Source organism: Photobacterium sp. GB-72 (assembly GCF_003026095.1).
Taxonomy (GTDB): Bacteria; Pseudomonadota; Gammaproteobacteria; order Enterobacterales; family Vibrionaceae; genus Photobacterium.
On the sequence record NZ_PYNV01000008.1, the window covers coordinates 115,344 to 173,014 of the forward strand.

Below are 57,671 nucleotides of genomic sequence, written 5' to 3' on the forward strand. Positions count from 1 at the left end.
CTTTAAAGCCAAAATCATTCGTTACCATACTTGCGCCTTTTGGTAATTCTTTACCGCCAACAGCACCCGCGCCCGCAGCTAAACTATGTACATCAGCAGGAATGTTAATAACACTCCAATGCCACCAACCACTACCTGTTGGTGCATCAGGATCATACATCGTAACAGCGAAGCTTTTTGTTCCAGCAGGAACATCTTTCCATGTTAATTGTGGTGATACATTCTTGCCTGTACAACCCCATTGGTTAAACAGTTGCTGATTTTGTAATGTTTTATCATTAGTAATATCGTGGCTCGTTAGCACCATCGCTTGCGACATAAATGCAGGAACTGCTAGAAGTACAGCTGCTACTACTTGTTTGATCTTCATTGTTAGTACTCATCATTATAGATTAATAACGATTTAACAGCATAATGTTATTCTAAATTGGTATACTGCCAAACACTTTTTGTTCGTTTTGAATTATATGCACAAAAAATAAATACTACAAATCGATAATAATATTTTGTGAACTTAGAAAAAATAACTTGAAGGTATACCAATGCGGGTCATCCCACCAATAAAAGCCATTGTCTATTTTGAAGCCGCTGCAAGACTACAAAGCTTTAAACTAGCCGCAGAAGAATTATATGTAACGCCAGGGGCTGTTAGTCATCAAATAAGCACACTTGAAGATTTTATAGAACAAAAATTATTTCAGCGACATAACCGCAGTATTACTCTCACTAATGCAGGTCTTCGTTACTTTAGTCGAACAACAATAATTTTAAATGAACTAGAACAAGCAACGGCCGATCTCGGTATCTCTAAAAAAAATCAAAAGTTAACCGTTGCGATACCACCTGCGTTATTAAATAAATGGCTTTTGCCACTCATTAATATTCGACAGTTATCTCAGCAAGGGATCTCGCTCAATTTTATTGATACATTAGAAACGCTCGATTTTGGCAAAGAGAATATAGACATTGCGATTCGATATGGATTAAAGCCACCAGAGCAACATGAATATGATGTCTTATTTAAAGAAAAGATGGTTGCAGTCTGCACTCCTGATTATATTCCTTCATCTAAAGTAAAACTCACAGAGCAACTACTCAGTGAAATCACATTGATAGAAACGACTAATCGTCTAATTCAATGGGATCTTGTTTTACATAATATGAAGATCAAACCGAACAGAAATCAGAATAAAGTTTTTTTCCAAAACTCAATTCAAGCCATAGAGGCGGCTTGTAACGGTTTAGGCATCGCTTTTGTAAATAGAATCTTAGTCCAAAAGCAACTTAATGATGGCACCTTGGTTGAACGACTCAACATCACTTACATTAATGATAAAATGCCAACTTATTATCTCGTGTGTCCTCAAGATAATAAAAATAACCCATCAACAGTTTTGTTATACAATTCTATTTTGCAACTATCTAAAACCAAATAAAAACGGATGATCATTGTATCTTCATCCGTTTATTCTTAAAGCAACTTAATCCTGTTTTAATTGACTATCTGTTAATGCCCTATCATCAGCGATAGCATCTAGCAATCGCTGTAATGATTCTAGTGATTGTTCAAGACTTCCTGAATGCTCTTGAACAATCACGTCTATCTGTTGTTGATAGTCAGATAAATGTCGCATAATCCCCAACCATTCGACTAGTATTTTTCATTTAACACTGTATCACGTGCACGAGACCAGCCATTAGCATAACAAGCCGCTATTTTAGCTTCTTTGTCAGATTTAATCATTGTTGTATCTGTATTAAGTTTTACTTGTAACTTTTGACATTGGCTATCGATAGCACTTTTATAATGCTCACCTTGACTTGATAAATTATAAACTTGATCTTTTGCTGTTGCTTCAGCTTGTTGATAGCAATGAATCAAGCCTTGCTCATCAAAATTTTGGTTATCAATACAGGATTGAACCACAATCGAATTACCAGATATCTCAGCTGCATTAGCATAAGAAAAACATAAAGAAGATAACAGTGCGATTGATAGAGACACGTTTTTAACTAATGATGACATATTTACAAACTCATATATATTTTTTATATAGTACAACGATATATACCAACACGATATATAAACAACAAAAAAAGAGCAGTGTAAAAATAACATTACGTTTATTGATTGTTTAATTTAGATATGAAGCCAATAAATTTATAAATTTACCACATCCAACAGAATATTACATTAATATTACATAAATGTTACAATTAATGTTTGCTTTTTATTAACATTTATATTTATATTTATATAATCAACAAGGTGTTCACGGATTGATTGCACCCCTGCATTTATTTATTAAGGATGAATAAAATGGAAACGACAAGTTTTGAAGTGGATGTAATACGCCTATATCTTAATGATATTTCAAATAAACCTTTACTTAATAAAGATGATGAAATTCAATATAGCCGTAAGTCTTTAACTGGCGATCTTGCTTCAAAAAAAATTCTTATTGAATCTAATTTAAGGCTTGTCGTTAGCATTGCAAAAAAATATCGTGCTTCTAATCTCTCATTAAGTGATCTTATCGATGAAGGTAACATTGGTTTAATGACTGCCGTTGAAAAATTCGATCCAGAAAAAGGGTTTCGTTTCTCTACTTATGCTTCATGGTGGATTAAACAAACCATCGAACGTGCTATTCACAATCAAAACAGAACTATACGTTTACCAGTCCATATTTCTAAAGAAATCAACACATTAATTCGTACTCATCGTGAGCTAATGAAGCGAAATAATAATGAACCTACTCACGAAGATATTGCGCAAGCACTCAATAAAGAAAGTAAAGAAATATCAGCCTTATTCTCTAATGAAGTCAATGTTATTTCACTCGATCAAACCATTGGTGATACTGAACAATCACACACCATTGCTTATTTAGTGGCGGATGAACAAATAACATCACCGAGTGCAGAGGTCGATAATGATGACATGGTAAAAATCACGAACTTGATACTAAATAGAATGAATGCAAGAGATAAGGAGATCATCTGTCGTCGTTATGGCCTGATGGGCTACGAACCGCATACATTACAAGAAGTTGCCGATGCTGTTGGACTAACAAGAGAACGTATACGTCAACTTCAAATAAAATCCTTAAGTAGTTTAAAACGTTCACTAGCACGAGAAAATTATGATTTAGATATTTTATTTTCAAATATAACTTAAAAAAATAAAATAAGTGTGTTTATGGTTCTATTTTATAGCATTCTGCTACAACTCTTTTCTAAAAATAAATATAAACTTGCAATCACACGATTTCATTCAAACAGCAATAATCTTTTAGGCCAAATATCTTACGACTCTTGAAGCTTGTTTGTTCACTCTTCGGGGATTATTGATAATCATCAATTCTATTTTGATATAAAAAAACCTCGTCATTTCTGGCGAGGTTTAAAATGTGGCGGAGAGATAGGGATTTGAACCCTAGATACGCTATAAACGTATGCCGGTTTTCAAGACCGGTGCTTTCAACCACTCAGCCATCTCTCCATGCTGCAAATACTACTCGCTATTTTTAGTTATGTAAATCAGTAGCCGTTTGACTGCGTAATAAAGAGACAAAAGCCTCTACTTCTCTAAATCACTTACCTATCCCAACGTTATTCATCAACTATTCTGATCATTTCTACACAGTAATGCTGCATAACTGGCAATTGCGTCACTGAATGAAGGGAATATCATTAAATGCATTCGTGCAGTTATCTTGCACATTTTGTTAGCGTAAAAGGAAGCATTGCTATGCCAACTGACACTACTTTTGATCATTCTGATTTACTTCACTCACTCATTTCTCGACAATCGCTACTTGCGAATAACCGAATTCAATATATTGCTTATGCAGCAGCACTCGCGACACAAAATAGTACCGTGCTACAACGTATCAAACAGCAAGTCGGTGATATTAATAGCTTACAATTCGCCGATATTAATCACGCTGTCATGCGTATGGCCATGACAAATAACTACTATATGGCAATTCAAAACTTACATTTATCCAATATCAAACAAACTAATGCGTTAGAGCTCAAACCATTACATAGTTTAGATATCGATGATGAAACTGCTTACTACTATGCTTGCATTGCGGCATGTATGGTAAACCAAGGTTATAGTTGTCTAGATGGACATGTTGAATTATTACGATCATTGAATGAATCGGATGATGCAATCAACGCAGCTCTACGTTTAACAGCTTCAATTATGGCAATGGCGCAAGCTGATTTTATTAGTCAATATACTCAATGCTAAAGAAGCGAACTCACAGTTTAAATTTCAGATGCAAAAAAGCCCCGTCATTGCTGACGAGGCTTAAAATATGGCGGAGAGATAGGGATTTGAACCCTAGATACGCTATAAACGTATGCCGGTTTTCAAGACCGGTGCTTTCAACCACTCAGCCATCTCTCCATGGCGCGAATAATACGGAGATAATATGTAGATGTAAATACCCATCTAAATTAAGTGGTTACTATTACAGCGTTATCTTACTATTTACTCTTTCAGCAAGATCAAACACAGCATAAATGCTTATTCTTTGTACTATCTCACCCTATCTCTGACTCTAACTGTCGGAGATAACTTTTCATAAACTCGATCCGTTTAACCGCTTCAATCTTCGCAGCATCTGTTTGCATGGTGTCAGCTAAACCAAGTAACTTAATATAAAAGTGATCTAGGGTGTAACTCGTGTCATCAGGTTGTCGGTTTTGACAAAAAGGATCGTCAAGAGCATACAATGGTCGACCTAAAGATGTGCCAACCTGAATACACCGTGTTAAACCTATCGCGCCAAGTGCATCTAATCTATCAGCATCTTGAACAATTTTTGCTTCCAATGTTAACGGTTTAATATCAGCACTAAAGCTATGCGCCACAATCGCATGATGAATCTCATCATGATGGTCAACGAGTAACTTTTTGTCAGATAAAAACTCGATCGCTTTATTAGCTGCAAGTGTTGAAGCTTGTTTTCTTCGAGGGTCATTTTTAGTAACGGCAACACAGTCATGTAAATAGACCGCAGCAAGAGTAATGTTTAATCGTGCTTGCTCTTGCTTAGCAAGCTGTTTTGCTACTTTCACCACACGTAAAGCATGCGCTTTATCATGCGCTGCATCTGCACTATTTAACAGCTCAAGCTCTGTCGTTAATATTGATTCTAATGTCTTGAGATGCATATCATCGCCTCTGATAATCAAAAGCCGACATCATGTCGGCTTCAATACTTATATTTCTTTATGCGACGAGCATTACTCTTCGTCAAACTCTTCATCATCGAATTCGACAACAAAGTTATCTTCTAAGTAATCAACAACACAACCAACAGCGGCTGATGATACTGAGAATGTATTTGGCTCTACACCTGCTTGCTTAGACATTTCAAGTACAGCCAGTGCGGTATGTTCGTCATTAAAGCCAACATCAAACTGTTTAGCGATATCGCAGCTTGTTTGATAAAGCTCATCCGTTAAGATGACCTCGCCATAGTATTCGCCATCGTCTAAATCAAAATTATCAACCAGTACTTCTATAATGATCTCGTAGTAATTTTGAAAATCCATCACTTAACCTTTTTAACCAATAAAATAAGCAGAAAAGCGTTCTGCTTGAAGATCGTTATAGTTTCATAATCTTGTTTTACACACAATAAAACAAATCCCCCCACAGTAAGTGGGTGACCAGTCTTAGCAGAGCTAACTTAAAAATAGAGTATCAAACATCAAATCATTACTCTTAAGCTAATTTATAGTAAAATCATTCAAACCCAAGCACTAGACGACTGGTCTAATTTATTCTATAGTGACTTCATGAACGAAAAAACAATTGATACACGGCAGCACATTCTTAATGTTGGTTACCAGCTAGTGGTCACGAAAGGATTTACGAGTGTTGGTTTATCGCAATTATTAAGTGCGGCAGAAGTACCTAAAGGCTCTTTTTATCATTATTTCAAATCTAAAGAGCAATTTGGTGAAGCATTGATCCACTCTTATTTTCATCATTATTTACAACGTGTCGCTCAGGTATTAAAAAGCGAGCAAGGCACAGGCTTTGAACAACTCAATGAGTATTTCAAGCTATGGATCAAAGTTGAAAACGGCATCTGTAATGCCAATAAATGTTTGGTGGTAAAGCTCAGTGCAGAAGTCTCCGATCTCTCCGAGCCTATGCGAGAAGCATTAAAGCAAGGAGCAGATAGTGTTGTCGCTTTAATCGCCAAAACAATAGAAAGAGGAATAAAAGATGGCTCAATCGCTAACTGCGACAGCCATGTAACCGCCCAAACTCTTTATAATTTATGGCTTGGAGCAAGTTTACTCAACAAACTAAGTCACGATTTATCAGGATTACAGCAAGCATTAACAACAACACAATCACTACTGCAACCAAAATGATTATCGACAAGACACGTAATAGTGATAAACCGCAGTATTGAAAAGATAATGCCCGCCTATCTACACATTAACGATGCGATAAGGCGGGATTTTTTGAAACACCAACTAGACGACTGGTCTAATTGAAAAAAAGGAAATCAGCAATGACAGCCACTAATCGCCAACTACTATTAGCCTCTCGTCCTGTAGGCGCACCAACTCCTGAAAATTTTCATTTAACAGAAACAACGATCCCAAGCCCGCAACAAGGCGAGTTACTACTTAAAGCCGTTTATCTCTCACTCGATCCTTATATGCGTGGGCGTATGAGTGATAAAAAATCCTATGCTGAGCCTGTCGGTATTAATGAAGTGATGGTCGGTGGCACGGTATGCCAAGTAACCGCTTCTCACCACCCTGACTATCAAGTGGGTGAATGGGTATTAGCGTATTCTGGTTGGCAAGATTATGCCGTTTCAAATGGTGAAGGATTAATAAAGTTAGGAATGAATCCCAGTCACCCATCCTATGCATTAGGAGTAATGGGTATGCCAGGCTTTACCGCATACATGGGGCTACTCGATATCGGTCAACCAAAGCAAGGTGACACTATCGTTGTTGCTGCTGCAACTGGCGCAGTAGGCTCTATGGTTGGTCAAATTGGTAAGATAAAAGGCTGTCGTGTTGTTGGTATCGCAGGTGGTAACGAAAAATGCCAATATGCAAAAGAGACATTAGGATTTGATGAATGTATTGATCACCATGCTGCTGACTTTGCACAACAATTAGCAGATGCATGTACCGATGGCATTGATATTTATTATGAAAATGTTGGCGGTAAAGTCTTTGATGCAGTGCTTCCTCTCCTTAATACAGGCGCACGCATTCCGCTTTGTGGCTTGATCTCTCAATACAATGCAACATCGCTTCCAGACGGCCCAGATCGTATGAATATGTTAATGGGACAACTACTGGTTAAGCGTATCAAGATGCAAGGTTTCATTATTTTTGACGATTATGCTCACCGTTATGACGAATTTGCACAACAAATGTCGCAATGGCTTGCTGAAGGAAAAATTCATTACCGTGAAGATAGAGTCGAAGGCCTAGAGCAAGCTCCACACGCTTTTATTGGCTTACTTGAAGGTAAAAACTTCGGCAAAGTTGTAGTTAAAGTTAGCTAACTAAACCTAAAAAGGACTTATCATGATCATATTGCACCATCTTAATCAATCTCGTTCAAAGCGTATTATCTGGCTACTTGAAGAGCTAGGTGTTGAATATAAAATTCAACCTTATTGCCGAGACAAGGTCACATTTCTTGCGCCACCAGAACTTAAAAGTGTTCATCCACTAGGTAAATCACCGGTATTGGAAGATAACGGAATGATCATTACTGAATCAGGCGCTATCACAGAATATTTAATTGAAACTTACGGTAACGGTAAATTTATGCCTGAACGTGGCACTCAAGCCTATATTGATTATATTCAATGGCTGCATTTTGCCGAAAGTTCAGCCATTTTACCGTTACTTTTAAAGATGTTTGTCACCAAAGATGGTGCAAAAATGAATTTCCTTGGTGATTATGCTGACATGGAAACTCAGAAAGTAATGCAATATTTTGATCAACGGTTAGCTGATAAAACTTACCTTGTAGAAGAGCGTTTAACGGGTGCCGATTTCATGATGTCATTTATTGCTGAAATCCTTGGTAACTATGGCGTATTAGCTGCGTTTCCAAATATTCAACGTTACGCAGAGCAGTTACAAACACATCAAGGCTACCAAACCGCTCAAGCGTTAGAATTACAATATAACGGCGAATAAACCAGTCTCTAAAGCCAAACAGGTCGTTGTTTGGCTTTTACTATACTATTGATTTACAGTGTGAATAGCAGGCTTTCTGCATACAGAAGCCATCACACTTCAGTAACAATATAGATTTTATATACAAAAAGCCCCGTCATTACTGACGGGGCTTCATTGTGTTGGCGGAAGTCTGGACTGGCATTCCAGCGGGACTCTCGACCTCGGCTAGGTGCATCAAGACATACCAACAACAGATTAAACTTTAGATACAAAAAAGCCCCGTCATTACTGACGAGGCTTCGTTGTGTTGGCGGAGCGGACGGGACTCGAACCCGCGACCCCCGGCGTGACAGGCCGGTATTCTAACCAACTGAACTACCGCTCCAATTCTTTATGAAACCCGATAAATCGAATCTCTAGAATATGGCGGAGAGATAGGGATTTGAACCCTAGATACGCTATAAACGTATGCCGGTTTTCAAGACCGGTGCTTTCAACCACTCAGCCATCTCTCCAATGGCGCGAATAATACGTAGTTAAGCTAAGCTTGTAAACATCTTTATTCATTATTTTTATCAGATGCTTATTATCTGTACGACCACCTCAAATAACGCTCAAAAGTACATTAGCAATACTATTCAATAAGCCCTTTTTCTAATGCATATTTCGCTAACTCGGCTGTTGAATGCAATTCAAGCTTATGTTTTATATTCTGACGATGCGTCTCAACGGTCCGATAACTAATCTCTAATGCTTTAGCAATTTGCTTACTGCTCAGCCCTTCGGCAACATGTTTAAGTACCCTTTCTTCGCGACGGCTCAAAGGATTAATATCAGGGCTTTTCACTGGTGAAGATGTCTGAGTAAAAATAGTTTGGCTCGTCGTTTCACAAAAATATGTCGCACCTTGATTCACTGTTTTAATCGCTTGAACCATTTTTTCTGCCGAAATTTCTTTCAACATATAGCCCATTGCACCAACCTGCATTACCTTCATGATATATTCACGGTTGTCATGCATCGTCAGCATCAATACTTTTGCATTAGGCAGTGTTTTTTTAATTTGCTCTGTTGCATCAATACCATTCATGATGGGCATACTGATATCCATTAAAATAACGTCAGGTTGAAGATAACTGACGGTATCTAGTGCCTCTAAGCCATTACTTGCAGTACCAATGACCTCGATATCAGGCTCTAATTGTAACCTTGCCATAAAACCATCAATCACCACTTGATGATCATCGACTATCACAATTTTAATCGTTTGTTCTGTCATACACTAAACCATCCAAGTTTAATAATACGGTGAGTTCAGTACCAAATCCGGGCTCACTATTAAGATCAAACTCGCCACCAATAAACTCCACTCGCTCGCGCATATTTCGCAAACCAATCCCTTTTAAATGATAACGATTTTGGCTATCAAATCCTTTTCCATTATCTCGAATGATCAATTGCAATAACTTTCCAAGTTGTTTCAAATGCACTTCAACATGCGTCGCATCTGCGTGCTTAACAATATTATTTAGCGATTCTTGTACTACCCGATAAAGTGTTGTTGCAACATCAGAGTCTAGCTTTCCAGCCTTTGTATCAAATAGCATATCAACTGATGTACCGGCGTGAGATTGATAGTCTTGTAATAATGTGGTGAGTGCCGCTTCTAAACCAATATCATCCAGAGAGCTTGGGCGTAATTTATGAGAAATATGCCTTACTTCATTAATCGCTAATGTTAAGGAATGCATCGATTTATTCAGGTAATCGACAAACTTTACATCAATGGACTGAAGGCTAAGTAACTCTAAGTGACATTTACTTGAGACTAATAACTGATTGATCCCATCATGTAATTCTCGGGCGACATGTTTTTTTTCAGCTTCTTGAAATAAGACCGTTTTATGCGCTAACTCTTTAAGATTTCTATCAGCCAATCGATGTTCATGTAAGTTAATTGCCAATGTGATCACGATAATTACTGCGACAGTTATTGTTAATATCACCACAATGGAAAAGAAGATCGTATCAATATTATGGTTAATCGCTTGCTGCATAATCGCGACATCTTGGCTGACATCTTCAATATATAATCCGGTACCAATCATCCAATCCCATTTATCTAACCATGCGGAATAACTTAACTTAGTAACCGTTTCTCCCGTTGATGGTTTCTGCCATAAATACTGATGATAGCCCCCCCCACTTTGTGCTTGCGATAACAAAGAAGCAATTAAAAAATCGCCTTGTTCATCTTGTATCTTAATAAGATTTTTACCAATCAACTCAGGCATGATCGGATGAACTAAACTAACTCCATTTTTATCATAAACAAAAAAGTAACCGTCTTTTCCATAACGTAAATTAGTCAATATTGCTTTAACACGCTGCTGCGCTATATCAACATCAATTGTAGAATCATGATAAATATGGGAAATGGCATTTAAAGCAAGATCAACGCTGTCTTTCAATGCTGCTTCTTTGGCATCAATTAAACTATCACGAAAAACAGTGACTTCTTTCTGGCCTAAGGTTTTTGCCTGGTAAATCGATATCCAACTGATACTGACAGTCACAATCAGTAACGGTAATAAAGTTAATAAGATCAATTTTGCTTTTAATGGCATAGAGACCTCCAAACAGCAAAAAGCTGATGTTTTACCACCAGCTCATATTAACAATTTATTATCATTTTTTACTTTTATAGATCACATTATCAATATTAACCCATGCCATAGAAATTCGGGAAAATCAAAATAGAAGCCAGTACCGCAATTTGAATAGCGATAAATGGCATAACTCCACGGTAAATATCACGTGTCGTGACACCTGCAGGTGCAACACCTTTCAAGTAAAACAAACTAAAGCCAAATGGTGGTGTTAAAAATGAAGTTTGAAGGTTCATCGCGACAAGTATGGCAAACCAAGTCATATTTAATCCCATCGCTTCGGCAACAGGCGCTAAAATCGGTACGATAATGAAACAGATCTCAACAAAATCGATAAAGAAACCAAGTATTAAAATAACCAGCATAGTGATGATCAAAAATCCCCACTTTTCACCGGGTAGCGCCATCATCCATTCTTCAACTAAGTAATCACCACCAGTGTAGGTAAATGCCATCGAAAATGCGGTCGCACCTAACAAAATAGCAAAGACCATTGCCGTGACTTTTACCGTTTCTTTTGCAGCCTCATAGATCATTTTCCAACTAAACATGCGATATAAAATTGCTAACACAATCGCGCCAAATCCACCTAATGCAGCAGACTCTGTAGGCGTCGCAATACCTGCAAAAATAGAACCTAGCACCACGATAATTAATGCTAATGGTGGAATAACCGCTTTTAACGCAGTAAAAACCTCTTGCGAACGACTAATGCTGTCATCTCGCTCAATTGGCTGTGCCGCTTCAGGGTTAAGCTTGGCATAAATTAAAATATAAGCGACGTACGCACCTACCAATACAAAACCCGGTAAAATAGCCGCTTGAAATAAATCACCAACAGGCACACCTAGCACATCACCTAATAGTATTAATACAATCGATGGTGGAATAATTTGTCCTAATGTCCCCGATGCACAGATAGTTCCACACGCAAGGCCTTTATCGTAATTATATTTGAGCATAACGGGTAATGAGATAAGCCCCATCGCAACAACAGATGCCCCGACCACACCCGTTGATGCCGCGAGTAATGCACCAACGAGTACAGTCGAAATTGCAATACCACCACGAACGCCACCAAACAGACGCCCCATTGACTCTAATAACTGCTCAGCTAAACGGGTTTTCTGGAGCACTAAGCCCATAAAAACAAACAGAGGCACCGCCATAAGCACCGTATTTTCCATGATTGACTGAATGCGATAAGGCATAAATGCAAACATGTCGAAACCTTCAGCCCAAACACCAAAAATTAAGGCTATTCCGCCAAAAGTAAATGCCACAGGAAAGCCCAGTAATAAGGCAAATAATGCGACAAAAAACATCACGATTCCGATCATTGACGTATTCCTTTACTGATCTTGTTTTAATGCCGCGTGGTGCGGATTAAATAAGGTATTTAATGAGTGAACAACCAGCCCTAAACCGCTGATCGCCATTAAGCCAAATGAGAGAGGGATCATTGTTTTAATTATCCATCGATAAGCAAGACCACCAGGATCGCCAGATGTTTCGCCTAATGCATAGCTCTCTTTGGCGAAATCAATGCCATACCATGCCACCAGTAAACAAAAAGGTAGTAAAAAGAAAAGTGTACCTAAAATATCAATGATCGCTTGGCTTTTACGGGATAGACGCTCATAAAAAACATCAACACGAACATGTCCCGCAGAACGGATCGCGTAAGGAACGCCAAGTAAAAACACAGCGGAAAACAGGTGCCATTCCATTTCTTGAAGGGCAATGGAAACATCATTAAAAACGTAGCGCATAACAACGTCATAAACGACATTAACTAATAATAATATAAATAGGATACTGGCAAACCAACCGAGCACATCACCAATACGATTAAAAAAACGCTCTAGCGTAATCAGACTTTTCATTCCTCACTCCATGGAATCCCACCAAATACGCATAACTGCGATCTTATATGCATAAATGGCAGGATAATAACGTCCTTATTTAAACAGACTTATTGCGCTTGGCTATTAAGGTAGGCACGATGAGATATATTGGTCCATGAACGTACCTGGTTTAGATAATCCGCTTGTGATTTTTGAATCGCTTTTGCTTGTTCATCTTTTTCTGCATGTTGTGCAAGGAGGCGATCATTCGCGTCACGTAATGCTTTCATCACTGCTGGCGGGAAATCTTTCACTTTTATATCAGGGTAAGTTTGTTGAATTGTTGACCAGTTTTTACCGCTTGCATGAGTAGCTTGGGTATACATATCATAAGCCGCAGTACGCATTGCAACACGTAAGATCTCTTGAAGATCGGCAGGTAAACGCTCCCATGTGCGCTTATTTACTAGGAACTGTAATTCTGATCCTGGCTCATGCCAACCTGTGTAGTAATAAGGTGCTATTTTATGAAAACCCATGCGCAAATCTAATGATGGGCCTACCCACTCAAGCGCATCAATGGTATTTCGCTCAAGTGAAGTATAGAGCTCTCCTGGTGCAATATTGGTTGGCTTAGCACCAACTTCAGCAAGAATTTCACCCGCAAAACCAGGGATTCTCATTTTCAACCCTTTCAGATCATCAACGGTATTGATCTCTTTTTGAAACCATCCCCCCATTTGAATATCTGAATTACCGCCAGGAAATGAAAGCAAGTTATGAGGTGAATAGACTTGCTCCATCAACTCCATACCACCACCATGATAGAACCACGCATATTGCTCAGCAGGGGTCATACCAAAAGGCATAGAGGTAAAGTATAAGGTGTTTGGAACCTTCCCCTTCCAGTAATACGATCCTGAATGTCCCATGTCGTATTGACCAGATTTCACCATATCGAAGATACCAAGTGGTGCTTTATGCTTATTGGCAGAGTCAATACGAATTTTCAAACGGCCGTTAGACATTTTTTCTGCCATCGCCGCCATGTTCTTTGTGGCATCACCAAAGATCGGAAAATTGGGTCCCCATGTTTCAGCTAATTTTAAACGGTATACTTTTTCTGATGCTTGTGCGCTTGTTGCCAGAATAGCAACACACCCTAGTGCAACGATTAGGCTTTTTTTCACCACACGTTTCACTACGCTACCAATAATAGTCATTCACTCATCCTTGCTTTATATGATTAGGCTACAAAATGATGTTCAACATACTTTGGCTTAACGCTATACAAGATAAAATGAGAAGGACTACGGATTAAAAGTTAAAAATCGTTAATAAACACAAAAAGAAAACCACGTATAAAATCGTATCGATAAAATTTAAATTATTATTTATCAATAAGTTATAAAAAAACTTACACTACGTATTTATACGTAATAATCAAGAATAACGATTCGCTGAATAAGATATAATTTATGTGAACTCTGCACATTTAATTCATTCCGTATAAGAAGAAATTAGTTGAAATATGAAGCTTCATCTAATGTCATGGAAATGACAACTGTGGTAGGATCCCTCGAAATTAGCTTAACAACAAGTAACTAATGTTGCTTAAACGTTAATAAACAGAATCAAGCACTATTAAATGTCATTACTATCAATGACATCACTGAGAGATATTTACATTGGTTGATCTATTAAAAGAAGTATTAGGCTGGACTTCCGTCGTCTTATATATCCTGCTTACTATATTTAACAGCATGAAATTCACTCGTTATGCTGCTTTTGCATCTGCAACAAATGATACTGTTTGGTCAATTCTAATGGGATGGTGGCCGAAAGTAATTTTAAACCTTTCCGTTAATGCGATTAATGCTTATCGCTATGTAAAAGACTTCACCAAAATGGGGAAGGCAATAGTCCACACACTTGCTGCCATTATGGCATCTGCCATTATATATATAACTTACGTTGCTATTAGTGCTTTCATTGCAGAGCCAACGATTACTGTCGCATTACAATATTTAGATTTAGCCGTTATTGTTGCCGCGCTTTATATGACTTCACTGAAAAATTATCGCATGTTAATGCTGACATCAGGTTTTGTTGGTATGGCCGGATATTATGGCAATCCACAAATGATGATCATTAAAGCATTAGTGATTGTTATTATGAGCTACAAACTATATTCGACACGTCATCAGACACAAGAACAACTACTAGCTGAAAATCATTAAGATCTCACTGGTTTATTAATAAGCTGTAGAGCGCAACGTTCTGCAGCTTTTTTATAACGAGCGCCACATTATCCTACCTTTTGCACATTCAATTCAGTGCCAAAATCAACCTAGCCCTTTACTACACATAGAGAATGACACTCACCAAGTAAGTAGCCTACATATAGTTTCAATCATGGATACGAATAAATGTGTCAGGATCATCGACAAAATAGGTATGTTGAACATTAAGCCGTTCATAGAAGGATCATAGCTGGGAGAATCGATGCTAAGGGACAACTGCTTTTTATCGCGATGGTGTGGAAGGCAGCACTGGAGGCGCTCTATCACGTTAGTTGTGACGTTCAATGTTTTTATTAACGAGGATACAGAATAAACAAGGGAGAGAAAGTTATTATTGTTGGCAATATGGGAAAATAAAGGAAGTGTATGTAAGCCAACATAACCATAGACAAATGATGATTTTTACTTACTAACGGGTAACTATTCGCTAGTTTTAGTTTAAGGCAGACACCCCGTTCTGCCTCTCTGCTTTAAATAAACCATGACTTGCAAACATGTTATTTTAAACCTTAATCAACAATTGAAAAATGCCCAATCTCTTTATTATTATGATTAGTAATAATGCCTTTTTCTGATTGTTCACAGTACGTAAAGTTGACATCTAATGTATCTAGCTTACCGTTAATTAAAACATGTCGGCGCAATACATCACTATTTAACTGATGCATAGATGCATTCCAGCTAAGATCATTAACCTTGAAGTTGATAATCATAATATACCTCTTTAAATTGTCGCGTTGATGAATTCTAGCTATGACAATAGTAAAGCTAAATATCAACGGTTTTATAGCGTTATGAATTTTTAATGAAGATTATGAGTACGGCGATTAGCAAAACTGCTAGGGGTGAAACGAAGATGAGTAAAGTGTTTTGAAGAGTGTAACGCAGAAGGAATTTTTTTAATTAAGTGGTGTAACAAGTTACACCACTTAGAAATCTTATAGAAACTATAAAATTAAAGAGCTACAACGTTTGCAGCTTGAAGACCTTTTTGGCCTTGCTCTACTTCAAAAGACACTTTTTGGCCTTCAGCAAGAGTTTTGAAACCTTCAGAAGCGATAGCACGGAAGTGAACGAATACGTCAGCACCGCCATTGTCTTGAGTAATGAAACCAAAACCTTTCTCTTCGTTGAACCACTTAACGATACCAGTTGACTTAGACATAATGTGTCCCTTATATAAAATTCATAGAAAATATCGCAAAATTGCGATGCACTGAAAGCTTGAATTATTAAATACGATGAAGCGAAGGAAACACAAAGGTACAACTAAACGAAGATACTTCTGGAGATTTTCTTTAACTTAACTCTTTATTAATAACTCTGAACAACAGAGCGTAGACATAATCACATTAAACGTATTGACTGTAAACTGTTTTTTATGAAAAAAACCAAAATAAATTATAACTCACTGATTTTAAATTACTTAAAATACATATCACCTATAAAAAAAGCAGATCATTATTGATCTGCTTTTTTTCTATCACTCGATTAATGTATATTTACATTCTTAAGCACTGACTATGTTTTCTTAAACTTGAACAGTGTTAAGAGTGGTAACAGCACAATGTAAGAGACAAAAATAAATCCAAAGGTATACACAAAAGCAAGCAAAGTTGACTGCTGATGTAATAGCTCACTGATTTGGGCGATAAAATGAGGATCCGTTACAGTTGTATGCTGCATCATTGCCTGCTGCTGTAATTGCGGATTAGTTAATGTTAAATCCGCCCCTAAGGCATGCCACTCTCGTTGCTCTGTACGTGTAAAATACGTATTAACAATAGAGATACCAAATGAACCACCAATGGTTCGGCAAAGGTTGAAAATAACCGCACCACCAATTGTATCTGTATGACTTAATGTTCGATATGCCATTTGGCTTAATGGCGCGAATACAAGCCCCATCCCTAACCCCTGAACAATCGATGGCATTACTACCCAGTAATAATCAATATTCATTGAATACTGCATCATTAAGTATGTACCAAGAATATTAAAACCGAGCCCTACTGCTACTAGCATACGTGGATCTAATCTATCCATAAATCTAGCAATCACAAGTAGTACAATTGCAGAGGTTAATCCCCTAGGCGCCATGGCAAACCCTGTTGCTTCTACTGGGTAATGTAGTAACTGTTCTAGCATCATAGGTTGTAATTGGGTAATACCAAACATCCCCATTGAGAAGCCAGCCATCATTAAACAAGAAACAGCAAGGTTTCTATCTTTAAGCAACCACATAGGAGCAACATCGCCTTTAGTGATCCATGAGCGTGCGATAAAGAAAATCCACGCGATAACGCTGATCACCGCAGAGAACAGAATAAAGTTAGATTCAAACCATCCTTCTTCATTACCTCTGTCTAATACCATTTGTAACAGCCCAATACCGATAGTCATACCTATCACTAAAGGCCAATCTAGTTTGCTCTTACCGCGTCCATCTAACTTCACAAAGAAATAAAGCAGAGATAAACAAATCAAACCAATGGGTACATTAACGTAAAAAATCCAGCGCCAATCCATATTTTCGGTAATGATACCGCCAACGGTAGGGCCTAAAATAGGCCCTAATAATATCCCAACACTGAATAACGCCATTGCTTTACCACGTTCTTCAGGCGGATATATTTGCACCATGATAGATTGTGATAAGGGGATCACTGATGCGCCGAACGCGCCTTGAAATATTCTAAAAGTTACCATTTCAGCAAGGCTGTCAGCCTGTCCACATAAAGCAGACATAGCCACAAAACCGGCAACCGAAAAGAGCAATAATTTACGTACTCCAAGTTTAAGCGCCAAATAGCTCGCTAAAGGAATGAAGATCGCTTCTGCCATCGAATATGAGGTTAACACCCATGTTACTTGCTCTGAAGTTACGCCTAACGCTCCCATCATATGAGGCAAAGCAACATTCGCGATAGTCATATCTATCAGCACCATAATGGCAGATAGCATGACAGCAAAAGTGATCAACAACCGATTGGCTGGCGTTAACGTAGCACCCGTCATTACTTAGTCTCTGTTAACGTATCAATAGTGACTTCCGCACTCGCTCCAACACGAAGTAAAGGCTTACCTTTTAAATCATCAAATTGAATACGAACAGGGAAACGTTGAGGTACTTTAACCCAATTACCCGTTGCGTTTTCAGGAGGGAGTAATGAGAACGATGAACCGCTTGCTGGTGATAAGGCAATAACGTGGCCTTGATATGTCACATCTGGGTACATATCTAAAACAATACTGGCTTTCATGCCTGGTTTTAATAAACCAATCGACTTTTCTTTGTAATTAGCTTGAAGCCACGCCGTATTATCTTCAATCAAAGGCATGACAGATAACCCTGGCGATACAATACTGCCAGGTCGGACACTCACCTTACCTAAACTACCATCATGGGGAGCATAAATATTGGTGTAGGATAAATTCAACGTCGCTTGGCTTAATGCTGCCGCCGCTTGTTTAACCTGAGGCGCTTCATCACCTTTAGCACCTTGCTGGTTAATTAACTGGCTCATTTTAGCACGCGCAGCTTCTAATGCTGTTTGAGCGGAGGCTAATTTAGCTTTAGCATCATCACCTTCCTGTAAAGGTAATAATTTGCGATTCACTAAATCCATTACTCGACGATAATTTTTTTGCACATCAACAAGCGTAGCGTCTGCTGATCGTACATTAGCACTTGCCGCTAAAATTGCATCATCTGTCGCTTTATTTTCTTGTGTCGCAACTTCATACGCAGCTTTTGCTTTTTCTAACTCTATTTCAAAAGGAGCAGGATCAATCGATAATAATAAATCGCCTTCCGCTACATGCTGGTAATCATTCACATTGACTGTAAGTACTTTGCCACTAATTTGTGGTGCAACATATAAAATATTGGCGTGGACATAGGCATCATCCGTCGCTGGATATAACTTTTGATGGCGAATATAAAAATACCCAGCCGTTCCTAACAGTGCAGCTAAAAGTACAAAAATTAATAGATTACGGAACATATGTGAATCATTTTCTGGCGTCTGAAGTTGTTCAGACGGCGAGTTATCAGTCGTTGCCATTAAAATATCCTATTTAGCTGAAATATCGCTAAATTTGAGTCTAGATGATAAATATATATTGTTGTAATAAATCACGTATTTACAAATCACTGCCCCAAAATGCTGGTTGGGATTTTGTAAATTCTAATTGCGAAGACATTAGCCACTCTCTTAATGCTAATGGGTATAAATTACTCGTTACCAGATCTTCTTTTTTTAACCAAAAATAATCGATATGAGCTTCACAACTCTTAATAGTATCAAGATTATTATCTGTTTTTGATGACAATAAAAATAATAAGCATAGTTCAGTATTTAATTCTTGCCCTATATGCCAGTTATTTTCTACGGCCCCCAAAAAACAATCAATGTTAACCTTTAAGTTCGCTTCTTCATTCAATTCTCGAATCACCGTTGTCGCTGCTGATTCTTTTGCATCAATATGTCCACCAGGTAAAAATGTTTTATCATCACCTTTAACTCGGGTTACAAGCACTGCATCATCGTTAATTAAAATACCGCGAGCAGTTGAGTGAAAATGCATATTAAACCCTTTATATTATATGGGATTTATAATCCATAGCTGAATATTCACTCATCGTTAGATGAGTAATAACGGATAAATTACAAATCCGAAAAGAACCTATCGGCTAATCTATCTATATATTTAAATAGAGTTATAGATCTAATAGTATACGAAAAAACAACATGTTCTCTTAACTTTCAGCCAATCATTTATGCAATGTAATATATCAAAATAAGTCATTTAAAATAGCGTTCCAACCAAACAGCCTTATTTTATAAATAACCCTCATTGAACATAAAAAAACGCTGATACTTTCATATCAGCGTTTTCATTTAAAAATTGATCACTTACATACTGACTTTATCAACTAAATAGAGAATTGAGCGATACTCTATCCCGCTATGTTCAGATAGCCCTAACTCACAAGTACGACTATTTGAATAACCTTCAGTACAGTCTACAGGTACTTGACGTTTTAAAGGCGCTAGTGAACTTGCATTAAGTTCTGGTTTGGTAAAACCTTTATCGCCAGCAAAACCGCAACATGTAATGTCATCTGGAATAATCACTGTCTTCGCACAAGCTTTCGTGACTTTTTCCATCACCCCAGCTAACCCTTTACGACGTGAAGTACAGGTAATGTGTAACATCACAGGCTCTTCTTGCTGTGTTATAGCTAATTTGGGCAATACATAATTTGCGACAAATTCAAAAGGCTCGTAGATTTTAATTTCACTGCGTAGTGTTTCTTTTCCTGTACTTGCACAAGGGCTGGTATCCATTAATACAGGATAGGTTCCTTGGCTAGATGCTTCCCATAACGCATTTTCTAATTGCTGTGCTTTTTTCGCTGCCGTTTCAGGAAAACCTTTACTGGTATATGGCATACCACAACATTGATTGTTTAAATCCTTCGGAATAACAACTTCATAGCCCGCTTTTTCAAGCAGAGAGATCGTCACATCGACTAATGGTCGAGGATCTTTTGCATTCGCTTCAGTGCCCATTGTACGTGCAGAACAACTCGGGAAATAAACGATCTTTTCTCGACCCACTTTTTTAACTTTCAACATTTCAGTGGATTTTACCGCGACAGGCATATGTGAAGACCACATCGGAATACGATGACCCGATAAGTCATAAGCCGCCTTCGTCAACTTACGCATTTTATTAGTGCCAAGTACCTTATGCATACCATTTGCGACAGTTAAACCAGTTTTAGCTACTGACGTAACAGTTGAAAAATGATCAGCAGTCCAGTTCGCAATTTGTTTTGCTTTATCTGTATGGTTTTGACGTAATTTACGAACAAGATCGCCGGTATTGATCCCAACAGGGCAACGATCGGCACATAATCCTGTTGCGGCACAGGTATCTAGGCCGTAGTAACGATAGGTTTTTTCCATCTGAGCAAGACGGCTAGGATCTTCGTTAGTTTTTCTTAAGCGAGAGATTTCACGAAATACTGTATTACGTTGGCGTGGTGTTAACGATAAATTACGAGAAGGACAAACAGGCTCACAGAAACCACATTCAACACACTTATCAATCAACTCATCCGCTTCAGGCATCCCTTTTAAGTTTTTGATATGTGATTCTTTGTCTTCATTGATGATCACACCAGGGTTTAAAATGCCGCGCTTATCAAAAATGCGTTTAATATTTTGCATTAATTGATAGCCATCAGCGCCCCACTCAAGCTCGATAAACGGCGCCATATTACGCCCAGTACCATGCTCTGCTTTTAATGACCCTTTATAATCAACGGCCACTAACTGAGCCACTGCATCCATAAAATCACTATAACGTGTTATTTCTACTTGGCTATCAAATGACTGCGTGAATACAAAGTGTAGATTTCCCGCCAATGCGTGACCAAAAATGATCGCTTCATGGTAATTGAACTGAGTAAATAACTCCTGTAGTTCACGTACAGCAGGGGCTAATTGTTCAATCGGAAAGGCTACATCTTCAATGATAACTGTGGTTCCAGTCTCTCGCACAGCCCCCACTGATGGGAATAGCTCTTTACGGATCCCCCATAACTGCTCACAGGTTTTGGTATCACGACTAAAATCAACCTGAGCAATCGGCGAGAAACCATTAATAATAGCTAGCAACTGTTCAATTTGTTGCTGTAATGCAGCCTCATTCTCAGCATGAATCTCTATCAATAATGCCGCGGCTTCAGTATCACCTTTTTCACCAAGCTCTGCGATAAAACCTGGCATTCCTGGCTTGTCGGCAACAGAAGCTAAAGAACGGCTATCCATTAATTCAACCGCAGCGACTGAAGTTTTACTCAACTCACTTACTGCAAGGCAAGTGATCTCAATATCACTGAAAACAAACAACCCAGATGCTTTGTGTGCATGATTCACAACTGTGTTGTAAGTTACGTCAGCAATAAAACCTAATGTGCCTTCTGAACCAATGAAAAGGTGTTGCAAAACGTCAATTGGATCATCAAAGTCAATCAGTGAATTAAGACTATAACCTGTGGTGTTTTTTAAACGGTACTTATGGCGGATCTTAGCTGCCAGTTCGCTATCTTCCTGACACTGGGTGACGAGTGTCATCAACTCATCAATCATTTCTGCATGACTGAGTTTAAAAGCTTCAACACTGGCACTATCTAATGTATTTAGCACTGTACCGTCAGCTAAAACAACCGTCATCCCAGCAACTGTGCGGTAACTATTCTCTGAAGTGCCACAACACATACCTGACGCATTGTTAGCGACAATACCACCAATTTTACAGGTATTGATTGAGCCAGGATCTGGGCCAATTTTACGGCCAAATGGCGCTAAATACGCATTGACTTCAGCACCAATGATTCCCGGCTGGAGCCAAATCTGTTCACCATCATTTAATATCTCATAATCACGCCAATTTCGAGTCAGCGTGATTAACACAGAATCGGACTGAGCTTGACCAGATAAGCTAGTACCAGCAGCTCTAAATGTCACCGGAATTTGGCGCTCGTAGCACGTTTTAACGGCAAAAATCACCTCTTGCAAACTATCCAGTTGAAGGACAACTTGAGGTGTTAAACGGTAAAAGCTAGCATCGGTACCATAGGCCAGTGCGAGTGTTGGATCGGTGATAATGCGACTTTTATCTATTTGTTGTTCTAATAGCGCAATCAGTTCAAGGTAGGGCTGCTGCATCATGGCTCCATGTATATATACGAGTTAATTGTTTTATTTCTTATAGGTATATTCTACTTTACTCTGTATGGTTGATAAATATTGACTAATTCACATGTTTGTTGAAAAAAGTACACTAATAAATGAAGACGACGAATAATCTACTCCTTTTTTATCACCTAATTGATAAAGGCTCTTTTAGCAAAGCAGCCGAACACATTGGCTTAACAAAATCGGTGGTAAGCAAACGTATCACAGCACTTGAACAAGCGTTAGGCGTTCAGCTTATTTATCGGACTACACGCAAATTGACACTGACAGAAGCTGGTGATGTTTTTTATCATCATGCGAGAGAAGTCTACAATGCGGTTCAAAATGCAGAAGATGCAATGAGTGGATTGGGAGAAAGCTTAACCGGTAAAATCCGTATTACTGTCCCTACCATTTCGGGCGAACTTATTTTACCCGAAGCAATTGCAGCATTTAGCCGTCAATATCCTGAGATTCATATTGAAATGGAACTCGACAATCGCTTTGTTGATTTAGTACAGGAAGGATTTGATATTGCGATAAGAACAGGCGCAATGCCAGATTCAAGCTTTATTGCCCGTCAATTGGTTCAAGCTCGCTGGGTGATATGTGCATCCCCCAGCTATATCAAGCAATATGGCATACCAACACAGCCTTATGATTTAGAAAAACATAACTGTCTGGGTTATAGCTTCCAAGAAACAGGGGCGAACGAATGGCTAATTGAAGATACATTAGGTATTCATACCGTTAAAGTAAAAGGCAACTTTACCACTAATAACGCTTCTGCTTTACGTGGCGCGGCATTACACGGACAAGGCTTAGTCTACATTCCCAAAGTATTAGTCGCTGAAGATCTTAAAAAAGGTCGCTTGATTGAAGTTCTCACTGATTATGTTGCGAAATCATTAGGCATTTATGCGGTATATCCGTATACCAAACAGCAACCAATGAAAGTGAAACTCTTCATTGAGCATATTTATCAGTATTATCAAAAATACCGAGATACCTTTAAATAAAATGATTTAATTGATCGCCATAACTTCATACCAAGTGACATTATCACCAATATGAACATCGACTTCTTCACCGATCTCACGACCAATCAATGCATCACCAAATGGCGAAGTTGGTGTCACTATCGTGACAGAATACTGATCAAACGTTACGACTAGTCCACCAGAGCTGGGGCCCAGAAAAACAAAACGCACGTTATCATCTTCATCAGCTAACGTTACAATATGCCCAAGTAGTACAGTATCAAAGGCTTTAGGTAAGTTAGCTTGTAATACTTGATAAGCTGCTATATCAGCTTTGCACTCTTCTACTCTTTGTGCCTGACCATGCGCTAAATAAGACGCTTCAAGCGCCAATGTGTCATATTGATTTTCGGCAACATTTTCATCATCAGTCGCCGTATTATAGGCACGTAAAGCCGCTTCAGTCGCCGCTTCTAATATTTGTTGTAGCCTAATTTGTACCTGATTTAATAACTTTTGCTTATTCACTATTACTGCCTATGATCTCAAACGCGCCATATCATAATACGACTTTGTCTGAATTCATATTTTCGTCATTGTGTATCTTCCTAAAAAGCGACTTATCTAGAACAAGATCCCCCTAAAAGAGCATTTAACGATCAATTAAAAGTAACATTGACAGATATAATGACTAAAGATGTCGCTTAATCTTTGGCGAAAAATCACTAGCAATTGTCGTGTACTATCAAAACAAAATAAAACAGTCTGTTAAAGTAACCACAGCTTTAATAAAACAACAAAAGGTACACTCAATGACAGAATCAAGAGCTCCTGACTGGGATAATATAAAAACTTACGAGAAGTTATATCAGGAAATATTAGTCAACCCTGATACATCAAAGTTTCATCATTATTTTACGGAAGATTGCTATATAAATATTAACGATAAAGAATATGATGCTGATGCTTTTAAGCAACGTATGGTTTGGTTGAAAAAGAATGCAAAGGTTAAAGTTGAAGTAGTTAACTTTTTTACCTCAAAAGACGGCACTAAGATAACAGACACGCATTTATCTCACTCCGTAGATACAGAAGGAATCAAGAGAACTTTTCGTGTTATGCAACAATCCGAACTTGAAAATGGCAGGATAAAAAGATTTATCGACAATACATTTATGCTTAGTGGTAGTGATTCAGATTATAGTATTACAACAAATAAATAATTTTATTGCTTACCTTTTAGCTTCTACATCGCATAGCACCCCACTTTATGTGAGGTGCTACGTTTTTATAAATAATTAAATTTATTAGAATTTATAATCAACACTCCAAACAATTTGCTCTGTTCCTTTTAAACGAACACCATCTGTTTTGTAATTTTGATCAAGATAACGGTATGTAAGATCTGATGAAATATTATCCGTTAGTTGAACCATTGCACCTAGTTGTCCACCCCATACAAAATCAGTAGAGCTATCTTTACCACTCGCTTCTGATGTCTTAGCTGTTAATTTATTATGAGCAGCACCCATTGACGCACCAGCAAAAAGGTTAATATTAGAAGTGACTGGTACTAGGTAATCATAAGAAACTAAAAATAAATCTTGTTTATGCTTAGCCTTGATAGTTTCTTCTCCAGATTCAGCGATATTGAATTTATCTTTCTTATAACCGTAAGTTGCCATTAAGCGGTGATGGTTATCGACAATTACACCACCACGGATTTGATAGCTAGCATCTTCACTATGCATTTTAGCTGCATCTTTAAAGTTATCTAATTGATAACCCACACCACCACCCATAAATGTTTCCACATTTGTTGCCATCGCTGGCGCTGATACGATACCTGCTAAAACGACCGTAGATAAAATAGACTTTTTCATGATTTTATTCCTAACTTATTGTTATTAGTGAAAGTCATTAATCTAAAGGGAAGATTAATTGGCTTTCAAAATACCTGTGTCTTTTCGTTAGCAACAAAACTAAAGCATCTCTCCTGTACGAAAACTTAACAAATAAAACACTATTTTATTAACTAAATGCAACCTGAATAGAGCTGAATTTAAGCGTCTAAAAAGCACTTCAAGTGTAAGTATTTATTTCAAACACATGATAATTCATTTAGAAAATAGAAATCGATTTCTGGTTCATTACTATGCTTTTTATTTTTCGCGTAGACTGTCAGCTAATGACTTTTTAGAATGAATGCTTTGTTTATGTTGAGCTTGGTTCCAAAACAGTCTTTCGCTATTTACTCTAATAACAAAATTTCATTACTAATAAGGTAATAATTAAAGTTAACCACTTTAAACACGATAGCAATAATATGGACATCACTCGTGAACAACCAAACTCAAGCATGACGAATAACGAAATCATGAAAAAACAATTAAAAACAAGATTGACGCTGCATACGTTCGCCACTTTCTTATTGCTAGCTAGCTCTGCGCCGCTATATGCTTATGCTCTTTCACCTATTCACTTACTGAACTATGTCGATTCATATGGCAATGTCTCATTAAGAAATAGTAGAGATATACAACTACCCGATCCTCTTGTGATCACTGGTAACTTGAATCTTGAAAAAAGCAAGATTTCACAACTTCCACGTAGCCTGACTGTAAATGGTAATCTTAATCTTGCTTATACTGAAGTTGAGTACCTCCCCGTGGTATTTAACGTCGATGGATTCGTTAACCTTGCTCATTCAAAAATTAAAGCACTTAACTATGGTATGAGAGTAAAGGGAGATCTCAGTTTAATGGGAACGGAGATCCAAACGCTTCCAGATAACCTTTATGTCAAAGGGGATCTTTACTTAAACAACAGCAAAATAACTAAACTTCCTAATCAAATCATCGTTGATGGCGATATCCACATTAAGGGCACTCAAATAACAAGCATTCCAGATAATGCAAAAATAAAAGGTCGTATTATCAATTAACAAGCCATTGGATTATTTTGCATTTAAAAATAGCAATCGTTTGCCTTTTAATTTAAATGCCTATCTAAATATAGTTAAATGCGAATTTTAAATATAAGAAAGCCAGAAATATTCATTTATTTCTGGCCACTGATACTCAATAAGTATTTAAATTTACATTACTAAGATTTTGAACATTTAACGGGGGATTTGCTAAATGTATAAGACTTTCTGAATCACCTAAAAGAAAGCCTTTCTGTCAGCATTGATTATGCTTTTTCAACTTTAGTAGTTTGATTTTTATAGTAAAACCACTGTCTACGGTTACGTGTTTTCATTTAAAACCTCTCATTAATCTTATATGAGTAAGGTTGATATCACTAAAATTAATACCGTTCTTACTCTTTACTTATCTGTTCTACTTAAACAACTTGATGTGACATAAACATGACATCACAATAGTTTTTTTGTGAACATCTTTTTTTATTAATATATCTTAGGCAGCAAACTATCAGAAAAGTTCACAGTAGATTATTAAAATGATTTTTATAGATATGGGTTCGATAGGAAGTATTGAAATGCAACCATAGCTAAATATTATCAGCTACGTTTTCTTACTTTAAAAAACCTCGAACAATTTATATCGACAATTTAATATATGTATCTTTTGCTCATTTGACAACCACTAAAATAGATTTTTTTTGTGATTCAACTCTTTATTTTATTATACAAGTGATCATACCCTATTAACGATAATCTTAACCTATTGCAAAATAAGTATATTTTTATAACTATCGGCAATCTATACCAACGTCCTACCCTCTCAAAAATTTAATCAAAACAGCCAATTTTCACTTTTTATTATTAATATCATCACCAATTCATTCCTTTTAATACCATCATAAAAAAGAAAAAATCCCTTTAAAGCTTGCGCTTTGGCTTCCAACAACCAATTGTAAATGGTATGTTAGATGTAATTAAGTGCTATGGAGACGATAATGACGATTCATACCGTTACTTTAGAGGTAACCGCTAATGTACCTAAAACCGTCCTCTTTGCATTACTTTCTGATCACGCTAAATTAGGGCGTTTTTTTAATGCTCAGTACTCGTTGATTCGCTCAGGAAAACCAGAGATTAATGGGATCGGTGCTATACGCGAAGTCATTCAAGGGCCATTTACATATCAAGAGCAAATCATTGATTTTAAAGAAAATGAACACATTCACTATCAAATAATTCAAGGCGCTCCAGTGAATGAACATGGCGGGTGGATAAAGTTTAAAAGTATCAATGCAACCCAAAGTAAAATTCATTATCGCATTACTTTTTCCCCTAAAATTAAAGGCACTGGCTGGTTAATTAAGTTTCAAATACAAAACTTCTTAAAACAAGCACTAGCAAACGTGATTAAACACAGTGAAGATATGTGGAAATCCACAACGACAGCGAAACCTTATTCACGTAATACCACTTCAATAAAAGACATTCCAACCAAAGCCCGCATTAAATAATGCGCAACAGCAAATCGCGATCAACTCTACATTTTTGATTTTCTCTTCCCATAAACATGCCTCTTGTTGCGCGATCTTTGATTGAATCGAGGACGTACATATCAAAATACGTTTTAATAGCTCAACAATATGCCTTTAATTGCATTAATAACTACGTTGAGAGGTCGTTAAGACTATGTACCAATCACAACCACTACTAACAACTGACAGATTAATTCTTCGTCCACTACAATTATCAGATGCGACAAAAATTCAACATTTAGCAGGCAACATCGATATTGCAAATAGTACTATCAATGTTCCTCATCCTTACTCTGACGGTATGGCGGGTAAATGGATTGGTAAGCATTTAGGTGGTTGGCTCACCCAGAACTCAGCAATCTTTGCGATAACATTAAAAGCAAATCACCAACTGGTTGGCTGTGCTGGACTTGAAAATATACAAAACGGGAGTGGTCAATTGGGTTATTGGATTGGTGTACCTTACTGGGGCAATGGATATTGTACTGAAGCGGTTGAACGTCTTAAAGAGTTTGGTTTTAACCGATTACATCTCAAACATATTTATGGTCGCCACAGTAAAAGCATCACAGATCCTGCAAAGGTCATGCTAAAAGTGGGTATGTGCCCTGTTGATAAACTTTCTATTGCTTCTATAGACAATATAAATGATGACATTTCACTGTATGAGATCACAACCTCAGCATGATACCGACTGAATAACGACTCCGTATAGTAAGTAGCCTTATGATAACTCTCATCACGCATCGCCATACCAATGGGAGGTTTTAGTGTTAGATTGTGACTTTCTAGTTATTGGGGCTGGAATAATTGGATTAAGTACAGCATGGGAGCTGCAACAACGTTTTCCCCAAAAAAAGATATGGGTTATCGAAAAAGAAGCTCATGAAGCTTTCCATCAAACAGGCCACAATAGTGGTGTCATACATGCTGGTATTTATTACCCTCCAGGCAGCTTAAAAAGTGATTTTTGTCTTCGTGGTAATCAAGCTATTAAAGCCTTTTGTAATGAATTTAATATCCCTTTCGAACAATGTGGAAAATTAGTCGTTGCCACAAACCTAACCGAGCAACAACGTTTACAACAATTAGCATTACGAGCTGCTCATCTTGATATTGATATCACCCTTCTTGATCAGCATGCACTGAAACAACAAGAGCCTAACATTACAGGCATGAGTGCTATTTTTGTCCCAGATTCTGCCATCGTTAATTATCGATTGATTTGTCAAAAACTTGTTGAGTTGATCCGACATCACAACGGTCATGTTATTTTTAATCAAACCGTTGAAGCAATAGAAGAAAATACTGATAGCGTTGCTGTTAAAAGTAAAACGAAAACATTTGTCGCGGGTAAATTAATTGCGTGTGCTGGACTACAATCCGATAGAATTGTTTCTATGCTCGGTACTCAACCCTCATTTTCTATTGTTCCTTTTAGAGGCGATTACTATCAACTCCCAAACAAGCACAACGATCAAATAAACCATTTAATCTATCCTGTCCCAGATCCTACCTTGCCTTTTCTAGGGATCCACTTAACTAAAATGATCGATGGCAGCATTACTGTTGGACCCAATGCCGTCCTCAATTTTGCGCGTGAAGCTTATGATTCACCAATGTTTAATCTTAAAGATAGTTTGGACTTACTTAGCTTTAAAGGCTTATATCCTCTGCTATACAAACACTTATCATCAGCATTGACAGAGTTTACTCAAGCAGTATGGAAACCTTCTTATTTAGCTAAAGTACAGAGCTATTACCCTCAATTAACAACCTCTGATTTACAACCGTATCCATGCGGGATACGAGCCCAAGCGGTGAATAAACAAGGCCAACTGATTGATGATTTTATGTTTCATCAAACAACATTAAGCCTTGTCGTATGTAACGCGCCTTCACCAGCGGCTACGTCATGCTTTCCTATCGCTCAGTATATTGTTGATAAGCTACGCTATGAGTGAGTGATGTTTTTGATATACTCGCCAACATCAAAAATTATCGTAAAAAGGGATCTTGTAGTGAAAAGCCCATGTGTTGCCAAGTGTAAAAATAGTGATGGTATCTGTAGTGGTTGCTTACGCACCATGAAAGAAGTTATCGAATGGCAAAACTTTGATGATGCCAAGCGAGAATCAGTTATGGCTGAAATAAAGGGGCAGCCTGATACTCATTTTTGCCCTGAATGCCATGAGCCCGCACATTGCGATATTAGTGCGGGAAAGACAACGTGTTGGTGTTTCGAATTAGATAAACGCGATACTGCAGATTGTCCTTCAGGACGCTGCTTATGTCGTCAGTGCTTATCAAAGCAACCTCTCGCTTAATAATAAATGGCGTTCTAACTTATATAGATCGCTTTGCACGCCTTTTGTTACTAGGACAGTGAAATGACACTTAAGCTTAATAAAAGAAAAGTACAAATCCTTGATGAAGCCATTACGCACTGGGAACAAGAAAAACTTGTAACTATGGAACAAAGTGAACACTTACGGCAAAGTTATCAAGTTGCAAATTTTGACTGGAAACTGCTTGCTGTTTATTCATTCTGGATAGCTATTGCTTGTTTTATCCTCTCCGTCATTTTATTAGTTGCTGATAACTATTTAATGTCGTTATTGGCCAAATTGATTAATACTCCTGCCAGTGTTTTAACTATTTTTACTGCGTTTTTATCTGCCGCTTTATACTATCTAGGTGTTAGAAGACGTACTAAGTTCCCTGAAAAAAGTATTAGTAATGAAGCCATTTTCTTTTTTGGTGTTTTACTCACAGCTGTTTCTGTCGGTTTTTTAAGTAAAACAGCATTCGCTGAACATTGGCGAGAAAGTCTATTTATTGCTATTCCTGCCATCATCTATTGTGGGTTAGGTATCAAGTTAAGATCAGTTTTAATTTGGTTATTTTTCTTATTAAGCGCGGGGCTTTATTTACTCTCAGAAACGTCCTATTTAAGTGATAGCCATTACCTCTTTTTAGGAATGAATATTCCGCTGCAATTTACTTGTTTTGGCGCCATCATTATCTTAATTAGTCTATTTTTTCCAAAAATAAAAATAGTAAAACCACTAACAGAAGCAACGCGTTTTGCTGGACTGTTCTATTTTTTCACTTTTTTATGGCTACTGACTATATTCGGTAACTATGACAGTTTTCATGAGTGGTCACAGATAAAACAAGTGGAATTATGGGCATGGAGCCTTTTAGCTTTGGCTTGTTGTACTATCGCAATTGTTATTGGCATAAAAACTAATGATGTTATGACGCGTGCATTTGGTATTACTTTTATGTTAGTTGTGCTGTATACCGAATATTTCACGTATTTTTGGGGCGAGATCCATAAAGCACTTTTCTTTGCGATACTTGCACTTAGCTTTTGGTTTATCGGAACACGAGCTGAAAAGTTGTGGCAACCTAATCAGTAAATAACACACATTCTCCCTCACCATGAAAATGGGATAGCTTAATAGTAAAGCTATCCCATTATGAAAGTCATCGATTCAATCTCTATCGATGATAGGCTATGTACTGTTTGGCCTTTTTAAGTCCCATATACTTAGCCAGCGTCTTTTCTGCTACCTGACGTAAATCAACCACAACTAAACCATCTAACGCATCATTAAAAGCAGGATCAACATTAAAGCAAAGTAGCTTGCCATTTAAGCTTAGATATTGCCTTAATAAGACAGGAACACCTTTCTTATCGTTATCTAATCGACTCACAACTTTTGAGAGCAGTTGAATATCAGTAAGCGCGGCCAATATATCGGGATGATGATAACAACGATCCCCTTTCGGCAAAGGATAACTCGGCTTTACCAACGTTGCTACCTGCTGATCGTAATAGTGCACCTCTAGACTAGCCGCTAATAATTGGCGAGCCTCTAAACTATAGTCATTACTTATACTCACAGGACCAAATAAGTGCGTATATTGCGGATGACGATAGACAAATTCGCATATTCCCTTCCACAGTAACAATAGTGGGCTAAGGCTACGCTGATAAGGCTGAGCAACAAAAGAACGTCCTAATTCTAATGAATTACCTAACTGTTTCACTAACGCCTGATCATAATTAAACAAGGTTCTTGAGTATAACCCTTCAATCCCTTGCTGCTGTATGATTTGATCAGATGCTCCTAAACGATATGCACCAACCAACTGCTGCTGCTCTTTATCCCATACGAATAAATGATAATAAAAGTCATCAAACCGATCTAAGTCCAATGCTTTTCCAGTGCCTTCCCCGACAGCCCTAAAATTAACTTCTCGCACTCTACCAATTTCTTTTAATAAATGTGGCGCGTCTGCAGCTGTGGTGCAATAAACATCAAAGCGAGAATTTTCAATAAGCTTCTGATCATGTGGCAAATGTGCAATTTCTGCTGCTAGTAATTGAGCTGGGATAGGAGGATGGATCGTAGCCATTTCAGGGTTCGATACTGGTTCTTGCTTTGTTGACTGAGATAAATAGCTTGAACCTAAAAGATATGTATTGAGCCGTAAGTAATTAACTAATTGATAGTCATCATTAATATTTTTCACTTCCGAATAATGTATAGCTTCACCGATCGCTAGCCCTATACATTGTTGGCGTTTATTTAGCATCTCTCGCCCAAGCATTGCTGTACGTAATAAAGGATGAATTTTCCCTGCTAAATAAAACTTTTTACTGTTTTCACCACTAATAAAAATCGGCACTACAACTGCTTTATGTCGGCGAATAAAGCGACTGACCGAGCGATTCCAACTTTTATCGACTAACCTTTTTTTTTGATCTTTAGTCGATACTTCTCCTGCTGGGAATACCAGCAATAAGCCCCCCGCAGCAAGGTGATGATGTGCTTCTCTTACTGCTTTTGCATTCGCTTTTACTGTGGATTGACTTTCAAAAACATCAACGCCAATGAACAGAGAATCTAATTCAGGCACTGTTTTTAAATATTGATTAGCCAAAATTTTTATATCTGCACGAACTGAGAGCAGAAGCTCAGCAAGAATAATGCCTTCCACACCGCCAAGAGGATGATTGGCAACAATCAAGGTTGATCCTTGCTGTGGGATCGTTTGTACCGAGCCTTGTTGGAGTTGATAATCAATCCCTAACGATTCTAACGCATAGCGCACAAAAGTTGTTCTATCTGAATCAACGGGGCGTTTTAAATAATACTGATTAAGCTGCTTTAGTCCTGTCACCCATTCAGCCACGTTCTCAGCAATACCTAGTGGCGTTTTTCTTGGAAGTAAAAAAGGCGTGTCCGTTTCCATACTTTCACCGCAAATCACCGAATTTGGTGTCAGTATAAAAAGGATAAATGACGAAGGGGTTTCAATCTATTGCCGTTTTAATGACAAAAATAAAGCCACTGTTTAAAGTGGCTTTATATCGGTAAATTATTTATAAACGCTATCTGTAACAAAGTCGATACTCAAAAAATAGATATATTATCTTACTGCTTGCATTTCAAGATTATAAAGACGGATCTCATGTAATACACGTTCTGTCAGAATTTCATTCATGTTGTCACGAACTGACGCTTGCATTTCCGATATAGCAGGAAATACGTTCTCATGCATTTCATCTAAACATTCCTTTGATACCTTCATTTTTAAATCAAACTCAAAAGATGCTAGAGCCAAAAACTTCTCCATTCGCTCTAAAACGACATCAATCATGTATTGATCAGCATTTAAATCAAGCAGTTCCTGCTCAACAATGGTTTCTAAAGGTGTCCGTTCTCTCGGTTGTTCTTTTACTGGAAAAGTAAGAATATTCGACATAATATCCTCCCATAGACAGTAACTGTGAAGTCCCTAACAAATTTCCCTGTAACAATACCGTTACATTTATCCTATGTGTATTTATTCATTCTGAAAAGCACAATTTTGAAAAAACGTTATAAGTATAACATTTTTTAAATCTAACATGCCCTATCCTAACCCTATAAAACCTTTAATAAACATATAGATAAACAAATAAAAATAAATTTAAACTTTTCTTATTTTTTTTTCGTACAACTATCAACGATGACCAATATTGTTCGATTTTCATGCATTTCCTCTAACAAAACGTTTTTGATTTGGAGCCTTGTAGCGCCACTTATCCGAGTTACTCAAGCCGTATCTCGGTTTTTTTTGTCCTAAAAATAGCAAAACCTTAATATGTGGTTTAAATATCAAACGTTTAGTGAAAATAAGACATTTTTCACGTATAAAGCTATATATTTGATCTACCGTAAATAAAAACAAATCGATTACGGCGAATAGACTAAGGAGAGAATAATGAAAAAAGCCATAATGGTGGCAGGATTGGTAGCATCAGCGCTATTAACAAGTGGTTGTTCAGATAATGAAGTTGGCGATGTATCACTAGGGGTATTTACCACCAAAGATATTAAATTAAATACTTTAGTTGACCCATTAGTGCCCGGTGTTACCTGTCATATAGCAAGTATTGAGGCAGATTTAAGCCTTGCAGATCCATCCGATTCATCGATTTCATGTCGTCAAACAGGTGAAATAACACCTGATATGATTGCAAAAATAGACAAATCGAAATCGGGTGAAGTGGTATTTAAAAAGTCGAAAAGTATTTTCTTTAAAACAATGAAAATTCGTCGTATTTATGATCCTGCTTCTGAAACATTGATGTATTTATCATACTCAACAAAAGAAACATCAGGTAGCTACAAGCATAGCTTATCAACTGTGCCTCTTTGGGGAACGAAAGCTTACGTACCCAAAGACGTAACACCACAATCTGCGCAGTAATATCGGTTTATACACCGCAACCATGTACTTTTAACATAAATGGTTGCGGTATTCTGATAAAAAAAGTAATTTAAAACTTGTTAAATCGACCTTTAACCATGATCGAGCCGATCAATGCCATGACAAGGCCCGTTAATAACACCACAAAGTTTTTATGACGCTCAGCGGCTAAAACTTTTTCTGCATAATTTGCATTAGGCAAATCAGTACTGCTCGCATGAATATATGCACCCATTTCCATTAGTACGTGCTCTTGTCCGACCATACCACTTAAAGAAATACTTGCCCATAATAACGATACAACGCCAATTGAAATTGAAATAAAACCCCAGCTTTGTTTAACATCCATATTCTAGCCTGCTTTAAAAACCATAAAACATACTGTTTATTTATATAATGGATAAATACACAGTATGTGTAATAAATATCAGAGATGTTCCTCTTTGGTCGCATAGAATATTATAATAGCAATTGAAAAACAAATGATTAATATAAAGTCAAATACTGTTCAAAAAGGCACCAAATATAAGTTTAAGTATATATTTAAAAAACAAAAATAACTAACTACATGTTTTTAAATGATTTTATTTTTTACGTGTTTTTTTTGAATTTCAGTTTTGAAAATATGAATAAATAATTTTGGAATTCATATTTATATTATGCTTAATTTCGTGAGAAAGTACTAATTTCATTTACAAAAAAATAACAAGAAAAGATATGAAACTCATAATGCTGTATATATATACACTGCCTTTTTACTCTGGCTAAATAAAAAAGTAACCATAAGGTTACTTTTTTATTTATAGCGCTATATTACTTCTGTTTTGGTCTAAAAGGCTTTATCACCGCATCATCACATTCTAAGAATGGACCATCCATTAAATCAATACAGTATGGAATTGCAGGAAAAACAGCATCTAAGCATTCGCGAATCGATTTAGGCTTACCTGGTAAATTAACAATTAAGCTATCGCCACGTAAACCCGCAGTTTGGCGAGACAATATCGCAGTGGGTACAAACTTAAGTGATTCAGCACGCATCAATTCACCAAAACCTGGCATCATACGATCGCAAACCGCTTCAGTCGCTTCAGGTGTCACGTCACGCTTAGCAGGGCCAGTGCCGCCTGTCGTAACAATAAGGCTGCAATTTTCTTCATCTGCCATTGCAATAAGTGTTGCTTCAATCACATTTTGCTCATCAGGGATCACCTTATAAACAGGCTCCCACTCTGAGGTTAAATAATCATTTAGCGTATCGATAATCGCTTGGCCTGAAATGTCTTCATAAATGCCAGCACTTGCGCGATCACTTACCGTAACAATACCAATTTTCGCTTTGCTCATTCGTTTTCCCTCAGTTTTCTTTTGTCTCTTTATTACTTAATCTTTTAAGTAATAAGTTCACATGCTCGCAAGTGTAAGGAAAATAACGTCGAGGTAAACCGTTATTTTCCTTACACTCTCTATTATCAATTAATATCGTATGACGCATTAACACCAACGACGAACATTTCTGCAATATTGCAAATATTCATCACCAAACATAGCGAGTAATACCTCTTCTTCGGGCTCTATTTGAAAATTATTCATCACCCATATAAAAATAGGTACGATCACAAAGCAACTCAGCGCGGAAAAATAAAAAGCAGCAGCTAATAGGAAAAAGACTAACCCTATATACATTGGATTACGCGTAAAGCGATAAATACCGGTCGTCACCAACCGTGATGTTTTCTGTGGATGGCGGGGATCAATTGTTGTATTGGCCTTTGCAAACGCAATTATCGCTGTAAATCCTGGGATAACGCCAATAAAACACAACACCGAAACCAGTAAACTCTTACCACTAAAGTCAATGGTTAGAATCGGATAAAAGCGAGAAAGTAAGTACATGGCTAACACGGATAATAACAATAATATTGGAGGTGGGACACGCAACGACATACAAAGAGCCTTCTAAAACAGATTAAGATATCACTTTGATATTATAGATATAATTATATCCAGTAGATATTTTATTTGCCTCAAATGCGATCAACTTATAGCATGACCGTTTTATCTATTTTGTCACGTTATGCAGCCACTAAAATATCTACAGGGTTACCCAACTCATCTTACTGAGCAAGTACAACAGCTTATCGATAATGATACGCTAAAGACTCTGCTCTTAAAGCGCTACCCGACGCCACATAACATCAAAACAGAAAAAGCACTGTATGATTATGTCGTTGAACTTAAAAATGCCTATCTAAAAAAATCAGCACCGATCAGTAAAGTGGCTTACGATAATAAGATCAACGTTATTAATCATGCACTAGGTCTACATACCTTCATCTCGCGTGTTCATGGAAGTAAGCTAAAAGCCAAGCATGAAATCCGTATTGCTTCCGTCTTTAAGTCTGCGCCACTTGAGTTCCTGCGTATGATTGTGGTTCATGAATTGGCACACTTGCGAGAGAAAGAACACAATAAAGCGTTCTACGCACTATGTTGCCATATGGAACCTCGCTATCACCAATTGGAGTTCGATATGCGTATGTACCTGACCCAACTCGAACTATTAGGCCCAATTTATTCTCAACCGAAAAACGATTAAGGCCAGTACTCCTCTTTCTATGGAAAAATTAGGTCGTCGATTTAATTACGATTACAATAACGTAAAACGTCACAGAGATATTAAGCATGCAACAAGAAGAATTTGAGATTTTAGTAAAAGAATTGGCAGCACTCGATAGCGTTTCAGCGATCCTAAATGCCTTAAAAGACAACGATGAGCCTGAAATTGCAGAAACAGCAACAGCAATGATTGGTCACTTTAGTCTTGCTGAAATCGACGGGCAACAGCGTATTTACCACGTTTTCACTCAAGAAAACGATCAAGGCGAAGAAGAAGAGTTTGCCGAGTGGGTAATGAATGCTAATGATGAGCTGATGCGCTTCATTGCATGGTTCTTCTACACGACCTTTGAAATTAACGATAAAGAAACGTATCAAGCTGCAGGTCGTTCGTACACACCTGCAAAACGTAGCTAATACGAAAGAATTTACACCGCCAATAACGTTCTTTTATTGGCGGTTTCTAGCTACACACTTATTCTTCTTCATCTTGAACACGAGGCACCCAGTTACATAACGTAAGCATTTTGATTATGGCATCATATTCTTCGTTATTTTCAGTATCATTAAGACGTTGAAGGTAAAATTGCGACATCACATTCGTTATAGTCATAACGGTTCTCCTCTCTAGAAACTGTACTCAGTTTGCTAAAAATAACCGTAACTAAAAACAGAACAAATGCGATTTTCCCCTTCCCTATTTCACCATTATCGATGCAATTACACTGACTAAAACGTCATGAATATAGAAATGTGGAACAGTTTTCTAGTTTTATTATCCTTATTTAATTTAAAAAGCTTTATCACTGAAAAACGCTAAGGTAAAACAGTTAAAGTGACCTGCCCCGCATTTTTTAAATAGTGGTTAATCAATGAGTCAATATAAGCCTTATCAATTTCATCAACCACAGTTTGTGGCTCTAGAACTGCACCGATAGGAAAGCCATTGATAAAATCTCGATGAACAAACCAAGCCCGATCTTTCGGCAACTTATCATTATCAAGCATCGCTAAAACTAACGCTTTTTTATGCTCATCCAACTCAAATTGCGGTACTCCTGTTTTATAAAGATCAGCTAATGCATACTCCACCGCCTCAATACCTTTTTTTGCATCTTTTTTATCAGTTACCACGTTTATCTGACATCGTGCATAATTACTTCCAGGTGTTGCAGAGCCACACCAAGCGTTAGGTGAATAGGTCAGCGAGAGTTCTTCTCTAACATAGGTAAGCATTTTTCTTTGTAAGATTCGAGAGATAAGATCTGACGCATAGATATCTTTAATATTCGGTTCTGTTGCCTCAAAAATAAAATTAAACACTAAATCTGCACGATCTAATTTATTAATCCCCCTTTTTAAACTCACTTTCTTATTTAAAACGGGTTGTTTTTTCGTTGTATATTGATGCTTTTTGCCTTCTGGTAAGCTACCTATATATTTTTCTATTAAGGCTTTCACTTTTAACGGTTCAAAATCACCAATTACAGTGAGTTTATACCCATTCGCATGACCAAATAACCGCTTATATACAGTTTTGACTTTGTCTTTATCAAGATCATATAACTGTTTAAGTGATAACTTACCTTCATAAGGATTATGTGAAAACAAGTCACCTTTCGTGACCGACTCAAAGTTAGGATCATTATTTCTGGTCCATTGAATCATAGATTGCTTAACATGATGAAACACAGTGTCATCAATTTCTCCGTTTAACATAGCAGCATAAATACTCGACATCGCAAAATCTAAATTGTCTGCCACCGTTTCTATCGTGAAGCCTTGTGTCGTATTGCTAATATAAGGAATTAGCTGAGTATTATTGAGTTGAAACAACTGTGTCGTTTGCTGATTCGTCATACCTGACAAACCACTGTTAAAATATATATCGGTTAACGCAACAGCAGCAGCTCTATATTTAGGATCAAGTATTGTAATACCACCTGGCGCTGAAAATTCTAAATACACTTTTCCATCAGCACTGGCATCAGGCTGTAATAAAACCGCGACGCCATTGTCTAAATGTAATTCTTGCATATTATATTTAGGATGATCACTACTTTTAACAATTTTACCTAAGGAAGGTGAATTGACGATTAATGCTTTACTCTCTGTGACCAAACTACCATTAGGTAGACTCTGCTTAGTCAAAAGAATCTGCTGAATATCAGCAATAATCTTATCTGTATCTGGAGCCCCTGCCCCTTTTGTATAAAACGCGCTAAATTGTGGCTTAACTAATACTTCAGACGTAAAATTATTAATTTCATCTAAACGTATTTCAGCTAAAAATTTTTTCGCTAAAGTGTTATCTAACGATGGAGAAACATTCACTTTATTATGTATTAATGAATCTAACGCTCTGTTTATAATATCAACTGATTTCTGATTTTTATAATCAACATTTGATTTTATTATCTGTGCTGATAATAAATTTTTTTGTAGCTCAAACTCTTCATTGGTGAAACCATATTGATGTAATCTAGCCACTTCACTTGCTAAAAATTTTATTGCTCCGCTTCTATTCTTATAAAAATTATCATGACCAACACCTAATGAGTAAACCCACTTATTACCGGCATCATTCGGTGTCCCAAGATAAGAATATGCATATTTATAAGGTGTTTTTAACAACTCATTACTTCGCGTTAAACGATGATTAATCAATTGATTCAAAAAGTTAACTAATCTATTATGATAATCATCTTGATACGTTTTATATTGATAATCTGACAAATTAAATACAAGCGATGACGTTTCTTCTTTTATCTGTGAGCTAAAAACGGTAAAAGGCGTTTGCTTAAAGGTTGGTAAATGCGGTGGTTGTTTCAACTCTAATTGGCGATACCCTTTAAAATCAGAGAACTGTTCTTTTATAAATTTAACTGTGGTCTTCTCTTTTACATTTCCTACAATTAAAAGCTCCATATTAGTAGGGTGATACCAACTATCATAGTAAGCCTTAAGACCTTTATGTGTAGCTTTCTTTATACTATTAACTGTACCTGTTATTTTCTGATATTGATATTTAGTTCCCTCACCAAAATTCTCCATATAAGCAATATAAGGATTATCAATTAAATTAGCACGAGCATAAATTTCACCTTGGACAACACCTATCTCTTTCGCTATTTCATCTTGTTCCAAATTTATTTGATAACTAATATCAGCTAAATATTGTAAAACTTTTTTTAATAATTGCTCATTACCCTCAGGAATGCTTAGTTGATAGACGGTATTTTCAAAACTTGTAAAAGCATTTAGATCACGGCCAAACTCTAATCCAGCTTGCTCAAAAAGCCTGATAATTTCGTTTTTAGGAAAATGTTTTGTGCCATTAAATGCCATATGCTCAAGCAAATGAGCATAACCTTTTTGCTGATCCGTTTCTTGTACAGAGCCCGCTTTAACGCGAAGATATAACTGTATTCGATCGCTTTGCTCATCAACTGGCAATATGTGATATGTAAAACCTGTAACAAGCTTTCCAGTGATCCAAGCCGGATCTTGAGGTAATAATAAATGATCACTATCAGCTCTTGCGTTAACCGAAACAACCATGGTTAACAATAATAGCCCTAAATGCATGATTGGTTGTTTCATACAACGCACTAAAACATTGATAGCTAAATCTAGCTTTGCTGTATCAGAGCCATTATTTCTACAAAAAAAAACCGATATTACCCTTAAAAAGTTAAGAAACATTGTCACTACTACCACGCAAAATACTTAGTAGTAATTATTCATATTACTTTTTAACAATCTTAAAATGATTTGATTTTTACGATGTAGTTCATCATAAAATAATGCAACGCTATACCATTACGAAAAAATGCGTTTACATATCTTATTCATTTCCCCTCTCTTTCATTGTCCTTTACGAAGACTCACTCATTAGGCGCCTCTAACTCAAAGAACGATAAAAATGTAATAGGTACTAACAGCAAATCACTTTTTCGCCTACAATAAGCGCCAAAATATTCAGATTCAGGTGTTAACATGAAAATTTGTGCTGTTGAGCTACGTAGTAACGAAGCGGTTATTTGTCTTCTTTCACTTCAAAATGGCATGTTCGATATTCCACAATGTCGTACACAAAAGTTCATCATGGAAGATTCTCTAGATAACCAACAAATGCGTGATTTCCAATTCGCATTTAAAAAGCTACTGGATGATTACCAAGTAGATAAGGTTGTTATCCGTAACCGTGAAACGCGTGGCAAATTTGCAGGTAGCGCAGTAGGTTTTAAATTAGAATCGGCTATCCAGCTTATTCCAGATGTTGATGTTAACTTCATGACCAATGCTGACATTAAGCAAAAGCTAAAGCGTAACCCAATGGCGGTTGACTTCCGTGATACCGGTTTACGTCAATTCCAAGAAGCTGCATTTACAACAGGCTACGCATTTCTTAGCCGTTAATACATTAACTAACATAATGTAATCAATATCTTAAAGGCGCTTTGCTTAATGCTTAGCGCCTTTTTTATCCGCATAATAAAAAATCCCCTGAGACACTAAATGTCTCAGGGGATAATTACTTAAAGCATGTTGTAATGGCTGATGAGTAGATTATTGCTGCACTATTACCAGCTCATTAATTTTACGCTTATTGACAGTTAGCTACGCCAACTTCTTTCCATACACCCCATTGACCAGATTTCGCAGGGTCTTCGCCACGTGTCCACCACTTAGCTTCCCAAACCTTACCATCTTTAGTCGCTTGGTCACCGCCAGTGTAAACTGTTGCTGCGTCCCATGCGTTATCACATGTATCAACAGGTGGCTCTACCGTTGTATGTTTAGCAACAACAACTGTCGCTGAAGCGCTTGAGCTTGCTTCACCATCAGATACCGTAACAGTAAAGACTACGTTAGTGTCTTGCGAGTACTCAGCCGCAGTAAATAGTACTTGTGAACCATTAACTGTTGCATTAACACCAGCTGGTAATGTCCAATCAAATGTTAGCGTATCACCCGCATCTGCATCAGAAGAAGCTGATGCATCAACAACAACTACATCGCCAGCGTTTGCTGTTTGTGGTGCAGTTACACTTGCAACTGGTGCCGTGTTTGTTGGTGGTACGACAACATCTTTAGGAGTTACAGTGACAACAACAGTATCTGATGACGATGCACCTTTGTTATCTGTTACTGTTAGTTTGAACGTTAATTGCTCAGCTTCTACCACTTCTGCAGCGGCAAAACTTGCTGTAGCAGAATCAGCACCAGTTAATGCTACCGCTGTACCTGATACTTGCTCCCAAGCATAACTAGCAATGCTACCATCTGAGTCTTTCGAGCTTGAACCATCAAGTGTTACAGATGCAGGACCTGAAACCGTTTGATCCACGCCAGCTGCTGCTGTTGGTGCCTTGTTTGGCTTATCAATCACCGCGCCCGATACACCTTCATGCATTGCATTTAGGATATCACCGTTATCCGCATCAATTTCCCATGAGAATAAACCAGCAAGGCCAAGTGATTTAACGTAGTTACCTTTAGCTTTAACAGAACGCTCATCATCAAATGTGATCAAGTCACCTGTTGAACGATTCCACACATACGGTGCTTCTGCTTGCTCATCGTAACCATATTCAAAGCCATTGATACCTTGGCTGTTAGCACCAAGCATGTATGATTTAATGCCTTTGTAATCAATAACGCCGTCTTCCCAAACACCTTGAGCTTTGCTGCCCGTCAGTTTGCCAGTACCTGTACCTGTCATTGGATCTGTTGGATCTGTTAGCGTATCAGGTGTTACACCCGTCCAACCACGACCATACATTGCAGCACCAAGAACCAGTTTGTTAGCAGGAACGCCCTGATCGAGCAGTAACTGAATACCAATATCAGAGGTGTATGCAGGTCCTTTGTACGGTTCGCCATTTTCATCTAGACCAGTACCGTCACACTGACCAGGACGCATGAAGTTACCACAGTAAAGTGCTGTTTGGTGACCAGGAACGTTGTTCCAACCGCCGTAGAAGTCGTATGTCATTGCGAAGATGTAATCCATGTATTGGATAGCTTCGCCATAATCAACGTCTTCAATTTTATCGTAACCAACACCGATTGCTGATGTTAGCTCATAAGTACGACCTGTATCAGCTTCTAGCTTATCAAGCATCGCACGCAGTTCACGCATTAACGCAATGTAAGCAGGACCATCTTTTACTACATCACCGCGATCTGCTGCTTGGCCGCCGCCACCAGGGAATTCCCAGTCAATATCTACACCATCATAGAATTTCCATGTTTTTAGGAATTTCTCAACAGAGGCAACGAATGTGTCACGGTTTGCTTTATCTACAAAATCAAAGAATGGGTCAGACAATGTCCAGCCACCGATTGATGGGATAATTTTCAGATCAGGGTTACGCTGTTTCAATGCCATTAGCATTGCGTAGTTACCCTTGATAGGTGTGCTATATTCATGACCTGCTTGCTTAAAGCTCTTTTGGAATGCAGCCCATGGGTCATGGATAACAACTTCGTAATCATTAACACCTTTACACGCAGTTTGTAGTGCGTTGAAGCTATTACCACCTACCGATTTCACAGACTCGTTTGGACCACAAATTGGGATGAAGCCATAAAGAATATGGGTCAAGTTGTCTGCAGGAATGTTATCTACTGTATATTCACGGCCGTAGATACCCCACTCAACGAAATACGTCCCCATAACAACGCTTGGGTCGGTATCAAATGATTTGTTGTTTGGATCAACATTCATTGCTAGAGGAGGTAAGTGGGAACCATCTGTATCTGCAATGGTGATTTGTGCTGGCGCACTTTTCGCACATCCTGTTTCGTCACAGGCTTCGATTTCCATTTGGTACAAGCCGCCTTGCTCGTACTCAAAAGAAGCGGTGGTTTGACTACCTTTGATTGGACCAGATGCGACCTTTTCACCATCAAAATAGATGTTGTAAGTATCGCCTGATTTACCACTCCATTGGTTAAATTTCACATTAATCTTAGCTTTGTCATGGTATTTAACCATGTCGTTATAGCCAGATGTTGTTTCCATCGCTAGCTCAATTTTAGAGAACTGAAGGTTGTTAGAACCATACAGATCAATGCTTGGTGCCGTAGGGGCCGCGAAAGCAGCGCCTGACAGTGCAAGGGATATTCCTGCTGCACAAAGGTTAAATCGAATCATAATCTATCTCTCAATCCTTGAATTTATACTCAACATTAAGCATATAATGCTTCTACGTCTGGTACAGGGTATGACTTTTTTTATTAGTAGAAACATGTATTCAGCATTTCAGAGACTGGCTATTTTTCAAAAAAAATAAGTCAGGGATCAATTCTTTTGCACAAATATTCGTACAAGAATTTCTAGATTTCATGGATTTTGCAACAAGAGGCAAACAATCAACAACATTTTGATAACATTTAACCGTATTAAAAATCCCCCTCGAAAAGCTATTTTTAGGCCAAAAAAAGTTTTTTTTAGAAGGAGAAAAACAAAGCCATCGATAACTTTTATAAAAAACAATATCAATAAACATTATTTATCAATGACTTAATTTTATATAAAACAGTTATATATGGCGTTTAATTGCAGAGAATCCGCCATCAATTTGAATAAAATGGCATTGTCGTAGTAATTTAAGCAATGAGATAGCAATCAAAGAACGGTATCCACCCGCACAATGGACAACAAAGTTATCTTTCTCTGAAGGCAGTTTGCCTTGCACAATATCGGATAACGGTAATGCCTCAGCATTAGGTAGCGCACCTTTTGCTATTTCATCTTGTTCACGCACATCTAAAATATTTAGATCTGATGCCTTCGTTACTAACGTTTCAGCAGATATATGTTCAACCTGAGACAGTGTCCCCTCAAGCGATTGAAAACGGATATGGGTATAACCTAGTGATTGCAATGTTTCTTTTACTTGGTCTTGATTATTAGGTGAAGCAATAACGTCTAATTGAATGTTTTTATCCGGTAGCATTAATTCAAGCCACCATTTAAATTGTTTCCCGCCAAATCCAACAAATACACTACCTTCAACATGACCCGCTAAGAACTCATCAGAACTTCGCGTATCAATCAGGATTTTTTTTCTATCTGTAAAAATATGCACGTCTACTATTATCCTTTAAAAATAGAAGCTTAAGACCTTACGCTTTTCTTATAAAAAAGCCATGGGCTCAGTAACATATTTATCGACAACAATATAAGATTTACACCGTATCTCTTTATCGATAACACAGAAGAGATTTAGTCATCAAATTAACGCCGCTTGAATAACGCTCTTACGATTGCATTCGCAAGTTGCCTTAATAAGGTTTTAATAAACGATTCAGTGTATGTTTGGCGCTGAGAGCGACGAGGTTTTCGAATACTTGCACGTTCCTGTTTATCATGTTCAGCTTCTTGTGTTTGCTGCTTTTTCTGCTCTGTGCGCTTATTTAATATCTCATGGGCTGACTCACGATTCACTGCTACTTTATATTGCTGAAAATACTGACTGGCGTTTAGCATTTCAATGCGCTTATCAGCACGAATAGGACCAATTTGCGACTCTGGAGGGCGAATAGTGGCATGTTCAACTACCGATGGTACACCGCCCTCTTCTAATACTGATACTAGTGCTTCACCTACGCCTAATTCACCCAGTAAGGTAACTACATCTAAATTTGGGTTATCCCTAAATGATTCAGCTGCAACTTTTACGGCTTTTCTCTCTTTTGGGGTATAGGCACGTAACGCATGTTGAATGCGATTACCCAGCTGTCCTAATACTGAATCTGGAATATCGGTTGGATTTTGACTTACAAAATAGATCCCAACCGCTTTAGAGCGGATCAAACGTACCACTTGCTCAATCTGATCTAAGAAGACCTTCGGTACATCATCAAACAGGAGATGAGCCTCATCGAAAAAGAACACAAATTTAGGTTTATCGAGATCACCGACTTCCGGTAGGTTTTCATAAAGCTCAGACAACAACCATAATAAGAAGGTTGAGTACAACTTTGGTGATTGGATCAAGGTACTGGCATCCAGAATATTTATAATGCCTCGACCATCTGCGGCTGTTTTCATGAAATCATAGTAATCCAATGCTGGCTCACCAAAAAACTCGCTACCACCTTGGCGTTTAAAGCCCAATAAACGCCGCTCAATAGCAGCAATAGAGGACTTACTGATACGTCCGTAGATCCCACCCAGTTGTTTTGAGTTGTCGCCTAAGTAATTTAGTGCGGTAGAAAAATCATCCAAATCCAACATCGGCATTTGGTTTTGTTCTGCATATTCAAACGCTAAATTAATTAGCCCTTCTTGGACATCATTACAATCTAACAAACGACTTAATAATAGCGGTCCCATGTCTTCTAACGTCGCGCGGATTTTTGCCCCTTCCTTCCCAAACAAATCCCAGAACTCAACGGGAAAAGAAGTAAATTGAAAATCATCAATGCCAATTTCACGACAACGTTTTTGAACAACGGCGTTATCAGTACCAGCCTTCGCCATACCTGATAAGTCGCCTTTTACGTCAGCAAGAAAAACGGGGACACCAAGGGATGAAAAAACCTCAGCTAAACATTGAAGTGTTACCGTTTTACCTGTACCTGTTGCTCCAGCAATAAAACCATGACGATTGGCATATTTAGGATGGATCCCAATTTTGTTTTCGCCCTTACCGATAAGAATTATGTCACTTTTCATACTCAGAGATTCTCTACATTTTATGATTCTATCTTTATCAAACTTAGACTGAAGTCCTTAAAATTACGATAAATAATCATAAACATAGCGTTACTTTTGAGGTTAAATCGAAACTATTAATTTAGGTTTAAACATAAACAACATAGCTATAATGACGAACATGAATGGAATGACAAGAAGGGTAAGCTGATACCAACCAATCATGTTATTAAGCCTGCGATGCTAGCAAGTAAAGAGACGACTGTTACTGAGCTAAACACTACAAACTCATTATATGCTTGTGCTTTATCTTCTGAACTGTGTCCATACTTGTTTTTTCACCATCACCTCCGTATAAAAAACACCCAATGAAAACACTAACATGAATATCAAGCTCTAAATAGAATCAGTTAACATGAACTTTTGATAGTTTCACTAATTATCTCCTCGATAATGGCTGTTTTTATCAAAAACCTCATATTGCACTCACCATTAACACCCAACTAAATCATCAAAAAATTGCCGTCGCTTACCAACGTTCTTTTACTGAATGATACAAACGCGATAATAAATAAGATCTCATCACATTTTTAAAGGAGCTTATCGCTCTTTTTCTCTGTACTCTATTTTCAAATACCAAGTTGTCTTATACCCAATTCTATAAAGTTTTGATTTCTCTAACACATTCATCTGTTTTTTTTGATATAACTCTTTATTGATGTATTGAAATAAAAAGGAATAACGATGGATAAGGTTACGGAAGTTATTAATTTCCTCATCGCACACAAATTACTACTAAGTGCTCTGATCATTGTGATTGTTTCACTGATCCGTCGTCTGGTTTTGACCAAAATTCGAGGGGAAGAACTCTTTCTTTCAGAAGAACAACGAAAATGGATGTCTCGAACCAAAAATGGCACCTTTTCTATTCTTATCCTTTTACTCTTTATCCTTTGGCGCTCAGAAATTAATGAGTTTGCATTATCTGTCACAGCGATCGCGGTTGCCATTGTTGTCGCATCGAAAGAAATTATTCTTTGTATTACAGGATCAATTCAACGCGCAAGCTCACGTTCGTTTCGAATCGGTGACTGGATTGAAGTGGGCAAGTTATGCGGCGAAGTCATCGAACACAATATGATGGCAACGGTTATCCAAGAGATCGATCTTCATCATGGCCAGTATCATTACACAGGAAAAACAGCAACCTTACCTAATAGTATGTTTTTCACTTACCCAGTAAAAAACCTCAATTTTATGAAGCGTTATGTTTACCATAACTTTTCTATCGTCGTACCCAATTTCCTCAACCTCTATCCTTTACTACCAACTATGGTCAAAAAAATAGAGCATCATTGTGAAGATTTTATTGACGTCGCTCGTCGCTATAACAGCATGATAGAAAAACATGCGGGTGTTGATTTACCGGGCTCAGAGCCACACATCCATATCAGTAGTGGTGCGACAGGAGAGCAAATTGTTCACTTCATGTTATTTTGTCCAACAGAGCAAGCGACACATTTGGAGCAAGAAATTCGACAAGATTTTATGGAAGAATACGAAAAGCATTTTCCCAACAAAGATGACTAACCTGAAAAAGAGCGAGCATTAATCTCGCTCTTTTTAATTGTAAGCAATAAAAAATACGGCTAACTTTTGACAGCTTGTTTAGCATCACTTAATTGTTGATGTAATAGAGAAAATTGCTGGGTTAATTTATGCTTTGGTTGGAAATGAATAAGCGGAATTTGTTGAAAATGTGATTCTTTCATTTTGATCGATTGAGGTAGATAAGGCTCTAATATTGGGAAGCCTAATTCTTTAACACTCTCAATAATTTGACGGGGAAAATTTGCCTGAGCATTAAACATATTGACCACAATACCTTCTAATGACAACTCACGATTATGATCGTCTCGAAGCTCTGCTAAATTGTCCATTAAATTGATCAATGCCTGTTGTGAAAAACTATCACAATCAAATGGAATCAATAAGTTATGCGCCGCAATTAATCCCGACTTAGTATAAAAATTTAGATTTGGTGGGGTATCAATATAAATGTGTTCATATTCTTTTTCTAATTCATCTAATGTTTCACGTAACTTATAGATCTTATAGCGGCGTTCTAATTCTGGCTCTAATTTATCTAATTTGGGGCTCGATGGAATAAGAAATAAATTATCATAATCGGTCGGTTGGGGGTAATCCAATGTTGGTGATGCCATTGAAAACCAAGAAGCGGTTTGATTAAGTAAATCAGCAATGGTTTTATCGCTTTTTTGATTAATATCGAACCCTAAATAATGGCTTGAATTACCTTGTACATCGAGATCTATCACCAATGTCTTGTACCCTTTCGCCGCACTAATAGCCGCTAAATTTACGGTAATACTTGATTTACCCACCCCACCTTTCTGATTAAATATAATCCTGCGCATTACATCCCTTCCAATGATTAATTATTAACCAATACAATATACCCTTATATGCATATCTTTGTTAGCTAAAAACCCACACTTCTCAACGTTAAGACTGATATAACTCAAGTGGTAATCCATCTGGATCGCTAAAAAAAGTAAATTTCTTTCCCGTTAATTCATCAATACGGATCGCTTCTACCTCAATATGATGTTCAACTAAATATGCTGCTACAGATTCCACATCATCAACTGAAAACGCCAGATGACGTAGCCCTTGGGCCTCAGGATAACTGGGTCTTTGAGGTGCATCAGGAAAAGAAAACAGTTCGATTTGGCTATTATCTGGTAAACGGAGATCGAGTTTTTACGATTGGCGTTGCGCTCTATAGGTTTCATTAATGATCTCCAGTTTTAATATTTGACTATAGAAGTGCTTAGAACGCTGATAATCAGAGCATATGATCGCAACATGATGCATTCCGTTAAACATAAAATGCTTTCCTTATCTGATTTTAACGAGATTAATTAGAGGGGCCATTAGTAATGTAGGCTTTTTCATAAGGGGCTAATAAATGTGGATTATTCTGAATATCCACATCTTTAATATGATTTCCTGAATAATTTAAATACGTGAGATCTTTATTTTTTTTCACATCAAGCGATACTAAGTGATTGAAACTCACATTAAGCACTCTTAATTTTTTATTATGCTTAATATTCAATTCATTAAGCTGGTTGTTTTCAACACTAAGTAGCGCTAGTTTTGGATTATGACTAACATCAAGCTGGGTTAAATGATTATGAGATAAATCTAACTGTTGTAAGTTAGGAAAGTTACTTAATTCTTTAATTTTTGATATATGTAAACCGTCACATTTCAACTCAGTAATGTGTTCGCTATATACTTTGCCTTGCAAAATGACGCAACGTTTAAAGTTAGCATCAGCAAACGGAATATCACTGATTGCCGCATAATGCTGGGCACAACCTGACAATGTCAATCCACCCAAAAACAGCAATATAGATGAGAATACTTTTTTCATTTAAAAATCTTTTCTATTACCTGTATTAAAACGACGCTTAGTCTTTGCGCAATGGTCGAATCACGCTTTCGAGACCTTCAATTTTAAAATCAAGCGCCAAAGCCATCAGCATACCTAACTCACCGTCAGGAAATCCTTGTTTCTGAAACCACAATAAATACTCTTCAGGTAAGTCGATAAGGATTCGACCGGCGTACTTACCAAACGGCATTTTCATATTTGCTAATTTAATCACATGCTCTTGCTGAAACATTACTTTCTTCACATAGAAAAACAGCTAAGTATTGTAACAATGCTTAGCTGTAAATATGCGAAATTTTTGTCAATTAAAAATCAGTTGATTATCACGCTATGCCGCATCCCATGACTGGGCGACCACTCTTTGCCCATCAATATAAAGGCTTGCAGTGTAATGACCACCAGCATTCACTTCGCCGACACCTTTTGGTGTTCCCGTCATAACAATATCACCATCTTCTAATGTCATGAATGATTGGATTTCCTGCAAAATAGCGGCAGGTTTTGTGATCATTTGAGAGCTAACGCCTCGCTGTAAAACCTCTTGTTGTTGTTCAAACACCACTTCAAATTCCGTTTCAGCAATATTAGGAAGTGGCACGAAATCACTAAAAAGCACGGATCCATCAAACGCTTTTGCTCGTTCCCACGGTAGGCCCTTTTGTTTTAAGGTCGCTTGCAATTCTCGCTTTGTTAAATCTATTCCCACTCCCGCAGCCATAAACTGACCTTGTTGGTACATAAAACAAATTTCAACTTCATAATGTAGGAAATCGTTACTATGCTTAGCTTTGAGTTGTTGAGAAATGGCAGAATTGGGTTTCGTAAACAAGACAAGTTGCGTAGGAATTTCATTATTTAACTCATAGATATGCTCAACGTAATTTCGACCAACACATACTACTTTTGATGGTGTTATATACTTATCTCCAGTGGGTGAACTTAGCGTAATCTTCTGCATCAAATAATTATCCTTAATGATCATGAGTACGTCTATTATTCATATATTTATGAATGAATAAAAACATAAAAATAAAAAACAGATACCGTTTACATTTTTACGGTTATTTGTCACACTTCATGGCTTGTTAAGTTTTAATGTTCATCTGACTTTTGTAAGCAAGACACAGAATAATATTGCGTTATTTTTGACACATCTGACTATTGACCGTTGCTCTTTATCATCGTCAACACCTGTATCTAACGCACCTTCTTGCTGTACGACATGAGAAAAATAATGAAAAAGATTTTATTAAGTACGCTTTTACTGACATCACTATTAACTGGTTGTAGTTCTTCTCCTAAAGATGCTGCTGCGCTTCCAAGCACATGGGAAGTAATGGCGATTGATGGGCATTCAGAGCCTGTAGATGCATTACCTAAAAAGCCAGAATTAGTGATTGATAATAATTTGACGGTCACTTACCACGGCTGTAATACATTAAAAGGCAAGCTGACACTAACTGGCCAGAATTTACTGACTAAAAATTTAGCGTCAACCCGTAAAATGTGTATTCAAAACGAACAAGCTATTGTTGATGGATTCGTAAAAAGAATGCTAACAGGTCCATCAGATTACCTAGTGAACCAGAACACATTGATTATCAGCTCTGAACGTCACACCGTGACATTTAAGAAAGTAAAATAATTCACCGATTGATTTCAATGCAACGGAGGCTCAATGCCTCCGTTTTTTTATGCATTAACAGTGATGAGCTCTTCTGCTATCAGTTTCAATAAAAAGGTTTCACGCTCAATCGACATCCCCTTTTTCTCAGAATGTTTCATCGTCTCTTCATTATGCGCTATCGCATCAAAAATATTGATCCATACCGGCTTCATACCATTTTTAATTTCGTAATCTTCAAAGCGAGTTGCGCCTAACTCTTTATCAATAGTACAAACGTAACAGTATGATTTCATATAAACCACATCATGATCTGGCTTATACCACGGGCGATATTCGTCATATTGACCAAACGCTTTAATATCTCGAATATTTCTTGCGCCAGTTTCTTCTTGTAATTCTCGGATCAACCCTTCGACTTTATCTTCTCCAGCATCAATGCCACCACCAGGTAAGGTGTAATCATGATAACGCTCTGTGTATAACATCAAAATATCTTCACCATTTAATACAATGGCTCTTGCGGCATCGCGTTGAAATATTGCTAAGTCAGTTGTATTAAAGTCAATATTGGCAAGATCAGGGTGAACAGATAGTTTTAAAAATCGCATATAACACAGAACTCATCACTGTCGATAACTAGGCTGCGTATTTTAGCTAACTCTTCCTATGATTACTAATGAGGGGATTTCAGGACTTGATTCATACGCTTAACAACATTCAATGTTGATTCACCACGGTGTAAGCCTAATGCTGTCAGTATACAATTAGCCCCTAGATAATGACGATTATAAAACTCACCTTTTGCATCAAATAAGGTACTGACACCTATTTTCAGTAAATCCAGTTTATTTCTAACATTCGACGCTAACTGCCACTGGCTTAACGGCGGTAATAGATTATTTTTTAGCGGACAAGGTAAATGTCCCGGGTAGGTTTGCCACGGCGTAAGTAACGCTTCTGAATATGACTGATTAAGCCATTTCATATAGAGTTGATGTTTTACCGCTGAAGATACCGGTAACGCGAACATCACTTCCAGCATCGCTTTACTGTAAAACGGTAAGTGAAAATCTAATCGAAATTTATCCATATCTTCTAGTGCAGGAGCGATGTGTTGATGTTGATCGTTTTCCCATAAAAAGAGTTGAAACGCTTTATCTAATGGTAAGTGTGAGTACTGACATAAGCATTCAACAATATTTAGCTCTAACTGCTGCTGCAATTTCGCCCCTTGTTTTACCATTCGTTTAGGAATATAAGCATGCTGATGTTTTAAATATGCTTTTGCCACAGCAAAAGGATCGCCACTGGCACATGCGGCAAGAATCTGATCATCACAAAACACCATACCAATACATACACTGCCACCATTACCCGACCATACTAGCCTAGGCCTCTCCACTTGCAGATAAAATGGATACTGTGTCGATCGCCAATAATGTCCTAGACGTTGCTCAACAGTCTGCTCTTGAGTATCACTGACATTCACAATATGCAGTGGAAAATCATGGCATTGTGCAAAAACTTCGGCATAAACCTCATCTTGCGACCGTTGATAGGAAAAGTTCATGCATTCTAATTTTATTCCGCGCTTTAACAACTCAGCGACAATAACACGAGAATCTAACCCCCCCGACAGTGTACTGATCGCATGAAGATCATTACCTATTGCTAGGTCGACCGCTTGCTTAAAGGCATGATCCAACTGAAGTGCTCCCTCACTATCATCAATACAATTAAACGGCATATCAGACCATCGAAAGTACCGCTCTTTAACAAGTGAAGTGCTTGTTAAGGTTAATTTTTCTCCCGGTTGGATAGAGTACACTTCGTTATAGTGGGTTTTATTGCCAAGTGAATAACCGATTACCGCATATTCAGTCGCCCCTGCTAAGTTGGTCGTTAACGTCACACTCAATTCATTGAACAAACGTAAACAGGAACTAAAAATTACGCTCCCTTTATATTTCATATAATAAAGTGGACGTATTGCCAAACTATCGGCAAAAATAGTTAATGCACGCCGTTGTTTATTATAATCTAGCACGCAATACGTACCTTGAGCCTTAGCCAATAATTGTGGGAAATTCGAAAGGCTCTGCTGCAAAAGCGTATTAACGTCTTGAGTCAGTGAAGAAGACATTAAGGTATGTCCAAGAACCATAGAAAAGCGTAAATGATTTTCAGCCCAGCTCGATTCGCGATGACAATCAATGGCGACTCGGCAAAAGTACAAATGATTATCGAAATACTCATGCCTTATATCGGTTGGATTACGCGATAAATGTTGAGCGATCTCTTTTTTTATGAGCAATAAATCTGAAGTCCAAGCTTCTGAAATCACACCTGCAACAATACTCATTCATCTCTCCCACTGTGAAGAATGAATATCTGCAAAAAATAAACCAACTTTTTTCAAACATAACGCTTTGTTTCATCGTTATTATATGATGCTTCTCTTTTTATTCTTTATTAATCAATGCATCTTGCTACAAATATAATAAAAAAGCTTCTCTATTAAATTTTATAGAGAAGCTTCATTTTCTATCGTAATAGACAGAGATTCATTATCAATGACGATATGATTCATAAAGGAACCAAACACGACGCTCGGTTTGATCGATCCAGTTATCAATCATACTCACTGATGAATAGTCTCCACAGTCATCACATAAAGTATGCGCAGCACGAAGTTCTGCAGCTAATTGTTTGTTATCACTACAAAGTTCAGCAAGCATATCTGCAGGTTCAACATAATCAGCATCATTGTCTAAAATACGCTGCATACGTGAGATTTCACCAATAGAACGTAAAGTTTTTCCACCAATTTTACGCACACGTTCAGCAATGTCATCGGTCATTGCAAACAATTGAACACTTTGCTCATCAAGCATTAAGTGATAATCACGAAAATGTGCACCACTCATATGCCAATGGAAATTTTTGGTCTTCATATAAATTGCATAAACATCAGCAAGGATCGCTGTTAGTGCACCACTGATCTCTTTAGTCGCGTCTACACTTAAATCTGTAGGTGTGGCTAGAGGACGAGTAAGGTGTAATTTTGCATCTTCAATTTGTGATTCATTCAAGATAGTACTCATCGTCTTTTCCTAGTATGTTATTTGTGACAACGAATTCACTATATCCCCTTTAATTTGTATGACAATATTCTTTTGTCGGTTGTTATTGCAACTTAATATTGAGCCTTTAATTACTTGTATCAAAAATCAAAAATATTTAATTTACTGCAAGCTCCTGATTGAATTTAATAAATAATATTCATCTAATATTTTTCGATATAAAATTACCTTATATCTACAGCAACAGTATTCGTTATAAATAAAACCATATTTGCCAAAAACTTAAGCATAATGTAAAAAGTTATTTAATTTAAAAATAAAAATAGGAAGGCAATAATGCAGTCATCTACCTACCACATTGGTGAAGCAGGTAAAGCTTGGGGAAGCGACGAAAAAGCACAATGGTTAGCACAGACAACCATTAAACGTTCTTACCTTGAGCAAGTTGTGACAAAAATTGATGCATTGAAAAATGATTTTGATGTCACTCAGTATGGTGCTCTGTCTTATGCCCCTGATAAATACCCTCTTTTTGCGATAAAATCGCGTAATTGGGATAGCAATAAACCAACAATTTTAATCACCGGTGGTATTCACGGTTATGAAACGAGCGGTGTCCACGGCGCACTTGCATTTGCCGCTTTAGAAGCTAAACACTACAGTGATGATTTTAATATTCTGATTGCGCCTTGTGTGAGCCCTTGGGGCTATGAAACCATCAACCGTTGGAACCCTAACGCTGTTGATCCTAACCGCTCATTCATCCCCAATAGCCCAGCAGAAGAATCAGCGGCTTTAATGCGCTTAGTTCAAGAGCAAAAAACATCATTTCTAGCGCATATTGATCTTCATGAAACGACGGATACCGACGAGTCCGAGTTTCGTCCTGCACTAGCAGCGCGTGACGGTAAAGAATATATTGAAGACAGTGTACCTGACGGCTTCTATGTGGTTGGTGATACTGAAAACCCTCAAGATGCTTTCCAAACTGCAATTATTGATGAAGTACGCCACGTTACCCATATAGCGCCACCTGATGACAACGGAAATATTATTGGTGAAGCGATTACCCAAGAAGGCGTAATTAACTACCCATTAAAAGCATTAGGATTATGTGCAAGCGTAACAGATGCGTTGTATACCTCGACGACCGAAGTCTATCCTGATAGCCCGCGCGTGACAGAAAAAGAATGTAATATGGCGCAAGTTGCCGCAATTAAAGGTGCATTAGACTATTTAAAGCAACACGTTAAATAATAAATAATGTTCAGCTAACCTTGTTATTTTATATGCAAGGTTAGCGTTTTCTATCTTTTGTTTTGTTATTTTTAACATCTAAATACCAACGTTTGAATTGCAGATTTATATTCCCCATAATAAAGCCATCACTCACCTCGAATTTGGCAAGCCGATATGGATATCTTTTTCAAACACATTGATAGCCCATTAGGGAAAATGACTCTCACGGCAAACGATAATGCACTGCTTTCTGTTTGGTTTGAAAGCCATACTATCCCCTCTTTACATCACGCCATACTTAAACCAGACCATGCTATCTTGCTGCAATGTGAGGAACAATTAGCTGAATACTTTTCAGGTGATAGAAAACAATTTTCAGTACCTTTATCGTTTCAAGGCACACAATTTCAAGAACGTGTATGGCAAACATTAACGACAATTCCCTATGGTCAGACATGGCACTATCAACAATTAGCAAATGCTATTGATAATCCAAACGCGTGTCGTGCTGTCGGTAGCGCTAACGGTAAAAATACCTTATCCGTTATTGTACCGTGCCACCGAGTGATCACTAAAAGTGGTAATTTAGGAGGATATGCGGGAGGAAATCATATTAAACAACAGTTACTCGCACTAGAAAGTCAGTTTAAATAATAAAATGCACTCACTCTGACTATATTTTTCTATTGATAAACTCATCTACAACAGCAGATACCTGCCATACTTACTGTTAAATGTCGCGTTTACGAGTAGCATATAAGTAAAAGAGAATCGGCGTTTTAAAATAAACCAAGGCGAAGATATGAGGAGGCAATGATGGCCACAGCAATCTCTGTCGAGCAATATTTATCACACCATAATATTGAACTTAAACTAACTCACCATCGTCCTACCGACTCATCCTTTAATTCCGCAATGTCAGCACACGTTCCCACAACGAAGGTGGCTAAATCTGTCATCTT

General features: G+C 37.5%; 59 protein-coding genes, 4 tRNA genes and 1 pseudogene (2 of these 64 cut by a window edge). 24 read left to right on the forward strand and 40 right to left on the reverse strand.

Features of this window, described 5'->3' with window-relative positions; genetic code table 11:
* A protein-coding gene (locus C9J40_RS11010; protein ID WP_107207018.1) for a YbhB/YbcL family Raf kinase inhibitor-like protein crosses the window boundary here: on the reverse strand, positions 1-370 show its 5' portion. It extends 182 nt beyond the left edge of the window; the window shows 370 of its 552 coding nt (coding positions 1-370); it begins with the start codon at positions 368-370; its stop codon lies off the left edge, out of view.
* Between the two features lie 172 nt (positions 371-542).
* Here C9J40_RS11010 and C9J40_RS11015 point away from each other — a divergent pair, with 172 nt between their 5' ends.
* Positions 543-1,436 carry a LysR substrate-binding domain-containing protein gene (locus C9J40_RS11015; RefSeq protein ID WP_107207019.1) on the forward strand — a complete coding sequence of 298 codons (894 nt, stop codon included), beginning with the start codon at positions 543-545 and terminating at the stop codon, positions 1,434-1,436.
* A 45-nt stretch (positions 1,437-1,481) separates the two neighbouring features.
* On the opposite strand, the gene C9J40_RS21995 is transcribed toward C9J40_RS11015, so the two are convergent.
* Together C9J40_RS21995 and C9J40_RS11020 are read right to left on the reverse strand one after the other, a co-directional pair.
* Positions 1,482-1,634 carry a hypothetical protein gene (locus C9J40_RS21995; RefSeq protein WP_158259278.1) on the reverse strand — a complete coding sequence of 51 codons (153 nt, stop codon included), beginning with the start codon at positions 1,632-1,634 and terminating at the stop codon, positions 1,482-1,484.
* A 17-nt stretch (positions 1,635-1,651) separates the two neighbouring features.
* Complete coding sequence (locus C9J40_RS11020; RefSeq protein WP_107207020.1) at positions 1,652-2,026, reverse strand: hypothetical protein; 375 nt, start codon at positions 2,024-2,026, stop codon at positions 1,652-1,654.
* A gap of 294 nt (positions 2,027-2,320) precedes the next feature.
* Here C9J40_RS11020 and rpoS point away from each other — a divergent pair, with 294 nt between their 5' ends.
* Complete coding sequence (rpoS, locus tag C9J40_RS11025; RefSeq protein WP_107207021.1) at positions 2,321-3,181, forward strand: RNA polymerase sigma factor RpoS; 861 nt, start codon at positions 2,321-2,323, stop codon at positions 3,179-3,181.
* 233 nt (positions 3,182-3,414) lie between these two features.
* Here the strand turns inward: rpoS and C9J40_RS11030 are convergent.
* Positions 3,415-3,505, reverse strand: a tRNA-Ser gene (locus C9J40_RS11030).
* A 195-nt stretch (positions 3,506-3,700) separates the two neighbouring features.
* Between C9J40_RS11030 and C9J40_RS11035 the strand changes: the two genes are divergently transcribed.
* Positions 3,701-4,264: a hypothetical protein gene (locus C9J40_RS11035; RefSeq protein ID WP_233220315.1), complete on the forward strand. Its 564-nt coding sequence runs from the start codon at positions 3,701-3,703 to the stop codon at positions 4,262-4,264.
* 68 nt (positions 4,265-4,332) lie between these two features.
* On the opposite strand, the gene C9J40_RS11040 is transcribed toward C9J40_RS11035, so the two are convergent.
* The 3 genes from C9J40_RS11040 to C9J40_RS11050 form a co-directional block, all read right to left on the reverse strand.
* Positions 4,333-4,423 (reverse strand) — tRNA-Ser (locus C9J40_RS11040).
* Positions 4,424-4,560: 137 nt separating this feature from the next.
* Positions 4,561-5,193 carry an HD domain-containing protein gene (locus C9J40_RS11045; RefSeq protein WP_107246851.1) on the reverse strand — a complete coding sequence of 211 codons (633 nt, stop codon included), beginning with the start codon at positions 5,191-5,193 and terminating at the stop codon, positions 4,561-4,563.
* Between the two features lie 72 nt (positions 5,194-5,265).
* Positions 5,266-5,577, reverse strand: a complete 312-nt coding sequence (locus C9J40_RS11050) for a hypothetical protein (RefSeq protein WP_107207024.1) — start codon at positions 5,575-5,577, stop codon at positions 5,266-5,268.
* A gap of 246 nt (positions 5,578-5,823) precedes the next feature.
* Here C9J40_RS11050 and C9J40_RS11055 point away from each other — a divergent pair, with 246 nt between their 5' ends.
* From C9J40_RS11055 to C9J40_RS11065, 3 genes are all read left to right on the forward strand, one after another.
* The gene (locus C9J40_RS11055) at positions 5,824-6,411 is read left to right on the forward strand and encodes a TetR/AcrR family transcriptional regulator (protein WP_107246853.1); all 588 of its coding nucleotides are present in this window, start codon (positions 5,824-5,826) and stop codon (positions 6,409-6,411) included.
* 143 nt (positions 6,412-6,554) lie between these two features.
* A complete protein-coding gene (locus C9J40_RS11060; RefSeq protein ID WP_107246854.1) occupies positions 6,555-7,574 on the forward strand; it encodes an NADP-dependent oxidoreductase in 1,020 nt (339 codons plus the stop codon).
* A 22-nt stretch (positions 7,575-7,596) separates the two neighbouring features.
* Positions 7,597-8,220, forward strand: a complete 624-nt coding sequence (locus C9J40_RS11065; protein WP_105061846.1) for a glutathione S-transferase family protein — start codon at positions 7,597-7,599, stop codon at positions 8,218-8,220.
* A 290-nt stretch (positions 8,221-8,510) separates the two neighbouring features.
* Here C9J40_RS11065 and C9J40_RS11070 read toward each other — a convergent pair.
* The 7 genes from C9J40_RS11070 to C9J40_RS11100 all read right to left on the reverse strand — a co-directional run bounded on the left by C9J40_RS11070 (position 8,511) and on the right by C9J40_RS11100 (position 13,941).
* Positions 8,511-8,587 (reverse strand) — tRNA-Asp (locus C9J40_RS11070).
* A 39-nt stretch (positions 8,588-8,626) separates the two neighbouring features.
* A tRNA-Ser gene (locus C9J40_RS11075) sits at positions 8,627-8,717 on the reverse strand.
* A 119-nt stretch (positions 8,718-8,836) separates the two neighbouring features.
* Positions 8,837-9,481 (reverse strand): response regulator transcription factor, encoded by a 645-nt coding sequence (locus C9J40_RS11080; RefSeq protein WP_107207030.1) that lies wholly within the window; start codon positions 9,479-9,481, stop codon positions 8,837-8,839.
* A complete protein-coding gene (locus C9J40_RS11085) occupies positions 9,462-10,829 on the reverse strand; it encodes a cache domain-containing protein (RefSeq protein ID WP_107207031.1) in 1,368 nt (455 codons plus the stop codon). The genes C9J40_RS11080 and C9J40_RS11085 overlap by 20 nt, the downstream gene beginning before the upstream one ends.
* A 95-nt stretch (positions 10,830-10,924) precedes the next feature.
* Positions 10,925-12,211 carry a TRAP transporter large permease subunit gene (locus tag C9J40_RS11090; RefSeq protein WP_045149978.1) on the reverse strand — a complete coding sequence of 429 codons (1,287 nt, stop codon included), beginning with the start codon at positions 12,209-12,211 and terminating at the stop codon, positions 10,925-10,927.
* 12 nt (positions 12,212-12,223) lie between these two features.
* On the reverse strand, positions 12,224-12,757 hold the full coding sequence (locus C9J40_RS11095; RefSeq protein WP_107246856.1) for a TRAP transporter small permease subunit: 534 nt from the start codon (positions 12,755-12,757) through the stop codon (positions 12,224-12,226).
* An 89-nt stretch (positions 12,758-12,846) separates the two neighbouring features.
* On the reverse strand, positions 12,847-13,941 hold the full coding sequence (locus C9J40_RS11100) for a TRAP transporter substrate-binding protein (RefSeq protein WP_107207033.1): 1,095 nt from the start codon (positions 13,939-13,941) through the stop codon (positions 12,847-12,849).
* A gap of 465 nt (positions 13,942-14,406) precedes the next feature.
* Here C9J40_RS11100 and C9J40_RS11105 point away from each other — a divergent pair, with 465 nt between their 5' ends.
* Positions 14,407-14,958, forward strand: a complete 552-nt coding sequence (locus C9J40_RS11105) for a hypothetical protein (RefSeq protein ID WP_107207034.1) — start codon at positions 14,407-14,409, stop codon at positions 14,956-14,958.
* Positions 14,959-15,530: 572 nt separating this feature from the next.
* Here the strand turns inward: C9J40_RS11105 and C9J40_RS11110 are convergent.
* The 6 genes from C9J40_RS11110 to C9J40_RS11135 form a co-directional block, all read right to left on the reverse strand.
* Entirely contained in the window at positions 15,531-15,734 is a 204-nt protein-coding gene (locus tag C9J40_RS11110) for a hypothetical protein (RefSeq protein ID WP_107246857.1), read from the reverse strand.
* Positions 15,735-15,976: 242 nt separating this feature from the next.
* Positions 15,977-16,186, reverse strand: a complete 210-nt coding sequence (locus tag C9J40_RS11115) for a cold-shock protein (RefSeq protein WP_005364106.1) — start codon at positions 16,184-16,186, stop codon at positions 15,977-15,979.
* A gap of 356 nt (positions 16,187-16,542) precedes the next feature.
* Positions 16,543-18,039: a DHA2 family efflux MFS transporter permease subunit gene (locus C9J40_RS11120; RefSeq protein WP_107207036.1), complete on the reverse strand. Its 1,497-nt coding sequence runs from the start codon at positions 18,037-18,039 to the stop codon at positions 16,543-16,545.
* Positions 18,039-19,088 (reverse strand): HlyD family secretion protein, encoded by a 1,050-nt coding sequence (locus tag C9J40_RS11125; protein WP_107246859.1) that lies wholly within the window; start codon positions 19,086-19,088, stop codon positions 18,039-18,041. The genes C9J40_RS11120 and C9J40_RS11125 overlap by 1 nt, the downstream gene beginning before the upstream one ends.
* Before the next feature lie 79 nt (positions 19,089-19,167).
* Positions 19,168-19,611, reverse strand: a complete 444-nt coding sequence (locus C9J40_RS11130) for an NUDIX domain-containing protein (protein ID WP_107207038.1) — start codon at positions 19,609-19,611, stop codon at positions 19,168-19,170.
* Positions 19,612-19,940: 329 nt separating this feature from the next.
* Entirely contained in the window at positions 19,941-22,766 is a 2,826-nt protein-coding gene (locus C9J40_RS11135; RefSeq protein WP_107246860.1) for an FAD-binding and (Fe-S)-binding domain-containing protein, read from the reverse strand.
* A gap of 122 nt (positions 22,767-22,888) precedes the next feature.
* Here C9J40_RS11135 and C9J40_RS11140 point away from each other — a divergent pair, with 122 nt between their 5' ends.
* The gene (locus C9J40_RS11140) at positions 22,889-23,794 is read left to right on the forward strand and encodes a LysR family transcriptional regulator (protein ID WP_107207040.1); all 906 of its coding nucleotides are present in this window, start codon (positions 22,889-22,891) and stop codon (positions 23,792-23,794) included.
* Between the two features lie 6 nt (positions 23,795-23,800).
* Here C9J40_RS11140 and C9J40_RS11145 read toward each other — a convergent pair whose 3' ends face one another.
* Entirely contained in the window at positions 23,801-24,283 is a 483-nt protein-coding gene (locus tag C9J40_RS11145; protein WP_107207041.1) for a GreA/GreB family elongation factor, read from the reverse strand.
* Between the two features lie 284 nt (positions 24,284-24,567).
* Here C9J40_RS11145 and C9J40_RS11150 point away from each other — a divergent pair, with 284 nt between their 5' ends.
* On the forward strand, positions 24,568-24,978 hold the full coding sequence (locus C9J40_RS11150) for a hypothetical protein (RefSeq protein ID WP_107207042.1): 411 nt from the start codon (positions 24,568-24,570) through the stop codon (positions 24,976-24,978).
* Positions 24,979-25,062: 84 nt separating this feature from the next.
* Here the strand turns inward: C9J40_RS11150 and C9J40_RS11155 are convergent, their stop codons facing one another.
* A complete protein-coding gene (locus C9J40_RS11155) occupies positions 25,063-25,638 on the reverse strand; it encodes a porin family protein (protein ID WP_107207043.1) in 576 nt (191 codons plus the stop codon).
* Between the two features lie 443 nt (positions 25,639-26,081).
* On the opposite strand from C9J40_RS11155, the gene C9J40_RS11160 reads away from it, so the two are divergent.
* From C9J40_RS11160 to C9J40_RS11185, 6 genes are all read left to right on the forward strand, one after another.
* Complete coding sequence (locus tag C9J40_RS11160) at positions 26,082-26,699, forward strand: hypothetical protein (RefSeq protein ID WP_107207044.1); 618 nt, start codon at positions 26,082-26,084, stop codon at positions 26,697-26,699.
* A 977-nt stretch (positions 26,700-27,676) separates the two neighbouring features.
* Positions 27,677-28,192: an SRPBCC family protein gene (locus C9J40_RS11165; RefSeq protein WP_107207045.1), complete on the forward strand. Its 516-nt coding sequence runs from the start codon at positions 27,677-27,679 to the stop codon at positions 28,190-28,192.
* A 175-nt stretch (positions 28,193-28,367) separates the two neighbouring features.
* Complete coding sequence (locus C9J40_RS11170; RefSeq protein WP_107207046.1) at positions 28,368-28,901, forward strand: GNAT family N-acetyltransferase; 534 nt, start codon at positions 28,368-28,370, stop codon at positions 28,899-28,901.
* 82 nt (positions 28,902-28,983) lie between these two features.
* A complete protein-coding gene (gene lhgO, locus C9J40_RS11175; RefSeq protein ID WP_107246862.1) occupies positions 28,984-30,177 on the forward strand; it encodes an L-2-hydroxyglutarate oxidase in 1,194 nt (397 codons plus the stop codon).
* 57 nt (positions 30,178-30,234) lie between these two features.
* A complete protein-coding gene (locus tag C9J40_RS11180; RefSeq protein WP_107207048.1) occupies positions 30,235-30,540 on the forward strand; it encodes a DUF1289 domain-containing protein in 306 nt (101 codons plus the stop codon).
* A 63-nt stretch (positions 30,541-30,603) separates the two neighbouring features.
* On the forward strand, positions 30,604-31,638 hold the full coding sequence (locus C9J40_RS11185; RefSeq protein WP_107246863.1) for a hypothetical protein: 1,035 nt from the start codon (positions 30,604-30,606) through the stop codon (positions 31,636-31,638).
* An 82-nt stretch (positions 31,639-31,720) separates the two neighbouring features.
* Here C9J40_RS11185 and C9J40_RS11190 read toward each other — a convergent pair whose 3' ends face one another.
* Complete coding sequence (locus C9J40_RS11190) at positions 31,721-33,481, reverse strand: lysophospholipid acyltransferase family protein (RefSeq protein WP_107207050.1); 1,761 nt, start codon at positions 33,479-33,481, stop codon at positions 31,721-31,723.
* A 177-nt stretch (positions 33,482-33,658) separates the two neighbouring features.
* Positions 33,659-33,994 (reverse strand): hypothetical protein, encoded by a 336-nt coding sequence (locus tag C9J40_RS11195; protein WP_005364081.1) that lies wholly within the window; start codon positions 33,992-33,994, stop codon positions 33,659-33,661.
* Between the two features lie 501 nt (positions 33,995-34,495).
* On the opposite strand from C9J40_RS11195, the gene C9J40_RS11200 reads away from it, so the two are divergent.
* Positions 34,496-34,984 (forward strand): CreA family protein, encoded by a 489-nt coding sequence (locus tag C9J40_RS11200; protein ID WP_045152230.1) that lies wholly within the window; start codon positions 34,496-34,498, stop codon positions 34,982-34,984.
* A 70-nt stretch (positions 34,985-35,054) separates the two neighbouring features.
* Here C9J40_RS11200 and C9J40_RS11205 read toward each other — a convergent pair whose 3' ends face one another.
* From C9J40_RS11205 to C9J40_RS11215, 3 genes are all read right to left on the reverse strand, one after another.
* Positions 35,055-35,333, reverse strand: coding sequence for a molybdenum cofactor biosynthesis protein (locus C9J40_RS11205; RefSeq protein ID WP_107207051.1), 279 nt, complete (start codon positions 35,331-35,333; stop codon positions 35,055-35,057).
* A gap of 464 nt (positions 35,334-35,797) precedes the next feature.
* Positions 35,798-36,331, reverse strand: a complete 534-nt coding sequence (mog, locus tag C9J40_RS11210; protein WP_107246865.1) for a molybdopterin adenylyltransferase — start codon at positions 36,329-36,331, stop codon at positions 35,798-35,800.
* Between the two features lie 147 nt (positions 36,332-36,478).
* Positions 36,479-36,931 (reverse strand): isoprenylcysteine carboxylmethyltransferase family protein, encoded by a 453-nt coding sequence (locus C9J40_RS11215; protein WP_005364073.1) that lies wholly within the window; start codon positions 36,929-36,931, stop codon positions 36,479-36,481.
* A gap of 130 nt (positions 36,932-37,061) precedes the next feature.
* Between C9J40_RS11215 and C9J40_RS11220 the strand changes: the two genes are divergently transcribed.
* A complete protein-coding gene (locus tag C9J40_RS11220; protein WP_107207053.1) occupies positions 37,062-37,583 on the forward strand; it encodes a M48 family metallopeptidase in 522 nt (173 codons plus the stop codon).
* 86 nt (positions 37,584-37,669) lie between these two features.
* A complete protein-coding gene (locus C9J40_RS11225) occupies positions 37,670-38,020 on the forward strand; it encodes a hypothetical protein (RefSeq protein ID WP_107246866.1) in 351 nt (116 codons plus the stop codon).
* Positions 38,021-38,078: 58 nt separating this feature from the next.
* Here C9J40_RS11225 and C9J40_RS22150 read toward each other — a convergent pair whose 3' ends face one another.
* Together C9J40_RS22150 and C9J40_RS11230 are read right to left on the reverse strand one after the other, a co-directional pair.
* Positions 38,079-38,216 carry a hypothetical protein gene (locus tag C9J40_RS22150; RefSeq protein WP_181316924.1) on the reverse strand — a complete coding sequence of 46 codons (138 nt, stop codon included), beginning with the start codon at positions 38,214-38,216 and terminating at the stop codon, positions 38,079-38,081.
* A gap of 203 nt (positions 38,217-38,419) precedes the next feature.
* The gene (locus C9J40_RS11230; RefSeq protein ID WP_158259552.1) at positions 38,420-41,206 is read right to left on the reverse strand and encodes a pitrilysin family protein; all 2,787 of its coding nucleotides are present in this window, start codon (positions 41,204-41,206) and stop codon (positions 38,420-38,422) included.
* Positions 41,207-41,602: 396 nt separating this feature from the next.
* Here C9J40_RS11230 and C9J40_RS11235 point away from each other — a divergent pair, with 396 nt between their 5' ends.
* A complete protein-coding gene (locus tag C9J40_RS11235) occupies positions 41,603-42,025 on the forward strand; it encodes a DUF3010 family protein (protein ID WP_006644285.1) in 423 nt (140 codons plus the stop codon).
* Positions 42,026-42,212: 187 nt separating this feature from the next.
* Here the strand turns inward: C9J40_RS11235 and C9J40_RS11240 are convergent, their stop codons facing one another.
* From C9J40_RS11240 to C9J40_RS11250, 3 genes are all read right to left on the reverse strand, one after another.
* A complete protein-coding gene (locus C9J40_RS11240; RefSeq protein WP_107207055.1) occupies positions 42,213-44,768 on the reverse strand; it encodes a glycosyl hydrolase family 18 protein in 2,556 nt (851 codons plus the stop codon).
* A 388-nt stretch (positions 44,769-45,156) separates the two neighbouring features.
* Positions 45,157-45,705, reverse strand: a complete 549-nt coding sequence (locus tag C9J40_RS11245; protein ID WP_107246869.1) for a rhodanese-like domain-containing protein — start codon at positions 45,703-45,705, stop codon at positions 45,157-45,159.
* A gap of 149 nt (positions 45,706-45,854) precedes the next feature.
* Positions 45,855-47,297 (reverse strand): helicase HerA-like domain-containing protein, encoded by a 1,443-nt coding sequence (locus C9J40_RS11250; protein ID WP_107246871.1) that lies wholly within the window; start codon positions 47,295-47,297, stop codon positions 45,855-45,857.
* A gap of 723 nt (positions 47,298-48,020) precedes the next feature.
* Between C9J40_RS11250 and C9J40_RS11255 the strand changes: the two genes are divergently transcribed.
* Entirely contained in the window at positions 48,021-48,866 is an 846-nt protein-coding gene (locus tag C9J40_RS11255; RefSeq protein ID WP_107207058.1) for a mechanosensitive ion channel family protein, read from the forward strand.
* 59 nt (positions 48,867-48,925) lie between these two features.
* Here C9J40_RS11255 and C9J40_RS11260 read toward each other — a convergent pair whose 3' ends face one another.
* From C9J40_RS11260 to C9J40_RS11280, 5 genes and pseudogenes are all read right to left on the reverse strand, one after another.
* Positions 48,926-49,714: a ParA family protein gene (locus C9J40_RS11260; RefSeq protein ID WP_107246873.1), complete on the reverse strand. Its 789-nt coding sequence runs from the start codon at positions 49,712-49,714 to the stop codon at positions 48,926-48,928.
* Positions 49,715-49,802: 88 nt separating this feature from the next.
* Positions 49,803-50,186: pseudogene (locus C9J40_RS11265) on the reverse strand (VOC family protein).
* Between the two features lie 31 nt (positions 50,187-50,217).
* Positions 50,218-50,739: a hypothetical protein gene (locus tag C9J40_RS11270; protein WP_107246874.1), complete on the reverse strand. Its 522-nt coding sequence runs from the start codon at positions 50,737-50,739 to the stop codon at positions 50,218-50,220.
* Positions 50,740-50,776: 37 nt separating this feature from the next.
* The gene (locus C9J40_RS11275) at positions 50,777-50,992 is read right to left on the reverse strand and encodes a DUF3820 family protein (RefSeq protein WP_107207062.1); all 216 of its coding nucleotides are present in this window, start codon (positions 50,990-50,992) and stop codon (positions 50,777-50,779) included.
* Between the two features lie 96 nt (positions 50,993-51,088).
* Positions 51,089-51,718 carry a fumarylacetoacetate hydrolase family protein gene (locus C9J40_RS11280; RefSeq protein WP_107207063.1) on the reverse strand — a complete coding sequence of 210 codons (630 nt, stop codon included), beginning with the start codon at positions 51,716-51,718 and terminating at the stop codon, positions 51,089-51,091.
* 276 nt (positions 51,719-51,994) lie between these two features.
* Between C9J40_RS11280 and C9J40_RS11285 the strand changes: the two genes are divergently transcribed.
* Complete coding sequence (locus C9J40_RS11285; RefSeq protein ID WP_107207064.1) at positions 51,995-52,405, forward strand: META domain-containing protein; 411 nt, start codon at positions 51,995-51,997, stop codon at positions 52,403-52,405.
* A 47-nt stretch (positions 52,406-52,452) separates the two neighbouring features.
* On the opposite strand, the gene C9J40_RS11290 is transcribed toward C9J40_RS11285, so the two are convergent.
* From C9J40_RS11290 to C9J40_RS11300, 3 genes are all read right to left on the reverse strand, one after another.
* Positions 52,453-52,995 carry an NUDIX domain-containing protein gene (locus C9J40_RS11290; protein WP_107207065.1) on the reverse strand — a complete coding sequence of 181 codons (543 nt, stop codon included), beginning with the start codon at positions 52,993-52,995 and terminating at the stop codon, positions 52,453-52,455.
* 65 nt (positions 52,996-53,060) lie between these two features.
* Positions 53,061-54,749 (reverse strand): asparagine synthase-related protein, encoded by a 1,689-nt coding sequence (locus C9J40_RS11295; protein WP_107207066.1) that lies wholly within the window; start codon positions 54,747-54,749, stop codon positions 53,061-53,063.
* A 208-nt stretch (positions 54,750-54,957) separates the two neighbouring features.
* The gene (locus C9J40_RS11300; protein ID WP_107207067.1) at positions 54,958-55,491 is read right to left on the reverse strand and encodes a Dps family protein; all 534 of its coding nucleotides are present in this window, start codon (positions 55,489-55,491) and stop codon (positions 54,958-54,960) included.
* A gap of 315 nt (positions 55,492-55,806) precedes the next feature.
* Here C9J40_RS11300 and C9J40_RS11305 point away from each other — a divergent pair, with 315 nt between their 5' ends.
* The 3 genes from C9J40_RS11305 to C9J40_RS11315 form a co-directional block, all read left to right on the forward strand.
* Entirely contained in the window at positions 55,807-56,727 is a 921-nt protein-coding gene (locus tag C9J40_RS11305; RefSeq protein ID WP_107207068.1) for a M14 family metallocarboxypeptidase, read from the forward strand.
* A gap of 156 nt (positions 56,728-56,883) precedes the next feature.
* Positions 56,884-57,363 carry a methylated-DNA--[protein]-cysteine S-methyltransferase gene (locus tag C9J40_RS11310; RefSeq protein ID WP_107207069.1) on the forward strand — a complete coding sequence of 160 codons (480 nt, stop codon included), beginning with the start codon at positions 56,884-56,886 and terminating at the stop codon, positions 57,361-57,363.
* Positions 57,364-57,522: 159 nt separating this feature from the next.
* Positions 57,523-57,671: the 5' end (the start) of a YbaK/EbsC family protein gene (locus C9J40_RS11315; protein ID WP_233220316.1), read on the forward strand. Its footprint extends 373 nt past the window's final position; only the first 149 of its 522 coding nucleotides appear in the window; its start codon is at positions 57,523-57,525; its stop codon lies beyond the right edge, outside the window.

Excerpts from the sequence above, each read along its gene's own strand:
- C9J40_RS11195 (WP_005364081.1), bottom strand. The coding sequence starts at position 33,994 with ATGTCGAATATTCTTACTTTTCCAGTAAAAGAACAACCGAGAGAACGG.
- C9J40_RS11290 (WP_107207065.1), bottom strand. The coding sequence starts at position 52,995 with ATGCGATTTTTAAAACTATCTGTTCACCCTGATCTTGCCAATATTGAC.
- C9J40_RS11090 (WP_045149978.1), bottom strand. The coding sequence starts at position 12,211 with ATGATCGGAATCGTGATGTTTTTTGTCGCATTATTTGCCTTATTACTG.
- C9J40_RS11085 (WP_107207031.1), bottom strand. The coding sequence starts at position 10,829 with ATGCCATTAAAAGCAAAATTGATCTTATTAACTTTATTACCGTTACTG.
- C9J40_RS11250 (WP_107246871.1), bottom strand. The coding sequence starts at position 47,297 with ATGAAAAGTGACATAATTCTTATCGGTAAGGGCGAAAACAAAATTGGG.
- C9J40_RS11170 (WP_107207046.1), top strand. The coding sequence starts at position 28,368 with ATGTACCAATCACAACCACTACTAACAACTGACAGATTAATTCTTCGT.
- C9J40_RS11200 (WP_045152230.1), top strand. The coding sequence starts at position 34,496 with ATGAAAAAAGCCATAATGGTGGCAGGATTGGTAGCATCAGCGCTATTA.
- C9J40_RS11050 (WP_107207024.1), bottom strand. The coding sequence starts at position 5,577 with ATGGATTTTCAAAATTACTACGAGATCATTATAGAAGTACTGGTTGAT.
- C9J40_RS11240 (WP_107207055.1), bottom strand. The coding sequence starts at position 44,768 with ATGATTCGATTTAACCTTTGTGCAGCAGGAATATCCCTTGCACTGTCA.
- C9J40_RS11115 (WP_005364106.1), bottom strand. The coding sequence starts at position 16,186 with ATGTCTAAGTCAACTGGTATCGTTAAGTGGTTCAACGAAGAGAAAGGT.
- C9J40_RS11280 (WP_107207063.1), bottom strand. The coding sequence starts at position 51,718 with ATGCAGAAGATTACGCTAAGTTCACCCACTGGAGATAAGTATATAACA.
- C9J40_RS11255 (WP_107207058.1), top strand. The coding sequence starts at position 48,021 with ATGGATAAGGTTACGGAAGTTATTAATTTCCTCATCGCACACAAATTA.
- C9J40_RS11300 (WP_107207067.1), bottom strand. The coding sequence starts at position 55,491 with ATGAGTACTATCTTGAATGAATCACAAATTGAAGATGCAAAATTACAC.
- C9J40_RS11110 (WP_107246857.1), bottom strand. The coding sequence starts at position 15,734 with ATGATTATCAACTTCAAGGTTAATGATCTTAGCTGGAATGCATCTATG.
- C9J40_RS11285 (WP_107207064.1), top strand. The coding sequence starts at position 51,995 with ATGAAAAAGATTTTATTAAGTACGCTTTTACTGACATCACTATTAACT.
- C9J40_RS11065 (WP_105061846.1), top strand. The coding sequence starts at position 7,597 with ATGATCATATTGCACCATCTTAATCAATCTCGTTCAAAGCGTATTATC.
- C9J40_RS11035 (WP_233220315.1), top strand. The coding sequence starts at position 3,701 with ATGCATTCGTGCAGTTATCTTGCACATTTTGTTAGCGTAAAAGGAAGC.
- C9J40_RS11260 (WP_107246873.1), bottom strand. The coding sequence starts at position 49,714 with ATGCGCAGGATTATATTTAATCAGAAAGGTGGGGTGGGTAAATCAAGT.
- C9J40_RS11080 (WP_107207030.1), bottom strand. The coding sequence starts at position 9,481 with ATGACAGAACAAACGATTAAAATTGTGATAGTCGATGATCATCAAGTG.
- C9J40_RS11295 (WP_107207066.1), bottom strand. The coding sequence starts at position 54,749 with ATGAGTATTGTTGCAGGTGTGATTTCAGAAGCTTGGACTTCAGATTTA.
- C9J40_RS11125 (WP_107246859.1), bottom strand. The coding sequence starts at position 19,088 with ATGGCAACGACTGATAACTCGCCGTCTGAACAACTTCAGACGCCAGAA.
- C9J40_RS11045 (WP_107246851.1), bottom strand. The coding sequence starts at position 5,193 with ATGCATCTCAAGACATTAGAATCAATATTAACGACAGAGCTTGAGCTG.
- rpoS (WP_107207021.1), top strand. The coding sequence starts at position 2,321 with ATGGAAACGACAAGTTTTGAAGTGGATGTAATACGCCTATATCTTAAT.
- C9J40_RS11150 (WP_107207042.1), top strand. The coding sequence starts at position 24,568 with ATGACAGAATCAAGAGCTCCTGACTGGGATAATATAAAAACTTACGAG.
- C9J40_RS11100 (WP_107207033.1), bottom strand. The coding sequence starts at position 13,941 with ATGACTATTATTGGTAGCGTAGTGAAACGTGTGGTGAAAAAAAGCCTA.
- C9J40_RS11270 (WP_107246874.1), bottom strand. The coding sequence starts at position 50,739 with ATGAAAAAAGTATTCTCATCTATATTGCTGTTTTTGGGTGGATTGACA.
- C9J40_RS21995 (WP_158259278.1), bottom strand. The coding sequence starts at position 1,634 with ATGCGACATTTATCTGACTATCAACAACAGATAGACGTGATTGTTCAA.
- C9J40_RS11055 (WP_107246853.1), top strand. The coding sequence starts at position 5,824 with ATGAACGAAAAAACAATTGATACACGGCAGCACATTCTTAATGTTGGT.
- C9J40_RS11235 (WP_006644285.1), top strand. The coding sequence starts at position 41,603 with ATGAAAATTTGTGCTGTTGAGCTACGTAGTAACGAAGCGGTTATTTGT.
- C9J40_RS11215 (WP_005364073.1), bottom strand. The coding sequence starts at position 36,931 with ATGTCGTTGCGTGTCCCACCTCCAATATTATTGTTATTATCCGTGTTA.
- C9J40_RS11310 (WP_107207069.1), top strand. The coding sequence starts at position 56,884 with ATGGATATCTTTTTCAAACACATTGATAGCCCATTAGGGAAAATGACT.
- C9J40_RS11095 (WP_107246856.1), bottom strand. The coding sequence starts at position 12,757 with ATGAAAAGTCTGATTACGCTAGAGCGTTTTTTTAATCGTATTGGTGAT.
- C9J40_RS11135 (WP_107246860.1), bottom strand. The coding sequence starts at position 22,766 with ATGCAGCAGCCCTACCTTGAACTGATTGCGCTATTAGAACAACAAATA.
- C9J40_RS11020 (WP_107207020.1), bottom strand. The coding sequence starts at position 2,026 with ATGTCATCATTAGTTAAAAACGTGTCTCTATCAATCGCACTGTTATCT.
- C9J40_RS11060 (WP_107246854.1), top strand. The coding sequence starts at position 6,555 with ATGACAGCCACTAATCGCCAACTACTATTAGCCTCTCGTCCTGTAGGC.
- C9J40_RS11015 (WP_107207019.1), top strand. The coding sequence starts at position 543 with ATGCGGGTCATCCCACCAATAAAAGCCATTGTCTATTTTGAAGCCGCT.
- C9J40_RS11305 (WP_107207068.1), top strand. The coding sequence starts at position 55,807 with ATGCAGTCATCTACCTACCACATTGGTGAAGCAGGTAAAGCTTGGGGA.
- C9J40_RS11230 (WP_158259552.1), bottom strand. The coding sequence starts at position 41,206 with ATGAAACAACCAATCATGCATTTAGGGCTATTATTGTTAACCATGGTT.
- C9J40_RS22150 (WP_181316924.1), bottom strand. The coding sequence starts at position 38,216 with ATGACTATAACGAATGTGATGTCGCAATTTTACCTTCAACGTCTTAAT.
- C9J40_RS11225 (WP_107246866.1), top strand. The coding sequence starts at position 37,670 with ATGCAACAAGAAGAATTTGAGATTTTAGTAAAAGAATTGGCAGCACTC.
- C9J40_RS11165 (WP_107207045.1), top strand. The coding sequence starts at position 27,677 with ATGACGATTCATACCGTTACTTTAGAGGTAACCGCTAATGTACCTAAA.
- C9J40_RS11130 (WP_107207038.1), bottom strand. The coding sequence starts at position 19,611 with ATGCATTTTCACTCAACTGCTCGCGGTATTTTAATTAACGATGATGCA.
- C9J40_RS11275 (WP_107207062.1), bottom strand. The coding sequence starts at position 50,992 with ATGTTTCAGCAAGAGCATGTGATTAAATTAGCAAATATGAAAATGCCG.
- C9J40_RS11190 (WP_107207050.1), bottom strand. The coding sequence starts at position 33,481 with ATGGAAACGGACACGCCTTTTTTACTTCCAAGAAAAACGCCACTAGGT.
- C9J40_RS11155 (WP_107207043.1), bottom strand. The coding sequence starts at position 25,638 with ATGAAAAAGTCTATTTTATCTACGGTCGTTTTAGCAGGTATCGTATCA.
- C9J40_RS11185 (WP_107246863.1), top strand. The coding sequence starts at position 30,604 with ATGACACTTAAGCTTAATAAAAGAAAAGTACAAATCCTTGATGAAGCC.
- C9J40_RS11205 (WP_107207051.1), bottom strand. The coding sequence starts at position 35,333 with ATGGATGTTAAACAAAGCTGGGGTTTTATTTCAATTTCAATTGGCGTT.
- C9J40_RS11220 (WP_107207053.1), top strand. The coding sequence starts at position 37,062 with ATGCAGCCACTAAAATATCTACAGGGTTACCCAACTCATCTTACTGAG.
- mog (WP_107246865.1), bottom strand. The coding sequence starts at position 36,331 with ATGAGCAAAGCGAAAATTGGTATTGTTACGGTAAGTGATCGCGCAAGT.
- C9J40_RS11160 (WP_107207044.1), top strand. The coding sequence starts at position 26,082 with ATGGACATCACTCGTGAACAACCAAACTCAAGCATGACGAATAACGAA.
- C9J40_RS11120 (WP_107207036.1), bottom strand. The coding sequence starts at position 18,039 with ATGACGGGTGCTACGTTAACGCCAGCCAATCGGTTGTTGATCACTTTT.
- C9J40_RS11140 (WP_107207040.1), top strand. The coding sequence starts at position 22,889 with ATGAAGACGACGAATAATCTACTCCTTTTTTATCACCTAATTGATAAA.